This is a genomic window from Maribacter polysiphoniae, assembly GCF_003148665.1.
GTDB classification, from domain to species: Bacteria; Bacteroidota; Bacteroidia; order Flavobacteriales; family Flavobacteriaceae; genus Maribacter_A; species Maribacter_A polysiphoniae.
Genome location: NZ_QGGQ01000004.1, coordinates 115,344 through 173,014 on the forward strand (window position 1 = coordinate 115,344; position 57,671 = coordinate 173,014).

Annotated in this window: 59 protein-coding genes; 31 read left to right on the forward strand and 28 right to left on the reverse strand. The window is 41.0% G+C overall.

The features are described 5' to 3' along the window. Window positions 1-148 precede the first annotated feature (148 nt). Window positions 149-2,749 (forward strand): ATP-dependent chaperone ClpB, encoded by a 2,601-nt coding sequence (gene clpB, locus LX92_RS10240; RefSeq protein WP_109650215.1) that lies wholly within the window; start codon window positions 149-151, stop codon window positions 2,747-2,749. Window positions 2,750-2,862: 113 nt separating this feature from the next. Continuing rightward, complete coding sequence (locus tag LX92_RS10245) at window positions 2,863-3,459, forward strand: TetR/AcrR family transcriptional regulator (protein WP_109650216.1); 597 nt, start codon at window positions 2,863-2,865, stop codon at window positions 3,457-3,459. Between the two features lie 11 nt (window positions 3,460-3,470). Here LX92_RS10245 and LX92_RS10250 read toward each other — a convergent pair whose 3' ends face one another. Beyond that, complete coding sequence (locus tag LX92_RS10250) at window positions 3,471-5,069, reverse strand: PorP/SprF family type IX secretion system membrane protein (RefSeq protein WP_170117825.1); 1,599 nt, start codon at window positions 5,067-5,069, stop codon at window positions 3,471-3,473. 120 nt (window positions 5,070-5,189) lie between these two features. Here LX92_RS10250 and LX92_RS10255 point away from each other — a divergent pair, with 120 nt between their 5' ends. Continuing rightward, the gene (locus tag LX92_RS10255; protein ID WP_109650218.1) at window positions 5,190-5,723 is read left to right on the forward strand and encodes a SixA phosphatase family protein; all 534 of its coding nucleotides are present in this window, start codon (window positions 5,190-5,192) and stop codon (window positions 5,721-5,723) included. Here the strand turns inward: LX92_RS10255 and LX92_RS10260 are convergent. Next, entirely contained in the window at window positions 5,701-6,462 is a 762-nt protein-coding gene (locus LX92_RS10260; protein WP_109650769.1) for a DUF6503 family protein, read from the reverse strand. The genes LX92_RS10255 and LX92_RS10260 overlap by 23 nt on opposite strands. A gap of 103 nt (window positions 6,463-6,565) precedes the next feature. Here LX92_RS10260 and smpB point away from each other — a divergent pair, with 103 nt between their 5' ends. Further along, window positions 6,566-7,027 (forward strand): SsrA-binding protein SmpB, encoded by a 462-nt coding sequence (smpB, locus tag LX92_RS10265; RefSeq protein ID WP_109650219.1) that lies wholly within the window; start codon window positions 6,566-6,568, stop codon window positions 7,025-7,027. 24 nt (window positions 7,028-7,051) lie between these two features. On the opposite strand, the gene LX92_RS10270 is transcribed toward smpB, so the two are convergent. Further along, the gene (locus LX92_RS10270; RefSeq protein WP_109650220.1) at window positions 7,052-7,693 is read right to left on the reverse strand and encodes a protein-L-isoaspartate(D-aspartate) O-methyltransferase; all 642 of its coding nucleotides are present in this window, start codon (window positions 7,691-7,693) and stop codon (window positions 7,052-7,054) included. Between the two features lie 147 nt (window positions 7,694-7,840). Between LX92_RS10270 and LX92_RS10275 the strand changes: the two genes are divergently transcribed. Genes LX92_RS10275 through LX92_RS10310 form a run of 8 tightly spaced genes read left to right on the forward strand, consistent with a single transcriptional unit; the run spans window position 7,841 to window position 15,244 of the window. Further along, on the forward strand, window positions 7,841-8,800 hold the full coding sequence (locus LX92_RS10275) for a Gfo/Idh/MocA family oxidoreductase (protein WP_109650221.1): 960 nt from the start codon (window positions 7,841-7,843) through the stop codon (window positions 8,798-8,800). A 10-nt stretch (window positions 8,801-8,810) separates the two neighbouring features. Next, window positions 8,811-9,698: a 3-hydroxyacyl-CoA dehydrogenase family protein gene (locus tag LX92_RS10280; protein ID WP_109650222.1), complete on the forward strand. Its 888-nt coding sequence runs from the start codon at window positions 8,811-8,813 to the stop codon at window positions 9,696-9,698. Window positions 9,699-9,703: 5 nt separating this feature from the next. Then, window positions 9,704-10,939 carry a DUF1015 domain-containing protein gene (locus LX92_RS10285; RefSeq protein ID WP_109650223.1) on the forward strand — a complete coding sequence of 412 codons (1,236 nt, stop codon included), beginning with the start codon at window positions 9,704-9,706 and terminating at the stop codon, window positions 10,937-10,939. Window positions 10,940-10,952: 13 nt separating this feature from the next. Then, window positions 10,953-11,615, forward strand: a complete 663-nt coding sequence (locus LX92_RS10290; RefSeq protein WP_109650771.1) for a YggS family pyridoxal phosphate-dependent enzyme — start codon at window positions 10,953-10,955, stop codon at window positions 11,613-11,615. 23 nt (window positions 11,616-11,638) lie between these two features. Beyond that, complete coding sequence (locus LX92_RS10295) at window positions 11,639-12,997, forward strand: exonuclease domain-containing protein (protein ID WP_109650224.1); 1,359 nt, start codon at window positions 11,639-11,641, stop codon at window positions 12,995-12,997. Between the two features lie 3 nt (window positions 12,998-13,000). Then, on the forward strand, window positions 13,001-13,837 hold the full coding sequence (locus tag LX92_RS10300; protein WP_109650225.1) for an ion transporter: 837 nt from the start codon (window positions 13,001-13,003) through the stop codon (window positions 13,835-13,837). After that, window positions 13,837-14,760, forward strand: coding sequence for a tRNA (adenosine(37)-N6)-dimethylallyltransferase MiaA (gene miaA / locus LX92_RS10305; RefSeq protein WP_109650226.1), 924 nt, complete (start codon window positions 13,837-13,839; stop codon window positions 14,758-14,760). Before LX92_RS10300 ends, miaA begins: the two co-directional genes overlap by 1 nt. Beyond that, a complete protein-coding gene (locus LX92_RS10310; protein ID WP_109650227.1) occupies window positions 14,753-15,244 on the forward strand; it encodes a gluconokinase in 492 nt (163 codons plus the stop codon). The genes miaA and LX92_RS10310 overlap by 8 nt, the downstream gene beginning before the upstream one ends. Window positions 15,245-15,296: 52 nt before the next feature. Here the strand turns inward: LX92_RS10310 and LX92_RS10315 are convergent, their stop codons facing one another. The 13 genes from LX92_RS10315 to LX92_RS10375 form a co-directional block, all read right to left on the reverse strand. Then, the gene (locus LX92_RS10315) at window positions 15,297-16,010 is read right to left on the reverse strand and encodes a response regulator transcription factor (protein WP_109650228.1); all 714 of its coding nucleotides are present in this window, start codon (window positions 16,008-16,010) and stop codon (window positions 15,297-15,299) included. 6 nt (window positions 16,011-16,016) lie between these two features. Then, the gene (locus LX92_RS10320; RefSeq protein ID WP_109650229.1) at window positions 16,017-17,597 is read right to left on the reverse strand and encodes a sensor histidine kinase; all 1,581 of its coding nucleotides are present in this window, start codon (window positions 17,595-17,597) and stop codon (window positions 16,017-16,019) included. Window positions 17,598-17,672: 75 nt separating this feature from the next. Further along, window positions 17,673-18,263 (reverse strand): dephospho-CoA kinase, encoded by a 591-nt coding sequence (coaE, locus tag LX92_RS10325; RefSeq protein ID WP_109650230.1) that lies wholly within the window; start codon window positions 18,261-18,263, stop codon window positions 17,673-17,675. Continuing rightward, the gene (locus LX92_RS10330; protein WP_211315853.1) at window positions 18,260-19,159 is read right to left on the reverse strand and encodes a CdaR family protein; all 900 of its coding nucleotides are present in this window, start codon (window positions 19,157-19,159) and stop codon (window positions 18,260-18,262) included. Before LX92_RS10330 ends, coaE begins: the two co-directional genes overlap by 4 nt. Window positions 19,160-19,225: 66 nt before the next feature. After that, window positions 19,226-20,227, reverse strand: a complete 1,002-nt coding sequence (locus tag LX92_RS10335; RefSeq protein ID WP_109650773.1) for a glycosyltransferase — start codon at window positions 20,225-20,227, stop codon at window positions 19,226-19,228. A 96-nt stretch (window positions 20,228-20,323) separates the two neighbouring features. Beyond that, a complete protein-coding gene (locus LX92_RS10340; RefSeq protein WP_109650232.1) occupies window positions 20,324-21,133 on the reverse strand; it encodes an enoyl-ACP reductase FabI in 810 nt (269 codons plus the stop codon). Window positions 21,134-21,220: 87 nt separating this feature from the next. After that, window positions 21,221-22,873, reverse strand: a complete 1,653-nt coding sequence (gene recN / locus LX92_RS10345) for a DNA repair protein RecN (protein WP_109650233.1) — start codon at window positions 22,871-22,873, stop codon at window positions 21,221-21,223. A gap of 58 nt (window positions 22,874-22,931) precedes the next feature. Continuing rightward, on the reverse strand, window positions 22,932-23,819 hold the full coding sequence (gene porD, locus LX92_RS10350; protein WP_109650234.1) for a type IX secretion system protein PorD: 888 nt from the start codon (window positions 23,817-23,819) through the stop codon (window positions 22,932-22,934). Further along, window positions 23,812-25,017: a bifunctional phosphopantothenoylcysteine decarboxylase/phosphopantothenate--cysteine ligase CoaBC gene (gene coaBC, locus LX92_RS10355; protein WP_109650235.1), complete on the reverse strand. Its 1,206-nt coding sequence runs from the start codon at window positions 25,015-25,017 to the stop codon at window positions 23,812-23,814. Before coaBC ends, porD begins: the two co-directional genes overlap by 8 nt. Before the next feature lies 1 nt (window position 25,018). Next, a complete protein-coding gene (locus tag LX92_RS10360; RefSeq protein ID WP_190263539.1) occupies window positions 25,019-25,354 on the reverse strand; it encodes a DNA-directed RNA polymerase subunit omega in 336 nt (111 codons plus the stop codon). A gap of 12 nt (window positions 25,355-25,366) precedes the next feature. Continuing rightward, window positions 25,367-26,209, reverse strand: coding sequence for an outer membrane protein assembly factor BamD (locus LX92_RS10365; RefSeq protein WP_109650237.1), 843 nt, complete (start codon window positions 26,207-26,209; stop codon window positions 25,367-25,369). 118 nt (window positions 26,210-26,327) lie between these two features. Continuing rightward, complete coding sequence (dapA, locus tag LX92_RS10370; protein WP_109650775.1) at window positions 26,328-27,218, reverse strand: 4-hydroxy-tetrahydrodipicolinate synthase; 891 nt, start codon at window positions 27,216-27,218, stop codon at window positions 26,328-26,330. Continuing rightward, window positions 27,218-27,754 (reverse strand): DUF6913 domain-containing protein, encoded by a 537-nt coding sequence (locus tag LX92_RS10375; protein WP_109650238.1) that lies wholly within the window; start codon window positions 27,752-27,754, stop codon window positions 27,218-27,220. The genes dapA and LX92_RS10375 overlap by 1 nt, the downstream gene beginning before the upstream one ends. Window positions 27,755-27,822: 68 nt before the next feature. Between LX92_RS10375 and LX92_RS10380 the strand changes: the two genes are divergently transcribed. Further along, on the forward strand, window positions 27,823-28,587 hold the full coding sequence (locus tag LX92_RS10380) for a 5'-nucleotidase C-terminal domain-containing protein (protein ID WP_109650239.1): 765 nt from the start codon (window positions 27,823-27,825) through the stop codon (window positions 28,585-28,587). A gap of 1 nt (window position 28,588) precedes the next feature. Then, a complete protein-coding gene (locus LX92_RS10385) occupies window positions 28,589-29,500 on the forward strand; it encodes a metallophosphatase (protein WP_109650777.1) in 912 nt (303 codons plus the stop codon). Here LX92_RS10385 and LX92_RS10390 read toward each other — a convergent pair. After that, on the reverse strand, window positions 29,490-29,804 hold the full coding sequence (locus LX92_RS10390; protein ID WP_109650240.1) for a hypothetical protein: 315 nt from the start codon (window positions 29,802-29,804) through the stop codon (window positions 29,490-29,492). The genes LX92_RS10385 and LX92_RS10390 overlap by 11 nt on opposite strands. After that, a complete protein-coding gene (locus LX92_RS10395; protein WP_109650241.1) occupies window positions 29,804-31,039 on the reverse strand; it encodes a cation:proton antiporter in 1,236 nt (411 codons plus the stop codon). The genes LX92_RS10390 and LX92_RS10395 overlap by 1 nt, the downstream gene beginning before the upstream one ends. A 139-nt stretch (window positions 31,040-31,178) precedes the next feature. Between LX92_RS10395 and LX92_RS10400 the strand changes: the two genes are divergently transcribed. Continuing rightward, entirely contained in the window at window positions 31,179-32,663 is a 1,485-nt protein-coding gene (locus LX92_RS10400; RefSeq protein ID WP_109650780.1) for an APC family permease, read from the forward strand. Window positions 32,664-32,666: 3 nt separating this feature from the next. Next, a complete protein-coding gene (locus tag LX92_RS10405) occupies window positions 32,667-34,118 on the forward strand; it encodes an aldo/keto reductase (protein WP_109650242.1) in 1,452 nt (483 codons plus the stop codon). A gap of 49 nt (window positions 34,119-34,167) precedes the next feature. Here LX92_RS10405 and LX92_RS10410 read toward each other — a convergent pair whose 3' ends face one another. The 5 genes from LX92_RS10410 to LX92_RS10430 form a co-directional block, all read right to left on the reverse strand. Next, window positions 34,168-37,296, reverse strand: coding sequence for a VPS10 domain-containing protein (locus tag LX92_RS10410; RefSeq protein WP_109650243.1), 3,129 nt, complete (start codon window positions 37,294-37,296; stop codon window positions 34,168-34,170). Window positions 37,297-37,363: 67 nt separating this feature from the next. Further along, window positions 37,364-39,361, reverse strand: coding sequence for an NAD-dependent DNA ligase LigA (ligA, locus tag LX92_RS10415; protein WP_109650244.1), 1,998 nt, complete (start codon window positions 39,359-39,361; stop codon window positions 37,364-37,366). Then, window positions 39,362-39,949, reverse strand: coding sequence for an LOG family protein (locus LX92_RS10420; RefSeq protein WP_109650245.1), 588 nt, complete (start codon window positions 39,947-39,949; stop codon window positions 39,362-39,364). It lies immediately after the preceding gene. A gap of 7 nt (window positions 39,950-39,956) precedes the next feature. Next, window positions 39,957-40,808: a peptide chain release factor N(5)-glutamine methyltransferase gene (gene prmC, locus LX92_RS10425; protein ID WP_109650246.1), complete on the reverse strand. Its 852-nt coding sequence runs from the start codon at window positions 40,806-40,808 to the stop codon at window positions 39,957-39,959. A gap of 3 nt (window positions 40,809-40,811) precedes the next feature. Continuing rightward, window positions 40,812-41,297, reverse strand: a complete 486-nt coding sequence (locus LX92_RS10430; RefSeq protein WP_109650247.1) for a GNAT family N-acetyltransferase — start codon at window positions 41,295-41,297, stop codon at window positions 40,812-40,814. Between the two features lie 74 nt (window positions 41,298-41,371). Between LX92_RS10430 and LX92_RS10435 the strand changes: the two genes are divergently transcribed. The 5 genes from LX92_RS10435 to LX92_RS10455 are packed head-to-tail and all read left to right on the forward strand — an operon-like array spanning window position 41,372 to window position 44,959. Next, window positions 41,372-41,833 carry a hypothetical protein gene (locus tag LX92_RS10435; RefSeq protein WP_109650248.1) on the forward strand — a complete coding sequence of 154 codons (462 nt, stop codon included), beginning with the start codon at window positions 41,372-41,374 and terminating at the stop codon, window positions 41,831-41,833. Between the two features lie 21 nt (window positions 41,834-41,854). Further along, the gene (gene ribD / locus LX92_RS10440) at window positions 41,855-42,886 is read left to right on the forward strand and encodes a bifunctional diaminohydroxyphosphoribosylaminopyrimidine deaminase/5-amino-6-(5-phosphoribosylamino)uracil reductase RibD (RefSeq protein WP_244915931.1); all 1,032 of its coding nucleotides are present in this window, start codon (window positions 41,855-41,857) and stop codon (window positions 42,884-42,886) included. Beyond that, the gene (locus LX92_RS10445) at window positions 42,879-43,481 is read left to right on the forward strand and encodes an HAD family hydrolase (protein ID WP_109650251.1); all 603 of its coding nucleotides are present in this window, start codon (window positions 42,879-42,881) and stop codon (window positions 43,479-43,481) included. The genes ribD and LX92_RS10445 overlap by 8 nt, the downstream gene beginning before the upstream one ends. Then, window positions 43,482-44,345: a DMT family transporter gene (locus tag LX92_RS10450; RefSeq protein WP_109650253.1), complete on the forward strand. Its 864-nt coding sequence runs from the start codon at window positions 43,482-43,484 to the stop codon at window positions 44,343-44,345. Continuing rightward, window positions 44,345-44,959, forward strand: a complete 615-nt coding sequence (locus tag LX92_RS10455) for an IMPACT family protein (protein ID WP_109650255.1) — start codon at window positions 44,345-44,347, stop codon at window positions 44,957-44,959. The genes LX92_RS10450 and LX92_RS10455 overlap by 1 nt, the downstream gene beginning before the upstream one ends. On the opposite strand, the gene LX92_RS10460 is transcribed toward LX92_RS10455, so the two are convergent. After that, window positions 44,956-45,354, reverse strand: coding sequence for an acyl-CoA thioesterase (locus LX92_RS10460; protein ID WP_109650257.1), 399 nt, complete (start codon window positions 45,352-45,354; stop codon window positions 44,956-44,958). The two genes, LX92_RS10455 and LX92_RS10460, sit on opposite strands and share 4 nt — an antisense overlap. 206 nt (window positions 45,355-45,560) lie before the next feature. Between LX92_RS10460 and dnaA the strand changes: the two genes are divergently transcribed. Genes dnaA through LX92_RS10475 form a run of 3 tightly spaced genes read left to right on the forward strand, consistent with a single transcriptional unit; the run spans window position 45,561 to window position 48,183 of the window. Continuing rightward, complete coding sequence (gene dnaA / locus LX92_RS10465; RefSeq protein ID WP_109650259.1) at window positions 45,561-46,985, forward strand: chromosomal replication initiator protein DnaA; 1,425 nt, start codon at window positions 45,561-45,563, stop codon at window positions 46,983-46,985. Window positions 46,986-46,994: 9 nt separating this feature from the next. Next, window positions 46,995-47,450: a low molecular weight protein-tyrosine-phosphatase gene (locus LX92_RS10470; RefSeq protein ID WP_109650261.1), complete on the forward strand. Its 456-nt coding sequence runs from the start codon at window positions 46,995-46,997 to the stop codon at window positions 47,448-47,450. Between the two features lie 10 nt (window positions 47,451-47,460). After that, on the forward strand, window positions 47,461-48,183 hold the full coding sequence (locus tag LX92_RS10475) for an SAM-dependent methyltransferase (protein WP_109650263.1): 723 nt from the start codon (window positions 47,461-47,463) through the stop codon (window positions 48,181-48,183). Between the two features lie 57 nt (window positions 48,184-48,240). Here the strand turns inward: LX92_RS10475 and LX92_RS10480 are convergent, their stop codons facing one another. From LX92_RS10480 to dapF, 4 genes are all read right to left on the reverse strand, one after another. Beyond that, on the reverse strand, window positions 48,241-48,870 hold the full coding sequence (locus LX92_RS10480) for a lysozyme family protein (protein ID WP_170117827.1): 630 nt from the start codon (window positions 48,868-48,870) through the stop codon (window positions 48,241-48,243). A 146-nt stretch (window positions 48,871-49,016) separates the two neighbouring features. After that, entirely contained in the window at window positions 49,017-50,060 is a 1,044-nt protein-coding gene (mltG, locus tag LX92_RS10485; RefSeq protein ID WP_109650267.1) for an endolytic transglycosylase MltG, read from the reverse strand. After that, window positions 50,060-50,581 (reverse strand): GNAT family N-acetyltransferase, encoded by a 522-nt coding sequence (locus tag LX92_RS10490; protein ID WP_109650269.1) that lies wholly within the window; start codon window positions 50,579-50,581, stop codon window positions 50,060-50,062. The genes mltG and LX92_RS10490 overlap by 1 nt, the downstream gene beginning before the upstream one ends. Continuing rightward, window positions 50,575-51,363 carry a diaminopimelate epimerase gene (gene dapF / locus LX92_RS10495; RefSeq protein ID WP_109650782.1) on the reverse strand — a complete coding sequence of 263 codons (789 nt, stop codon included), beginning with the start codon at window positions 51,361-51,363 and terminating at the stop codon, window positions 50,575-50,577. The genes LX92_RS10490 and dapF overlap by 7 nt, the downstream gene beginning before the upstream one ends. A 139-nt stretch (window positions 51,364-51,502) precedes the next feature. On the opposite strand from dapF, the gene LX92_RS10500 reads away from it, so the two are divergent. The 7 genes from LX92_RS10500 (at window position 51,503) to rplS (ending at window position 57,225) form a co-directional block, all read left to right on the forward strand. Further along, complete coding sequence (locus LX92_RS10500; protein WP_109650271.1) at window positions 51,503-52,897, forward strand: S1C family serine protease; 1,395 nt, start codon at window positions 51,503-51,505, stop codon at window positions 52,895-52,897. Between the two features lie 125 nt (window positions 52,898-53,022). Continuing rightward, window positions 53,023-54,471 carry a glyceraldehyde-3-phosphate dehydrogenase gene (locus LX92_RS10505; protein WP_109650273.1) on the forward strand — a complete coding sequence of 483 codons (1,449 nt, stop codon included), beginning with the start codon at window positions 53,023-53,025 and terminating at the stop codon, window positions 54,469-54,471. A 148-nt stretch (window positions 54,472-54,619) separates the two neighbouring features. Next, window positions 54,620-55,243, forward strand: coding sequence for a tRNA (guanine-N1)-methyltransferase (locus LX92_RS10510; protein WP_109650275.1), 624 nt, complete (start codon window positions 54,620-54,622; stop codon window positions 55,241-55,243). 38 nt (window positions 55,244-55,281) lie between these two features. Further along, window positions 55,282-55,725: a GNAT family N-acetyltransferase gene (locus LX92_RS10515; protein ID WP_109650277.1), complete on the forward strand. Its 444-nt coding sequence runs from the start codon at window positions 55,282-55,284 to the stop codon at window positions 55,723-55,725. A gap of 18 nt (window positions 55,726-55,743) precedes the next feature. Continuing rightward, the gene (trmD, locus tag LX92_RS10520; protein WP_109650279.1) at window positions 55,744-56,421 is read left to right on the forward strand and encodes a tRNA (guanosine(37)-N1)-methyltransferase TrmD; all 678 of its coding nucleotides are present in this window, start codon (window positions 55,744-55,746) and stop codon (window positions 56,419-56,421) included. Window positions 56,422-56,426: 5 nt separating this feature from the next. After that, the gene (locus LX92_RS10525) at window positions 56,427-56,744 is read left to right on the forward strand and encodes a hypothetical protein (RefSeq protein ID WP_109650281.1); all 318 of its coding nucleotides are present in this window, start codon (window positions 56,427-56,429) and stop codon (window positions 56,742-56,744) included. Between the two features lie 130 nt (window positions 56,745-56,874). Then, window positions 56,875-57,225 (forward strand): 50S ribosomal protein L19, encoded by a 351-nt coding sequence (gene rplS / locus LX92_RS10530; RefSeq protein ID WP_109650283.1) that lies wholly within the window; start codon window positions 56,875-56,877, stop codon window positions 57,223-57,225. The last annotated feature ends 446 nt before the right edge of the window (window positions 57,226-57,671 follow it).

A 57,671-nucleotide genomic window follows, 5' to 3' on the forward strand; every position in this document is an offset into this window, starting at 1 on the left:
TCTAAGTCGCTTATAATCCAAATCCTTACTCTGCCGTAATGTCTTGTGTTTTTAGGCTTTTACAGACATTTTGTCTGCTTGTTCTACTTGGTAGGATTATTGACATTCATATATCAAAAGTAATCTATAACAAGAAAAAACAACGCTGATGAACTTTAATAATTTTACCATAAAATCACAGGAAGCCGTTCAGCTTGCCCAACAAATTGCGCAAGAGATGGGCCACCAACAGATAGAGAACGAACATCTTTTCAAGGCTATTTCGCAAGTCGATGAAAATGTACTTCCGTTCATTCTAAAGAAATTAAACGTCAACACCAATTTATTGAACCAAATCCTTGATAAGGAGTTGGAGAGTTTCCCAAAGGTAAGTGGCGGTGAGATCATGGTCTCAAGGGAAGCTGGAAAAAGCTTGAACGAAGCGGGTATCATAGCCAAGAAAATGGAAGATGAATATGTTTCCATAGAACATATCCTATTGGCGATACTCAAGTCCAAAAGTAAAATTTCACAAATCCTTAAAGACCAGGGAGTCACTGAAAAAGACCTTAAAAAAGCCATAGAGGAACTTCGAAAAGGAGGTAAAGTAACCTCCCAAAGTGCGGAAGAGACCTATAACTCCCTTGAAAAATATGCCCGTAACCTTAACCAATTGGCCGACAGCGGAAAATTGGACCCTGTTATTGGTCGGGACGAGGAAATCAGGCGTATTTTACAGATCCTCTCAAGAAGAACCAAGAACAACCCTATGCTGGTTGGTGAACCTGGTGTTGGTAAAACCGCTATCGCGGAAGGACTGGCCCATAGGATCATTCAAGGTGACATTCCCGAAAACCTAAAAGACAAAGTCATATATTCTTTGGACATGGGCGCATTGATTGCAGGTGCCAAGTACAAAGGTGAATTTGAGGAACGATTGAAATCGGTGATTAAGGAAGTTACCGCCTCAGACGGTAACATCGTACTCTTTATTGATGAGATCCATACACTCGTAGGTGCCGGTGGTGGCCAAGGGGCCATGGATGCCGCCAACATTCTTAAACCTGCTTTGGCCAGGGGTGAACTTAGGGCGATAGGTGCAACTACATTGGATGAATATCAAAAATATTTTGAAAAGGACAAAGCCTTGGAACGTAGATTCCAAAAGGTCGTAGTCAACGAACCGGACACTGAAAGTGCTATTTCCATCCTTAGGGGTATCAAGGAAAAATATGAGGCACACCACAAGGTCCAGATCAAGGATGAAGCTGTTATCGGGGCCGTAGAACTATCCCAACGGTATATAACCAATAGGTTCTTGCCTGACAAGGCCATCGACCTTATGGACGAAGCCGCTGCCAAACTCCGTATGGAAATCAATTCAAAACCAGAGGAATTGGATATATTGGATAGAAAGATCATGCAACTCGAAATTGAGATAGAAGCCATTAAGCGTGAAGATGATCAGGCCAAGCTTAAACTTCTGTATATCGATTTAGCCAATATCAAGGAAAAACGAAATGAAATCTATGCCAAGTGGGAAAGTGAAAAAACGGTGATAGACTCTATACAAAAAATTAAAAATGACATAGAGAACTTTAAAGTGGAAGCCGAACGGGCCGAACGCAGTGGGGATTATGGCAAAGTAGCTGAATTGCGTTATGGCAAGATCAAGGAAGCCCAAGAAAAATTGGATGTCCTTCAACAAGAAATGTCAGAACAGCAAAAAGGGGACACCTTGATCAAAGAGGAGGTCACTTATGAAGACATCGCAGAGGTCGTTGCCAAATGGACCGGTATTCCTGTAACCAAAATGTTGCAAAGTGAGCGTGAAAAATTATTGAAACTTGAGGAAGTCCTTCATAAACGTGTAGTTGGGCAGGATGAGGCGATACAGGCCGTATCCGATGCCATACGTAGAAGTAGGGCCGGACTTCAGGATGCCAAGAAACCAATAGGTTCATTTTTGTTCCTCGGTACTACAGGGGTCGGTAAAACCGAACTTGCGAAAACCTTGGCTTCTTATTTATTCGATGACGAGAACGCCATGACCCGTATAGATATGAGTGAATACCAAGAACGTCATTCCGTTAGTAGATTGGTAGGAGCGCCTCCAGGATATGTGGGTTATGATGAAGGTGGTCAGCTTACCGAGGCCGTAAGAAGAAGACCTTATTCCGTGGTGTTGTTGGATGAAATTGAAAAAGCGCATCCAGATACATTCAATGTGCTCTTACAAGTATTGGACGAAGGTCGACTAACCGATAACAAAGGGCGTATTGCGGACTTTAAGAATACCATAATTATTATGACAAGTAATATGGGTAGTCACATTATCCAAGAGAAGTTCGAGAACAATAAAGATATCTACAGTGCCTCAGAAGCTGCACGGGTAGAAGTCCTTGGGCTATTGCGAAAAACAATTCGTCCTGAGTTTTTAAACAGGATCGATGATATTATCATGTTCACACCATTGAACAAGGAAGATATCACACAGATCGTGAGACTGCAGTTGGAACAATTGAGAAAAATGTTGGACAAACAGAATATCACAATTGACTTTACCAATGAAGCCATTATCCATCTTGCCAATAGAGGGTATGACCCCCAATATGGTGCGAGACCTATCAAAAGGATCATACAAAAAGAAGTCTTGAACAATTTGTCCAAAGAGCTTCTTGGCGGAACCATTAAAGCGGATAGCATTGTCTTGATCGACTCCTTTGATGATCAATTGGTCTTCAGAAACCAAAATGAATTGGTAAATTAAAAGAATGCTTTTTATAAAAAAAGGCCATGTCGATAGCGTCATGGCTTTTTTTTATCGATAACATATACCATACAGTATATAGTTTTTTTATATTCGTAGAAAATAGCTGTAACATGACAACCAAAGCTGAACGAACAACTGCTTTTATAATTGAGACCGTTGCCCCAGTTTTTATCAAACACGGTTACGTGGGCACTAGTATGAGTGACCTCACAGATGCTACAGGGCTAACCAAAGGAGCTCTTTACGGCAATTTCGAAAACAAGGAAGCCCTTGCGCTTGCCGCTTATGAATACAGTGTCAATAAACTCTTCAAAGCCATTGATGAACGATTGGACATTGAAGGTGATTCTTTGGATAAATTATTCTCCTTGACCGAATTTTACAGCCATTATGATGTTTTTACCTCAGAATTGGGCGGTTGTCCCGTATTGAATATTGGGGTAGATGCACAAAACAACAATAAATCGTTGGCAGCAGCTTCGCGCGAAACAATTAGGACCATAGAAGGTAAAATTGCTTTGGTACTTGAAAATGGCGTAAACAACAACGAACTGCGATTACCGGTAACCCCACTTCAATTTGCAAAACAGTTCTTTACCATGCTACAAGGTGCCGTAGCGATGAGTACTATGACCCTTGACCGCAAATACCTTACGAATACCGTGGCCTATTTAGAAGTATTGGTCAAAAAGGAAATCAAGAAATAACCGTTTCCTATTTATTTGGGCACTACCCTATAAATCCAGGTCTTTTCGGTATAACGACCATCGAACTTACTATCACGCGCCTTACGGGCCTCACTCATGGAATCAAAGCGTCCTAAATACACATAGTTCAATTTATTCTTGCTTCTCAAAAATGATTTGGGCTGTAACCCTTTCTTGGTAAGATCGGCCTTAAATGCATCTAAATACCTTTTGGTTCCAAAAACATTGGCTATTAAATAATAACCCGGTTTTAGTCCATCTTCCCCTACAACCTCTTCATATTTCTCACCGGCCTTAGGCTTTTCCTCCTCGGTCTGTTTAACCAATTCAGCCTGTTTAATCAATTCGGCCTGCAATTGTTCTTCTTTGGCCGCATTTTCGGCAGCGATTTTGGCGGTATTGATGGAATCCATTTGCTGTTGCATCCTTAATTTTTGGGTGTCAACCAATGCCTTGTTCTTTTCTGCCTTAGCGATGGAATCCAATCTTTGCTTTTGGTCTTTACGCATTTGTACGGCTAAGTCGTCATTCGCTTTCTTTTCCCGAATAACGGAATCCCTTTTCCTTTTGCGTTCGCTTATATCCTTCTGCCTAGCCTCCCGTTTAAGGGCCAATGCTTCTGCCTTGGTCAATTCCTTTGAAAGCTCATCAACGTCGGCAATCTGTTCCAGTTCCTCCTCTTTCGGCTCTTCCTCCCGGTCTATTCTGTCTGCTTTCTTTCTTGTTACAGCCCGTCCAAAATCATAGGCCGTGGTAAATTCGACAGTCGGGTCATTCCCTTTTAAATCGGAATCGGTCCCAAATTCGACCAAGGCACCAATAGAAAAACGTTTCATGATCCTTCCCCCTCCCCCAATGGCTATTCCATAGAAACTATTATAACCTGCCTGTGCCCAAAATTTATTTGTTGACAAAACCGCACTCAGCCCTACTTGCGTATCATAAGTCGGAATCGACTTTATATAAAGCATTGGCCTAATAACGGAAGTACTATCGGAAGCCCCTAAGGAAACCGGGATATCGTAAGAGACCGTTCCCAAAAATATTTTCTCGTCAGAAGCCGTATTCCCTTCTTTCTCAGCCATATTATAATCGAACATGTTCTCTGAGGAAAACCCAATACGCAGGCCATCATAAGCAAATTGCACCCCTGGGGCAAACTGAAGTATAAAATCTTCTGAAGGGGTAAAAAATGGCAATAGTATCTGCGGATCACCTTGAAAAGGATTTCCTGAGAATTCCTGTTGGTAAGCGAAAAAGTTCAAACCGAAGGTCAAACTTGCCCGATCGTTGAAATCATAACGATACGCATAGTTCAAAACCCCTCCGGTATTCAGGTAAACATCGGTATTATGCTGATAAAACCCTGCCCCTATTGATGATGAGTTATTTATCTTCCCCGTATAATTCAAAAAGAAGGTAGTAGGGTCACCATCGACAGTCTGCCACTGCCAACGGCTCCATAACCCAACGGAATGGGTGTTGCCATAATTACTGGAAAAGGCCGGATTTAAAATACTTGAATTGGAATCAGTAAGGTTATGCTGTCTTAAATCCACAGGAAGACCTTCATTTTGAGCGTGTAAGACACTTACAAATGCTATAAACAAAAGAGACAGTTTGATTTTAACCATATGCAAAAAAACAAAAAACAAAGGGTATTACATACTATTTTAGGGTATTTTTAGTTAGAATAATTGATAAAGTCACAAACTAACGAATTACTGATTATGAAGGTTTTAAAAGCGTTGCTCATTTTTGTTTTCGTATTAGGTTTCGCGGGTTGTAAGGAAGAACCTGCCGTGGTTGATGATACCATATCTACCTTTTATTTTATCAGACATGCCGAAAAAGACAGGTCTGACCCCGAAAACATGGATTCTGAACTGTCACAAAAAGGCCTAGGTAGGGCTATGCATTGGGCAGAGATTTTGGATGAGGTAGACATCGACGCCATTTACACAACGGACTATGAAAGAACCCAAATGACAGCAGCCCCCACAGCCGTCAAAAAAAACTTAACCGTTCAAATCTACGACCCGGCCCTTATCGATCTGGAACAATTCAAAGCTGATAACCTAAATAAAAAAGTCTTGGTAGTGGGCCATAGCGATTCTACCCCGGATTTTGTGAATAAACTTATTGGTCAGGAAAAGTACCAGCAAATTGATGACTATCAAAATGGGAGCTTATTCGTGGTGGAGATCATCAATGGTATTACAACGGATATGCGTTTGAATTTCAATTGTAATTGCCCGGACTAACGACTACATCCTTTAATGCTATTTCGGACAGTAACTCCAATTCCCCATTCATAAAAAGATGGTCTATTTCGTTTATGGACGAAGAGGACGCCTTGGGCTTATAATTCCTGTAATCAACAAATCGAATACCACTGACCACTCTTTCATTATAGGCTTCCCTAAATCGCATACCCCCTCCATTGACATGGAACTCATAGGCTAGATAGTCGGGTTTAAACGTTTTGGTATTGAACCAATACAGATATACATCATCAAAGTCATCCCCACCATTTTCTTGGCTAAAGGTTACTCTTATTTTATGGTAATTGTTTTCATGGATTTTAATGTCTCCCAAATATTCCTTGTTTACGGCAGGATCGTTTAAACCATACGGCAAATACGCAAAATAATGCACTGAATTAATGGAGTTGCCGTACAGATTCGCTAAAGAATCCGGTGTAGCGATCAATTCGCCATCAATATAGCGCTCAAAGCCCTTTGAAGTCTTTAGGTCCACTATATCCAGTGAATCATTTTTCTGTATCCGCTTTAGGATCTTTTGGCCATTGGCGTTTTCCTTAACATAGATCATTCCTCGAAAATCAAAGGATATATCACTTGTCCGATATAAGTCACCCCCACAGGCATCAATACTTTTATCCACGATCTGTTGGGCAGTTATACCGTGGGTTTGTTTCTCCTTGCAGGATATAAAAAAGACCACCAATGCGGTTAATAGGGCACTTCTTGTTTTTTTCATTTTTATGGGTTCGTAAAATGACATGGAACATTACAAAGATTAAGGAATAATTCCAATTTCAGGAAATTGCGGATAGAATTATTGTTCCTATTTTTGCACCGTTATGCAGAACAAAATCAATATAAAGAATAAGAAGGCCAGGTTCGAATATGAAATATTGGATAAATACACGGCTGGTATTGTTTTGGCCGGAACGGAAATAAAATCCATCCGTCAAAGTAAAGCGTCAATATCCGAAAGTTTCTGTGAATTCAATGACCGTGGTGAACTGTACATTATCAATATGCAGATTGATGAATATTCGCATGCATCACATTTTAACCATAAGCCAAAGGCCGAACGTAAGTTGCTTTTGGGCAAGCGTGAACTTAAAAAGCTACAAAAGGAAGTCGCTTCAAGCGGTCTGACCATCGTACCCTTGAACCTGTTCTTAAACGACAGGGGGTTGGCAAAAATGAACATTGCCCTTGCCAAGGGTAAAAAATTGTACGATAAACGGGAAACGATGAAAGACCGGGATAACAAACGCGACCTTGATCGGATCAAAAAAAGTTACAATCGGTAATTGACCCATAACCTCATCAACAAGCTAATTCTTATCCTCCAATAAGGGAACAAACCTAAAGGAACCCAATTCCTTCTTCTCGAACTCCTTTTCCGATTTTCGAATGAACAAGGTCATGATCTGGTCGTCAATCCCTACGGGAATAACGAGCCTCCCCCCTATTTTCAATTGTGACATAAGGGCCTTGGGAACTTCAGGAGCACCTGCGGTAACGATGATACTGTCAAAGGGAGCCACCTCAGGAAGTCCTTTATACCCATCACCAAAAATGACCTTCTTGGGTCGATATCCCATTTTTTTGAAAAAAAGATTGGTTTTCTTAAACAATTCCAACTGTCGCTCAATAGTATATACTTTTGCCTTCAGTTGCATTAAAATTGCTGTCTGATAGCCACTACCTGTACCGATTTCCAGAACTTTGTGCCCGGGTTCAACTTCCAATAAACCGGTTTGAAAAGCGACCGTGTATGGTTGCGATATGGTTTGATCGGCTGCAATCGGGAATGCCTTATCCTGATAGGCATGCCCTTCAAAACTACTATCCATAAACAAGTGTCTAGGCACCGTTCGAATAGCGTCCAACACTTTGGTATCCACTATTCCTTTGGCAATCAACACATCGGCCAATTTATTCCGCATTCCGCGATGTTTAAGCGTATCTCTCAAGGGTAATTACTATGGTTTGGTTTGAAAAGCGAAGTTAACAAAGTTTGCCTTAAGAATTAAAGATCTTATGCTTTCCCACGCAAAACTTTTGAAGTGCAATGTAAAGAAACTAGCAAACTATCGTTATTTTTGAAAAAAATACTACCTATGCTTAAAGTCGGAGTCTTAGGAGCCGGACATTTAGGAAAAATACACCTTCGTCTGCTCAACGAATCCCAAAAATATGATCTTATTGGCTTTTATGACCCGGATGTCATCAATGGCCATAAAGTAGCCACCGAATTCGGGTACACCTATTTCGATAACATCAATGAACTTATTGATGCAGTGGATGTGGTTGATATCGTAACCCCCACACTTTCACATTATGATTGTGCCAAAAAGTCCATGGAAAAAGGGAAACATGTCTTTATTGAAAAGCCGATTACAAATACCTTTGAAGAGGCAGAGGATTTATTGCTTTTGGAAGCAAAACACGGTGTTAAAGGTCAAGTGGGACATGTCGAAAGATTCAATCCCGCATTCTTGGCCGTAAAGGACAAAATACACAATCCAATGTTTATTGAGGCCCACCGATTGGCCGAGTTCAATCCTCGGGGCACCGATGTCCCCGTTGTTTTGGATTTAATGATCCATGATATCGATGCCATTCTAAGTGTGGTAAACTCCAAGGTAAGGCAAATTAATGCCAGTGGGGTTTCGGTCATAAGCAACTCCCCGGATATTGCCAATGCCCGAATCGAATTTGAGAATGGATGTGTGGCCAATCTTACGGCAAGTAGGATATCACTCAAAAACATGCGAAAATCACGATTCTTTCAACGGGATGCCTATATCTCGGTCGACTTTTTGGAAAAAAAGGTTGAGGTGGTTAAAATGAAAGATGCCCCCGAGTCACCCGGGGATTTTGACATGATCCTACAAAATGCCGAAGGGATCAAAAAACAGATTTATTTTGAAAATCCGGATATAGAGACCAACAATGCCATTCTTGATGAATTGGAAACATTCGCGGATGCCATTTCCAAAAACGCAACACCTGTTGTTTCATTGCGTCAAGGAACGCAGGCTTTACAGGTAGCCTTGCAAATCATAGCCTCATTTTAAAGATTCCCTTATGAAAAACATAGCTGTTATCGGTGCGGGTACGATGGGTAATGGTATTGCCCACGTTTTTGCGCAAAATGGATATAAAGTGAATTTGATTGATATTTCCGAAGAATCCCTTGATCGTGGTATTGCCACGATTACCAGGAATTTAGATCGGATGCTATCCAAAGAAAAAATCACTGGGGAAGACAAAATACAAACCCTAAAAAACATAACCACCCATACACAGCTTTCCTCAGGTATACCGAACACCGACCTGGTCGTTGAGGCGGCTACGGAGCGATTGGAGATTAAACTAGGCCTGTTCAAGGAAATGGATGCCATAGCGGCACCGAACACTATTTTGGCCACGAATACCTCCTCCATATCGATTACGAAAATCGCTGCTGCCACCGCAAGACCCGAAAAGGTCATTGGCATGCATTTCATGAATCCCGTACCTATCATGAAATTGGTGGAAATCATTCGGGGCTACAACACCTCGGATGCAACCACAAAGGTTATTATGGACCTTTCCCTGAAATTGGGCAAAACCCCTACCGAGGTTAATGATTATCCGGGATTTGTGGCCAATAGGATCTTAATGCCGATGATCAATGAAGCCATTGAGACCTTGTATCATGGTGTTGCAGGGGTCGAGGAGATCGATACCGTTATGAAATTGGGTATGGCCCACCCTATGGGCCCATTGCAATTGGCAGATTTTATAGGATTGGATGTGTGCCTCTCCATTCTTAATGTGATGTACGACGGATTCAAAAACCCAAAATATGCGCCCTGTCCCCTACTCGTCAATATGGTCATGGCCAACAAACTAGGGATAAAATCCGGTGAGGGTTTTTACGACTATAACGTTTCAAGGAAAGCAGAGATAGTCTCCTCCCAATTTAAATAGGACCTATGGCTGTTATAAAACCTTTTAAGGCGGTTCGACCCACAAAGGACAAAGTGGCCCATGTTACTTCCCGATCATATCAAGAGTATTCCGAGGAAGAGTTGGAGGCCACATTGCGTTTCAACCCGTTCTCTTTCTTACACATTATCAATCCTGGATACAAGTTTTCCAAGGAAGTGTCGGGCGAAGAACGTTTCAAATTGGTCCACAATCGCTATCTCGAATTTTTAGAGGACAATATTTTTTTAAAAGACAGTAAGGATAGCTTTTATATTTACCAGATAGAGAAGAACAACTTCAAGACTTGTGGCTTTTTTTGTGCGACAAGTGTTCAGGACTATCGCGATGATATTATAAAAAAACACGAAGACACACTAAGTCAACGGGAACAATTGTTCGCCAAATATCTAAATACCGTCGGTTTCAATGCAGAACCTGTTTTGATCACCTATTCCGATAATGACTCGATCCAAGTACTTATCGACCTAGAGAAACAAAAAAAACCCGAGTACTTTTTTACCACCCCTGATAAAATCAAACATTCCCTTTGGGTGGTTTCCAATACTGATTCCATCCAAAAATTGATATGTGAGTTTAAAAAAATAGATTCGTTGTATATTGCGGATGGCCATCATCGAAGTGCATCTTCCAATGTATTGGCCCGTATGTCCAAGGATAGGAACCCCAACCATACGGGAAAGGAGCCTTATAACTATTTTATGAGCTACCTGATTCCCGAATCGGAGATACGTATCTATGAATTCAACCGTATGGTAAGGGACCTGAATGGTTTGACCAAAGAAGAATTCCTGATACGATTGGATGCTTTCTTTAGGATGGAAAACAAAGGAAGTGTGCTCTATAAGCCTTCCAAAAAACACCATTTCAGTATGTATTTGGATGGGGATTTTTATTCGCTTTTCCTTAGAAAAAAAGTATATGGATTTACGGATACCTTAAGCCAACTCGATACCCAAATCCTTTACAAGACCATATTGGAACCTATTCTAGGCATTAAGGACCTTCGAAATGATGAACGTATACATTATGGCTGTGGCAAGCATAATGTCATTCAAATGAAGGATGACATCGACAACGGAAAATTCCAGGTTGGCTTTGGTCTTGTACCTTTGAAAATAAATGAGCTAAAGGCCATTGCCGATGCCGGCTTGGTCATGCCCCCAAAAAGCACTTATATTGAACCTAAACTGAGAAGTGGCATGGCCATTTATGAGTTTTAAAATAGAAGATAATATGTCTGTAAAATCAAACCTTGAGGCTATAAAACAAACATTGCCCGAGCATGTTACCTTGGTTGCCGTTTCAAAGACAAAGCCCCAAGAAAGCATCCTAGAAGCCTATGATGGCGGCCAACGTATATTCGGCGAAAACAAAATACAGGAAATGGCCGAAAAATGGGCGGTCCTGCCCAAGGATATCGAATGGCATATGATAGGCCACGTACAGCGTAACAAGGTCAAATATATGGCCGAATTCGTTTCTTTGATTCATGGGGTGGACAGTTTCAAACTCTTGAAGGAAATCGACAAACAGGCAAAAAAGCACAACCGTACCATACCCTGTTTATTACAAATGCATATTGCCCAGGAAGCGACAAAATTCGGACTTGATCAAACCGAGCTAAACGACCTAATACAATCGGAGGCTTTCAAGGCTCTTGACCATATCGAAATCGTCGGATTGATGGGTATGGCGACCAACACCCCGGATCACGTCCAGATAAGAAATGAATTTAAACAATTAAAATCCATATTCGACCAATTAAAGGGTTCCTTACCCCATGTTTCCGTATTATCAATGGGCATGAGTGGTGACTATAAAATAGCAATTGAAGAAGGTAGTACCATGGTGCGCATAGGAAGTAGTATCTTTGGATCACGAAATTATGCGCATTAACCAAAAATGACCGAAGGCGATTGATGTATACGATACTTGACATAGAAACTACGGGCGGAAAATACAATGAAGAGGGTATTACGGAAATAGCCATCCACAAATTTGATGGCCATAAGGTCGTGGACAAGTTTATAAGCTTGATAAACCCAGAAAGGGAAATTCAACCCTTTGTGGTCAATTTAACAGGAATCAACACTAAAATGCTCCGTACGGCCCCCAAGTTTTATGAGGTGGCCAAACGAATCGTTGAAATAACAGAGGATTCGGTCCTCGTTGCCCACAATGCCCAATTCGATTATAGAATATTAAGGACTGAATTTAGGCGCTTGGGCTATAATTTTGAGCGAAAGACCTTATGTACCGTTGACCTTTCCAAAAAACTCCTACCTGATGCCGAATCGTATAGTTTGGGTAAATTGGTAAGGGCCCTCGGAATTCCCATGAGTGACCGGCATAGGGCAAATGGTGATGCTATCGCGACCCTTAAGCTTTTTAAATTACTGCTTACAAAAGACACTGAAAAAACCATCATCAAAGAAGTCGTTCGCGAAGAAACCCATGGTGAACTTTCACAACGGCAATTGGACATTGTTGAACAAATGCCTTCGGAAACCGGTGTATATTATATGCATGACAAAAAAGGGGATATACTTTTCCTTGGCAAAAGCACCAATATAAAAAAACGCGTAAACCAACACTTTACAAAAAGTGGGGATAAGGCAAGACAACTTCAAAAAGAGACGAAGACCATTACTTTCGAGGAAACAGGAAGTGAGCTTGTGGCCTTATTGAAAGAGAATGAGGAACTCTTGAAAAACAACCCAAAATACAATCCCAACACACGTAAAAAACGATTACAGGCCCTTTATGTGATTCCCGATATCAATGGCTATCAAAAATTTGAAATTGGGCCATATAATAAAGGTAAAGATTGTGTGACAACCTTCAATGGTGCTCTTTCGGCAAAAAACTTTCTTCAAAAAATCACAGTGGAATTCCAGCTTTGCCCGAAACTCAATGGTTTGGAAGAAGCGGTATGTGAGAATAAACAAAACAACCAATGTCTTGGGGCCTGTAAAGGTCAAGAAACGCCATTGGACTATAATCAAAGGGTACAACAGGTATTGGAGAAATACAGCCTCTTGGGTAAGTCGATAATCATAATCGATAAAGGACGTGAAATAGGGGAATATAGCGCCATATTGATTAAAAACGGTATATTTCAGGGATTTGGGTATTATGACCTTAACCATCAAATCAATAATATTCATATCTTGGAATCAATTATCACCCCAATGAAAGGTGATGCGACAACGAGCCATATTATTGATTCCTATCTAAGAAAAAAACGAGTTAAAAAAATAATCGACCTTAAGAACTAAGTTTTGAGCACCAAAAAAAAGAACCGGGATTGGCGGGCAACCATACATGAGGTTATATATGGGACCCACACCCCGGCAGGTAAATTATTCGATATTGTATTGCTGATCGTTATCCTATACAGTATCATAATCGTAATGCTCGAAAGTATCCCAAGTTTCGACAATCAGTACCATAGGTTTTTCAATATTTCGGAATGGGTGGTCACCATTCTTTTTACCATAGAATATATCTTGAGACTTATTAGTATAAAACAACCCCGCAAATATATCTTCAGTTTTTTCGGTATTATCGACTTGCTCTCGACGGTTCCAAAATATCTTACATTTTTCATTTTACAATCCCAGTTCCTAACGGCATTTAGGGCCCTTCGTTTGCTACGGGTCTTTAGGATATTAAAATTGGTCCGCTTTGTTGGGGAGTCCAATAAACTGGCAAGTGCCCTAAAGGCGAGTAAGACCAAAATTTTTGTATTCGTGTTTTTCGTGCTTATTGTTTCCGTTTTGCTGGGTACCATTATGTATTTGGTAGAAGGTCCTACCCACGGGTTCACCAGTATTCCCCATAGTATTTATTGGACGATTGTAACATTGACCACTGTAGGGTATGGTGATATATCACCACAAACCCCCTTAGGGCAGTTTATCGCTACCCTTATTATGATTATAGGTTACGGTGTTATTGCTGTACCGACCGGAATCGTATCCGCCGAATATGCAGCCTATTCGAAAAACCAAAAAGACAGTGACCAAGGACGTTCATGTCCGAATTGCGGAGCCGAGATCCATCGCTCGGATGCTGAGTACTGTAGAAAATGTGGGTATAAACTAATCGAGGAATAGTGAAAGCCAAAACCCTTATTTCGGTAGTAGGGCCGACCGCAATCGGTAAAACCAGTTTAGCCATATCATTGGCCAAACATTATAGTACAGAGATTATATCTGCCGATTCACGCCAGTTCTACAAAGAATTGAAAATTGGGACCGCCGTGCCCAGTGAAGAGGAATTGCTTGCCGCCAAACATCATTGCATACAGCATATAAGTATCTTTGACCACTACTCTGTAGGTGATTTTGAAAAGGAAGCCATTGCCATCCTGGACAATTTGTTCCAAACCAATGACATTGCCATCCTTGTAGGAGGTAGTGGACTGTATGTCGATGCGGTGACAAATGGATTGGATGATTTTCCTACGGTTCCTTCAAGCTATCGGGAAGCTTTGAACAAAACCTTGGAACAATCGGGAATTGGGGAACTTCAACACCAATTAAGGATTTTGGACGAAGCCTATTACAACAAGGTCGATTTGGAAAATCCACATCGCTTGATCCGGGCTTTGGAAATCTGTATGGCCACAGGCAAACCTTATTCCTCCTTTTTAAGGAAAAAGGATGTAAAAAGGCCATTCCGTACCCTAACCATTGGTATTAAGGCCGAACGCGAGATCATTTACAACAGAATCAACCAACGCGTCGATATAATGATCGGGAACGGACTTTTAGAGGAAGCCCGGCAAGTATATCCACATAGAACGCTAAACGCCTTACAAACAGTCGGCTATAAAGAGTTATTCAATTATTTTGATGGTACTTGGACCCTGGACTTCGCTATTTCAGAAATCAAAAAGAATACAAGACGATTCGCAAAAAGGCAAATGACCTGGTATAGAAAAAATGAGGGAATTTGCTGGTTTAATAGTGATGATGACCCTAGTCATATCCTAGAAGGCATTGATGACAAATTAACTGAATCAACAAATGGATAATAAGTATATCTATATCGTAATGGGTGTTTCCGGTTGTGGAAAGTCGACCATCGGCACCTTATTGGCCAATGAACTGGATATTCCTTTTTTTGATGGGGATGATTACCATCCTAAGGCGAATGTGGAAAAAATGGCCAGTGGCAAAGCGCTCAATGATGAAGATCGGAAGGGATGGTTGCAGTCGTTGAACAAGCTTGCCATCGAACATAAAGCACCAGGAGCCGTAATAGCCTGTTCAGCGTTAAAGGAGAGCTACCGGGCCTTATTGAGAAATCAATTGGAGGAGGAAATGGTTTTTGTTTACCTACAGGGAAGTTTTACCGAAATACATGAGCGATTAAAAAACCGAAAAGGACATTATATGCCTATAGCACTTTTAAAATCGCAGTTTGAAACCTTGGAGCCGCCAAAGGATGCCATAGAAATTTCAATCAACCATAATCCAAAAGAAATCATAGCCAAAATCCTTGATAAAAGGGCATAAAAAAGCCCCAACGTATACGTCGGGGCCCTACTTGATTTTTATACTTTAAATCTTATTCGGATTCCGTCTTAACGACCAACCTAAATCCTTCACCGTGAATGTTCAATATTTCAACGGTATCATCACGTTTAAGATATTTACGCAATTTAGCGATATAGACATCCATACTTCTGGACGTGAAATAATTATCATCCCTCCATATTTTGGTCAAGGCCAATTCCCTAGGCATCAAATCATTTTCGTGCAACGCCAATAGTCGCAATAATTCATTTTCCTTAGGAGAAAGTTTAATGGCCTCCTCATCTTTGTATTTCAAGAACCGTAATTTGGAATTCAAATGGAAACCACCAATTTGGAATTCAAATTTCTTACTGTCCGCCAAGGTACTGGAAGCCTTTCTTTGAATTATTGCCTTAAGTTTCATCAACAATACCTCTGAATCGAAGGGTTTGTTCAAATAGTCATCCGCACCAGCCTTATATCCTTTAAGGACATCTTCTTTCATTGTTTTGGCAGTTAGGAATATAATAGGCACATTCTCATTTTTTTCCCTAATCTCACGAGCAAGGGTGAAACCATCCTTATAAGGCATCATAACATCTAGAATACAAACATCATAATTATCCTTTTTAAACTTCTCAAACCCCTCCATACCGTTCTTAGCCAATGTAACATCAAAATTGTTCATTGACAGATAATCCTTCAATACAATCCCAAAATTGGGATCATCCTCTACTAAAAGTATTTTTTTGTTAATTGTTTCCATAATTCATTAAATTAAGGGTAGTTTAATATAGAAAGAACTTCCTTTATCTTTTTCACTTTCTGCGTAAACCTCACCTTGGTGATCTTCTATTATTCTTTTTACATAGGCTAGGCCCAAGCCATGCCCTTTTACATTATGTATGTCTCCGGTATGTTCCCTATAGAACTTCTCGAAAACCTTTTTCACTACGGCCTTACTCATTCCTGCGCCTTGATCTTTCACTTCAATTACGATATTATTCTTGACCACTTCGGTATAAATGTCAATTTTAGGGGCATTCGGGGAATACTTGATGGCATTATCCAATATATTGACGATAACATTGGTAAAATGCATCTCATTAGCTAAAATCTCTGACCTACCAGCATTCAAATGGGTTTCAATATAACCTCCCCTATCGTCTACAATCAATTCTACATGGGCTATGGCATCTTGTATTATATCATGTACATCGACCCGATCTTTACTGATATCCAATTGGTTCTTCTCCAGTTTTGATATACGAAGCACATTTTCCACTTGTGCATGCATTCTTTTATTCTCATCGCGTATCATTTGAAGATACCTCATAACTTTTTCCTTATCATCAATCACCTGTGGGTTTTTTATCGCTTCAACCGCCAAATTGATGGTTGCGATCGGTGTTTTGAACTCATGGGTCATATTATTGATGAAATCGGACTTTATTTCCGATATCTGCTTTTGCCTAATCAGTTGGTATATGGCACTTGAATAAGCCACTATAATAACCAGGGTAAACAAAAGGGACAAGGCAGCCATTCCTAAGATCGACCGAATTAAAAACCGCTTTTTCTTTGGGAATGTTATCAACAAAGAATAGTTGGAATTGCCTTCGGAATCCTTAAATATCAAGGATTTGTAAGGTGTCGGATTTCGAAAGCTGAATTTTCTCGATTTTACCGAGGTTGGCAATCCCTTACTAGCGATACCGTATTCATAATCCGTGTTGATGTTGCGATTGGTCAACTCCCGCTCCAACAACAATTCAATCTCTTGTTTCGATACCCGGTTATGGATAGGAACCCGTTTGGCAAATTCGCCGAACATATCCTCAAAAGCCGAAATTTCCATGGACGTCAACCCCCCGATCTTTTCGATCTTTTCAATTGGGGTAAATCTACTCTGGTGACCATCAAGGCCTAAATCTTCCTTAAAGGTCGCTTTTAAACGCCTACTGGTATAGTTTTTTATGGTCGTGGTATCCTCACCCGTACCATTGTCAAAGAACGTTGATGCGATATTATATTCCTCCTCTAAAATACCGTGGGAATAATAATGTATCTCATCGGAACTAATATCCTGGTCAATAAAAAAGAAGTTCTTGAAATGTGAACTTTTCAGGTCCCCTACGCTGTCCTTTATATTCACATACCTATCAAAATAGTCATTCCGCTCCCTTCGAGTGATCTTATCGGCAACCTTATCCAGTACATCCGACACACTGTTCGAAAATTGTTCCTCCTTATCTTCGACAGATTTCTTTATCCAATACCCTTGTACAAAGATGATCCCTATCAACGAGAGGCTCATTAGAATGACCAAAAGCACAAATAACCTCTTATTCATCTAAATGTAAAATTAAAGATTTAACAACTAGTATTTTAACGTTTAACCTAACCTTAACAAAATTGTTAAAATTGCTCACAGGCCGCAATGGTTAAGTAGAAACTTATGAACCTCCATTACTTTTGATTCGGTGTCAGACAACGAAATATTATCGATGACATAGTCAGACAATGAAACTTTGCGGGAATCGTCCCATTGGTTGCCCATACGGGCCTTTACTTTGGATTTTTCGGAGCCATCCCTTTCAACCACCCTTTGGATACGGACTTCTTCCGGGGCAGTTACCAAAATGACCTTGTCGTAGAAGTCTTGCTGCCCATTTTCAAACACAATCGCGGATTCTTGGATTACATAGGGCGCTTTTTGTTTCCCGGCCCATTTTAAAAAATCCTTTCGAACCGCTGGATGTACGATACCATTCAATTGACTAAGCAGTTCTTTATCGCCAAAAACCCTTTGGGCGATAAAATCCCGGTTTAACGTTTTGTCCGTATAAGCCCCATCGCCCAAAAGGGCTTTTATGGCCTTCCGTATTTTCTTTGAGGAGGCCATAAGCTTTTTGGCCTTCTTATCCGAATTATAAACAGGAACCCCTAGTTTCTTGAACATGTTGGCGACGGTAGACTTGCCACTGCCAATTCCCCCTGTCAATGCTACAATAGTCATTGTTTTCTCAATATAAATTCAACCTCTTTTTCATTCAATTCCGCACTCTGGAGGTTATCGGTCTTTTTTAGCAATTTAAGGTTCATTGTTTTTGATTCATCGTTCGTTATCGAATTATAATCGGCAATTACCTCAAAACCATTACTGTTTAAAAGCTTCAACTCGTCCAACGTACCCCTACAGAGTACCCCCACCTTATCAGGAAATATCCTGATCTCATACTTTTGGGGTAGATTGATCACTTTTATGGGCACTTCAATAACCTTTTCCGAAAACCGTGACACCTTACCCCGTACCACAACCTGATTATTGGAATAGGTAACGTTGGCCAAGCCTGGATTTTTATAAAGGTTCACCTCTTTGGTAAAGTCCGACGACACATCGGGTAAGTCCATCGAAACTGTATTGACCCTATTTATGGTATCAATAATGTCCATAGGCCCTTTTATCGTTATCTCTTTCGGCTCAATGGCTAGTTGACCATCCAAAATATGGTTTTGCAACAAAGAGATATTAAGCTTTGAAGACACTGGTACGACTTTTGTCCCCAATCGTGTAAATTCAAAAAACAAGGTATCACTATCAACTTCAAGAACCGTCATAGACCGTAACTGCTTGTCTATTTGTTTCCTATACACGTTTGGCGGTATATAATACTTTCCCTTTAATAGGCTTACGGTGGATACATCGACCCCTACCTCTTTATTCTTCACATTAAAACTTAAAAATTGAAACCCATTGGCCTCTATCCGGACATCGATCTGCTTTTTTGAGACTTTATTAAGCAATAGACTATCGGGAATGTTCTGAAAAACCAGATTGAAAGTGGCATTGTTGGTGTACGTCTCGGACAACTTGTTTAAAAACCAAATCAAACTAGAACACAACAAAAACATCAAAAACATTTTTGCCTTCCTTTTTTTAAGTATGTTCTTGATTTTTGGTATCACTTTTTGATCATTCTAATTGAAAAATAATTTTGGGAATAACTCTTGGGGCTTCTTTTTGCTAAAGTTAATCCAAAAGGTCGATTTAAGAAAACCCAGGCCATAACCTGCGAATTGGATGCATACCGCTATCAGTGAAAGAAACGCTACTTGAACATTCCTGTTCTTTATCAGTGAATCGATAAACAACACTGTAAAATACAAAATATAAATACCCAAAGGTATGACGATCTTAAACAACAATAAGATTAATGAAACCATAAATCCCAAACAAAAAAGAGTCGGAAACCAATAGGTAATCTTGGCCGTTCCCGGATGCCATTTGTTTAAAATGGGCCTAACCATCCCGAACTTGTTCACTTGTATGAAAAATTTGTTCCAATCAATTCGGCGCTTATGGTATACAAAGGCATCGGGAATCAATTTTGTATCATAACCATTATTCCAAATGCGGATGGTCAAATCCGGATCCTCTCCTGGATGTATCTTTCCATACCCCCCTACTTTTTCAAAAGCCTCCTTGGATATTCCCATATTAAAACTCCGTGGCTGGAATTTATCTACAGTGGATTTCCCTCCTCGGATTCCCCCTGTGGTAAACAAAGAGGTCATCGCATAATTAATGGCTTTTTGTACGTTTGAAAAAGATTCATGTGCCGCATCGGGACCTCCATAGCAATGCACATAATCATTATCGAGTGATTTTCTGGCCTCTTCCAAATACTGTGGGGGCAGAATACAATCGGAATCCAACACAATAAAATAATTGCCTTTTGCCCGTCTCATTCCGTAATTCCTGGAATCCCCCGGTCCCGAATTATCCTTTTTCAAATAGGAAATGTCCAATTGGGAACGAAAGACTTCCACTTCACTTTCCGAATCAATACTTGATCCATCCTCAACAATGACCACCTCAAAAGGTTTTTTGTAGGATTGTTGGGTCAGACTTGCCAACAACTCCCTTATTTCATTGGGTCTATTGTATACAGGAATGATAAATGAAAAGAAAATATCCATAGAAAGCATTCTAAGATTTATAGGCACCTCCTGTTTGCACAAAAATCATGGCCCAATACCCATCACAAAAACCAATGACAGGAACAATAAAAAGTACTATACAAATTTCTCCATAACTTCCTGACTTACCCCGGTATTCGAGAATCCGCCATCATGGAAAAGATTTTGCATGGTCACCTTCTTGGTTAAATCGGAGAACAATGTCAAGGTATAATCCGCACATTCCAATGCAGTAGCATTGCCCAATGGAGACATTTGCTCAGCATAACTGATAAATCCATCAAAGCCTTTTACGCCCTGACCTGCCGTTGTTGGTGTGGGGGATTGTGAAATGGTATTGACCCTAACTTTCTTTTCTTTTCCAAAGAAATAGCCAAAGCTTCGTGCCACAGACTCCAAATAGGCCTTATTATCAGCCATATCATTATAGTCTGGGAAAGATCGTTGTGCCGCCATATAGGTCAAGGCCACGATACTACCCCATTCGTTCATGGCATCAGCCTTGAACAAACTTTGCATCACCCTATGGAAAGATAATGCGGAAACATCCCATCCCTTATGGGTGAACTCGTAATTCTCATCGGTATAGTGCCGTCCTTTTCGAACATTGATGGACATGCCGATGGAGTGTAACACAAAATCGATCTTACCGCCCAATATTTCCATGGACTGGCTCACCAATTTGTCCAAATCTTCCGTGCTGGTCGCATCGGCTGGTATGATTTGGGATCCTGTTTTTTCCGCCAATTCATTGATTTGGCCCATACGCATGGCAATCGGGGCATTGGTCAATACAAATGTGCCACCTTCCTCATGTACCCTTTCTGCGGTTTTCCAAGCAATTGAATTTGCATCAAGCGCTCCAAAAATAATCCCTTTTTTCCCCTTTAATAAGTTATAAGCCATGTTCAATTTTTCTTAGTTGATAATATCGCCAAAGATATTTAAAAAATGTTATATAAATAGTTTGCTTTTTCCGATAGTAAAAAGACGTTAATTCAATAATTGTCGGGCATGGGCCAAGGCGGAATCGGAAAGTTCCTTTCCTCCCAACATTTCGGCCAACTCCACCACCCTTTCTTCTTGGGATAACTCTTTCATATTCGTTAATGTACCGCCACCCTTATCTTCTTTATACACCTTAAAATGGTGGTCTCCCTTTGAAGCCACTTGTGGTAGGTGTGTAATGGAAAAAATCTGCATACTCTTGCTCATCTCGAACATGATCTCCCCCATTCGGTTAGAGATTTCCCCGGAAACACCCGTATCGATCTCATCGAACATCATGGTGGGAAGGTTTTCATATTTCGCCATAATTGATTTTATGGTCAACATGATACGTGAAAGTTCACCTCCGGATGCAACTTTCTTGATGTCCCCAAAATCAGTTCCCTTATTGGCCGCGAACAAAAACGACAATTCATCCTTACCATTGGGTTTAAAATCCTTGGCCCGATCCAATTCTATTTTAAAACGGGCACTAGGCATTCCCAATAAAGCCAATTGCTTTTCCAGTTGCTGCTTTAATTCAGGAATTATTTTTTGGCGCCTTTTCGATATTTTAGAGGCCAATCCCTCAAGTTTCCCTATCTGTACAGCCAATTGCTTTTGTTTGTCGGCAATAGTCGATTCTATATTCTCTGTTGCATCCACTTTTTCGGAAAGTTCCTCCCTGATTCCAATCAATGCGGAAATTTCCTGTACGCTATGCTTTTTCTGCAAATTATAGATCAATTGTAATTTCGTATTGACTTCGTCCAATAATTTGGGATCTAGATCTGCTTGCTCTGAAAGGTTCTCCAATTCAGAAGCAATATCATCCATTTCGATAAAAACGGATTGTATCCTGCCGTCCAGGGTCTCATATGCGGACCCGAAACCGGAAAGTTTACTTGACACCTGTTTTAATTCTGCCAATAGGTTTAAAACACCTACTTGTTCATCATTCAATAAATGATGGCCTTGCGCCAATTGCTCAACAATGGTTTCCACATTGCTCAATTGTTGGTATTGCTCCTCCAATTCCTCCAACATTCCTTCTTTCAGCTGGGCTTCCTGAAGTTCCTTCAATAAAAAACTGTTGTATTCATGCTCCTTTATGGCATTACCCTGGAATTCAATCAACTCGGTCAACTCCTTGGAAATATCATGATAGACCTTCAATTGAGAGGAATACGCTTTACGCAATTCCTTAGTATCCGCAAGGGAATCAATTACCTTAAATTGAAATTCGTTTTCGGCCAATTGCAAGGTTTGATGCTGGGAGTGCACATCGATCAAGCGATTCCCCAATTTCGAAAGCACATCCAAGGTCACCGGGGTATCATTGATAAAGGCCCTTGATTTTCCGCTAGGTAAAATTTCCCTTCTTATTAGGGTTTTCTCCTCATAATCCAGATCATTTTCCTCAAAAAAAGAGGAAAGTCCATAGTTCCCAATTTCAAACTCACTTTCAACAATGCACTTTTCTTCCTTGTTACGCAAGGTGGAAAGGTCGGCCCGTTTGCCCAAAACCAACGAAAGTCCGCCCAACAGGATTGACTTACCTGCACCAGTTTCACCTGTTATACAAGTAAATCCATGGCCAAATGAAACATTTAGCCTATCGATCAACGCATAATTTTTAATAGAGAGATTGCTTAGCAAAACCTTGAATTTAGAATGGCGTAAAGATAATTTTTATTTCAGTTGAAAAAAACGGAGATCAATATTTTATCTCGTTCCAAGTACTGGAATAAAGTGGTGCAATTCTATTTAGGGTTTCCTTTAGCTTAATTATATCGACTTTGGGACCGTCAGAGAAAATATTACGGATCTCATCTGATTTGGCGTCGAAGAATGTAGATATCAAAAAGGCATTTGGCCTCCTTTTGATCATCGTCTCAAACAAGTTTAAAGTCCCGGCTATTACCTGTTTGCCCGTACTGTTATTATCGGCAAGAATATCGATTCCCTTGCGATGGTAGTTATACATGGCAACGCGGTATTCCCGATAAGTATTCGACATTAGGTTATCGACCAATTCAAAACGGCTACGATCTGTGGATTGACTCCAACCCAAGGAACTACTACTCTGGGCTTGGGTTACAATATTCTGGGCTTTCCTAAAATACTCCGTGCCTCCTTCAAGGGAAAAAGTATCCGCATCCAACCCTAGAATAAGATAGGCATAATAGGCCGTGACACTTACCAAGTTGGATTCAAAAACGTTTTCATTATAAACCAAAGGTTGAAATTCTATATACTCAAAACTGAATTGGTTATCCTTATAATTGAATATTGGTGTTTCGTACGAGGTATTGAAGACAGGTCTTGAGGATTGGATCTGTATATTTCCTTTGAATCTATTGGATTCGTATTCGGTGATGGTGATAAACATCTGAGCGTTAACACGTTCGTTTTCCTTATATATACGATTTGTCCATTTGGTCTTATTGACAAAATCATTCAATGAACGCTCCAAGGTCTCGAAGATCTGCTGGTTGGTTTGCGACACCTGGTCCGAATTCACGGTCACCACACAGTTCAATTCCTGGGCAGAAACCGTAACAAGGGAAAAGATAAAAATTAAGACAACTAGGAAATTACGCATTCAATCGAATTATGATTTCATTTAAAATATCCTTGGCAACTTCGGCCTTGGTTTTTAATTGAAACGCTTTAATCTGTGAATTCTTATCCAAAAAGGTTATTTTATTGGTATTACTGGCAAAACCAGCACCTTTATCATTCAATGAATTCAAAACAATGGCATCCAAGTGCTTTCTTTTTAATTTACCCTTGGCATTTTCGAGTTCATTTTCGGTCTCTAGGGCAAAACCTACCAAAAATTGATGGGCCTTCCTTTCTCCCAACGACAACAGGATATCCTTATTTTTCACCAATTCCAAGGTGAGGTTCGCTTCCTTCTTTTTGATTTTTTGGTCCGCCACGGTTTTCGGTTTATAATCAGCCACGGCAGCAGCGGAAATCGCTATATCACAATCTTCAAAATGATTATGGGCGGCATTATACATTTCATCTGCCGAAACCACATTAACCACTGTAATCAAATCATGGGTAAGGGATAGGTTTGTAGGTCCGGAAACCAAAATTACCTTGGCCCCTAGATCGGCGGCAGCCTTAGCCAACTCGTAGCCCATTTGTCCGGTCGAATGGTTACCGATAAACCGAACGGGATCTATAGCCTCATAGGTAGGACCTGCCGTAATCATTACTTTCTTGCCTTTCAAAGGAAGCCCTTTAAGCAAATACCCCTTGATAAAGTCGATGATATCCTCTGGTTCTGCCATTCGTCCTTCCCCATGCAAACCACTTGCAAGCTCACCCGAAGTAGCCGGAATCATGATATTCCCATAGGACACCAAGGTATCAATAGCCACTTTTGTTGCAGGATGCTTGTACATATCCAAGTCCATGGCAGGTGCAAAAAAGATTGGACATTTGGCAGACAGATAAACGGCCAACAGAAGATTGTCCGTAGCCGCATTGGCCATCTTGGACATGGTATTGGCTGTCGCTGGGGCCACAATCATGATATCGGCCCAAAGTCCGAGATCCACGTGATTGTTCCAATCGGTCACGGCCCCTTCTTCCTTTACAAAGGACGTTACCGCCGGATTCTTTGAAAGGGTCGCCAAAGTCAATGGGGAAACAAAATGGCTGGCACTTTCTGTCAAAACAACTTTGACATTTGCACCAGCCTTAATCAATAAACGTACAAGAAAGGTAGTCTTGTAAGCAGCAATTCCTCCAGTAATGCCTAAAAGGATATTCTTGCCACCCAACATACTACTCTGTATCTTTGTCTGTATTTCTATAGTATATTTTATCCATCAACCATTCCTCAACAGCCATGGCATGTGGTTTAGGTAGTTTTTCATAAAATTTAGAGACTTCGATTTGTTCCTTATTCTCAAAAACCTCTTCCAAACTATCGCTGTATGTGGCAAACTCTTCCAATTTTTCCAAAAGCTCCTTTTTGATTTCAGAATTGATCTGAACAGCTCTTTTAGCGGTTATTGATATTGCCTCATATATGTTGTTCGTTTTTTCATCGAACTCATTTTTATTGATAGTGACCGTTGAAACGGGCGCTTTAGAGTTCTTTAAATCGTTCATGTTCATAATTACAGCTGTTTATTTTGTTTCTTTATCCTCATTGGAAACGGGCGCTCCCATTTCCTCTTGAATTTTATTTATCAATTTATTGGCATCCTCCTCGAACTTGGTCTCCGGATATTGCTTTTTCAGTACATTATAGGCCGTTTTTGCATTTGCCAATCGTTCCGGCTTCCATCTTGCAAAACTATTCAACGCATACTGCGTGGCAGATTCGAATTTTAGATACAAGGCCTCTTCCCTGAAGATAGACCCGGGGTAATCCGATATGAAATTATCAAAGGCAGCCATGGCAGGTGTCAGGAACGAATAATCAAAATGTCCTAACTTATTGAATTGCTTCGCTATTTCAAAGGCTTTCTTCTCCTTCTTGGTAGTCAGCTCCTTTGCCATTTTATTCGCCTCATCAAAATATTCCGAATCAGGATACATATTAATAAAGGTCTGTAATTTGACCAAGGCCTTATCGGTATCCGTTTGATCCAAGGAATAGACTGGAGACAGCTTATAATAACTTTTAGCCCCTAAAAATGAAGCCTGGGCCACTTTTTCACTCTTTGGATAGGACTTGATGAACCGCTCAAACTGGTAACCGGCCATATTGTAATCCTTTCGCTCAAAATAGGTGTTCGCAAAAAAGAACATTACCCTTTCCCCTTGGGGTTTCCCTATATATTTTGGCGCTATCTGTTCGAACAGACGGTTGGCCCGTTTAAAATCCCCTTCCTCATAAAACTTTTGGGCAAGTTCATATTTGGCCTTGACATCTTCATTCTTAAGTACCTTTTGATACTCATTACATGATGACATGACCAATATCAAACCAAGAAAAGGTAAGTATTTCCTCATTTTAAAAAACATTTTGCAAAATTAGGGATTCTCAATGGAATTAAAAAACAAATTTTATGCCACTAAAATAGTTTGCAAAAAGCACTAATCGGTCTTAATTGGCTTAGATTTAACGTTCAATAAATGAACTTTATGCGTGCAGACGCACAAAAGGCTTCATGAATTGACTTATTTTTCGCTTAAGTCCCTCTGTTGCTGACACGAGCGGAAGTCTCACTATTCCCGTCGCCAACCCCAATGTTTCAAAAACAGCCTTGATTCCCGCTGGATTCCCCTCCTCAAAAATAAGTCCTATCCCATCCTGTACGGCATATTGCAAATCAAATGCCTGCTTCACCTTGGCCTGAAGACCCAAGGATATCATCTTGGAAAAATCGTTGGGAACTCCTTGTGCCAAAACTGAAATTACCCCAGAACCACCTGCCAAAACCGTAGAAAGGGCAGTCATATCATCACCCGAGATAACCATGAAGTCCTTGGGTTTATCCTTAATAATTTCCATTACCTGGGCCATGTCCCCGGAAGCTTCCTTTATCGCAATAATATTATCAAAATCATTGGCAAGCCGAAGTACCGTTGCAGGAAGTATGTTACTACCTGTCCTACCTGGTACGTTATAAACAATCAATGGCAATGGTGAATTTTCCGCTATCGCCTTAAAATGTTGGTATATACCTTCCTGTGTGGGTTTATTGTAATACGGGGATACCGATAGTATAGCATCAAAACCACCCAAATCCTGTTGTTTGATGGATTCGATAACGGCGCTGGTGTTATTGCCCCCTATACCAATAACCAAAGGCAACCGACCGGCATTGGCGTGAACAATGGTATTTACCACCAACTGTTTTTCCGCTGGGGTAAGGGTTGCTGTTTCAGCCGTCGTCCCTAAGGCCACCAAATAATCTATACCACCTTCAATACAATGCTCCACGATATTGGCCAATGCCTCCGTATCTACCGAAAAGTCATTCTTAAATGGGGTGACTAAAGCAACTCCCGTTCCCATCAATTTATCCATCATTCAATTTCATTCAGAACCCTAAGATATTTCTTGAGTTCTAGTTTAAACATTTTAAAATCCTTAAAAGGGGTCCCCAATATCAGATCATTCAAATCCCGATCTACTTCCTGAAAACCAACCTTAATCCTGGCATTTGTCTTTACGGTCATCAATTGTAACAATAATTTTTCCTCATTATAATAATTGACCAATAAATCATAATCCCTACTTAAGAACTCCAAAGCATAACTATTTTCAATCTCCCCTTTCCATCCTAAATCCTTGTCTGAAAAAACAGGCGTAGAATAGGGCGAATTATTATCATAATAACTCTTATAACCAATAATCTTAACTGCATTGGGCCTTAAATCAAACTCATCAACAAACTCAAAAAAAAGCTCTGGTTTTTCAAAGTGATCCAAATCCACTATACAACCAATAGATGTTATTCCATGGGACCTGTCTAATGATTGTGGAGTTTTGGATAGCCTCTCCTTTAAAAATTTTATGCCGGATTTGTGCTTGAATTTTTCCCTTATTCCTTTTAAAAACATGTACATTTACATTTACACAAATGTAAATAATAAACACTCATATTAATGGGGCTAAGATAAAAACAATAATGATTTTAAAAATAAAACATTTTGTTATATTTATAACTTTACTAGGGTTTGTTTCCTGTAAACAGGAAAGTTCAAGGCTTGTCAAAATCGAAGGAAAACAAATAGCCATAGACAGTACCTTCACAAAAACAGAAGGTATTGAGGAATTTATCACACCTTATCGAAACCGCATCAATGAAGTATTGGATAGCACCTTGGCCTACGCCCCTAAATCCATATCCAAGGAAGATGGGGAATTCAATACAACAGCGGGCAATTTAATGGCGGACATTGTATGGATACAGGCCAACCCCATATTCAAATCGCGTACCGGAAAGGATATAGACATTGTTTTGCTCAACCACGGAGGAATTCGATCCATAATCTCCAAAGGGAAAGTTACTGCAAGGAACGCTTTTGAGGTAATGCCTTTTGAAAATACCATCAAAGTTGCCGCTATCAAGGGCGAATATATAAATGATATGGTCACTTATTTAATTCAATCCGGCAGGGCACATCCCATTTCCGGCATGCAGGTTGTTCTTGATAAAAACAGAAAACTAAAAAAAGCCTTAATACAAGGGAAGCCCATAGATCCCGAACAAACGTATTACGTCGCTACCTCCGATTATTTAATTACCGGTGGTGATCACATGGACTTCTTTAAAAACAACACATCGATTACAGATACGGACTATTTGATCCGAAATGCCATGATCGACTATTTCAAAAAAGTCGACACCCTTGCCCCTGTTATTGATGACCGATTTTATATGGAAAAATAATATGGATAGAAGAAAATTTATAACCAAGACTTCTGCTAGTACCGCTTTTGTTGGATTGGGAGGACTTTCCTTAAACTCCTGTCTGGGGGAGACAAAAAAACATATCACCATACTGCACACAAATGATGTGCATAGCCATATCGATACATTCCCCAAAAGCCATACCACCTACCCCAATTTAGGTGGAGTTGCCCGTAGGGCCACTTTAGTGGAGTCGATCCGAAAGGAAAATCCGAACACATTGTTGCTTGATGCCGGCGATATTTTCCAAGGCACCCCCTATTTCAACTTTTATGGTGGTGAACTGGAGTTCAAATTAATGAGCAAGCTCAAATACGATGCTGCAACCATTGGCAACCATGATTACGACAATGGTATAGACGGACTATTTGCCCAATTGCCCAATGCGACCTTTGAATTGCTATCGGCCAATTATGATTTTAGCAATACCGTGATGAATGGTTATGTGAAGCCCTACAACACCTATATGGTCAACGGCGTTAAAATCGGAATATACGGACTGGGTATTGAACTTGACGGCTTGGTGACCAAGAAACTTTATAAAGAGACCCAATATTTAAATCCTTTTGAAATCGCGACCGATATGGAGACCCGATTGAAGATTGATGAGAAATGCGATTTGATCATTTGCCTTTCACACCTGGGGTACCATTATAAAAGTGACCAAAAACCAGACGATTTAAAACTTGCGGCAAAAACGAAATATACCGACCTCATCATAGGAGGCCATACCCATACGTTTCTCGATAAACCCACGGTGGCGAAAAATGCCCAAGGCAACAATATCCTCGTGAATCAAGTGGGTTGTTTTGGAATTAACTTAGGAAGGATCGACTTTTACCTTGACAATGCCAACAATGCAAAAGCTGACGGCGTAAGTATCATTGTTTAGGGAAATCCGTTTCCAGAACAAACAGGACCAGTTGCTTGAATTCCTCACCCAAGGATATTTTGGGGAATGGCCTACCCGCCTTGCCATACCAGTAGCCTGCATTCCAATCATCACCCTCTTTTCGATGCAAATAGGCATGTATCCAACTACCCGTATTATCATGGATATCCTGGGCAATATTGTGGGACGCCTCCCAATTCCCCTGGGCATCGAACCAAAGCGACTGTATGGATGCAGGCCATTTTTCCGAAGGATTTTCCTCCGCCAAGGTCTTCAAAAACCCATTGTAATCAAGAGGTTCCATTATGATAGTCTTTTAATCAATTTACCAACTGTCAATCCCTGAACAATGATGGAGAATACCACGACCACATAGGTAATTACCAAGAAAAGATCTCGGTGCATATCCTGAGTGAGCCCCAAAGCCAACGCTATTGAAATACCGCCCCTTAATCCTCCCCAGGTCATTATCAAATTGGTATTGGGTACAAAATCGAGCTTTTTCTTAAAAAAGGTAATCGGGAGTAAAAGCGATAAATACCTACAAATAAGAATGATGGGTATTGCCAATAATCCTGCTATCACATAATCGAGTTGAAAAGCCAAGACCAACATTTCCATTCCAATCAACACAAACAGTACGGTGTTTAAAAGGATATCTATCAACTCCCAAAACTTATCTACATACGTCTCGGTAATCTCGGACATGGCACTATCGCGTATGGTATCGTTACCAACCATCAAACCCGCGGTTACCATCGCCAAAGGAGCGGAAAGATGCAATTTTTGTGCAATTACCGTTCCCACCATAACGGTAGCCAAGGTAATGATGACTTCAATATCGTAATCATCTATTGATTTCATCAATCGGTAGGTTACCCATCCTAAAAGCAATCCAAAGACAATCCCTCCTATTACCTCAACCCCAAAAAGTTCCAAAACATCCAACGCGGATACGGTAGCGCTACCAGAAGAAGCAAACTGGAATATGGTCAAAAAGACCACTACCCCAACCCCGTCATTGAACAAGGACTCGCCTACGATTTTCGTTTCCAATTTTTTGGGAGCCCCTGCCTGTTTTAAAATCCCCAATACCGCAATCGGATCTGTAGGGGAAATCAATGCCCCGAACAAGAGACAGTACACATAATCAATATTCAAATTGAACAACAGGAGTAAATAATAGGTTCCCGTGCCCACTAGAAATGTAGAAACAAGCACACCGAGTGTCGAAAACACAAAAATTGGCCAACGTTGTACATGCAATTGCTGAAAATTCGTGTGCAAAGCACCTGCAAAAAGCAAAAAACTCAACATAACATCCAGCAGTAACGTCTTAAAGTCGACCTGGGTAATAATGTACTTTTCCGCATTCAACAAGGTATCATCAAAGTAACTCAAGGCAAATACACCCAACGTGAAAAATATGGTAATCACCATTAAACCAATGGTGTTGGGCAATTTTAAAAAGCGCACATTGATAAAACCAAAGGCCGCGGAAAGAAAAACCAATATAGTGGTAATTAAAAAAAAGTTCATCTATTGAATTTGTTTGGACATTTTCCCCAAATGTAAGCGCATTTATTGTTTAACACAACACCATACTACTTCGGAAAAACATCTTTTTTTGATTGTTGGGTATTTTCTTTATCCCGCTATTTTGTACATTGGCGAACGAATGGATAAAAAACCGACCAAACTAACACGCCAAATGGGGTTATTGGCCCTTACGGCAACTGGAGTATGTTCTATGTTGGGTGCCTCGATCAATGTGGTGCCTTTTATGATTCAACGAAATGTTCCCGGGATTGGCCCATATGTGCTTCCTGCCTTTGCCTTTGCTGCCATTCCCGCCTTATTTGCTGCCTTTGCTTATGCTATTTTGGCATCCGCGATGCCTCGTGCCGGGGGTAGTTATATCTATGCCAGCCGAGGATTGAATCCCTACTTGGGTTTCGTGGCGAGTTTTTCCCAATGGTTCGGTCTTTCCATAGTCATAGGGGTTATTGCCTATGTCACCATACCCTTCATTAGGGATGTTACATTAGGTCTAGGCTGGGATGGGCTTTCAACTGCACTCGAAGTGGGTTGGATACGTGTCTGCCTTGCCCTATCCCTTATCTGGACGTTTGTATGGATAAATATAAAAGGGGCTAAATCTTACGAAAGGGCCTTACTACCCATGATGTTCCTCATGTTTGCCTTGGGAGCCATAGTTATTGTCGCAGGCTTCAGTTTTGATTCAAACGATTTTTTGATGGCCTTAAAAACGAAGGAAGGAAGGGATTTTTCCCCAACTACGCGTATAGATTTTGACTGGAGGGTTTTTCTATCTGCCGCCGCTTTGCTATTCTCCAGTTTTATCGGTTTCGATTCCATCGCACAGGCTGGTGGGGAGGCAAAAAATCCTACCAAATCCTTACCAAAGGCTATTCTAATTGCCATCCTTGGGGTGGGTACTTTTTATTTCCTGTTTGCCGCAGCGGTCTATCATACCGTTCCATGGAGTTTTGTTGCCCAAGAAGCCCTCGTTAAGGATATCACCGCGCCAGGATTATTGAGTTATGTACTTCCTGCTGGTTTGGGGGTGATTATTCTCGTTGGAGCAGCGCTAGCCTTGATCAATGACCTTCCTGCCATGTTATTATCCGTTTCCCGATTGATGTTCGCTTGGGCCAAAGACGGGATTTTCCCTGAGATGATATCAAAAGTACATCCAAAACGACATACCCCCCATTATGCACTTATCGTAGCCGGATTAATGGCCAGTGTAGGTGTCCTAGGTTCCCATTTTGCGGGTGATTTCTTCCTTGGCATCGACATTATGGTCACCTCCATGATGGTCAATTTTTTATTGATGTGCATTACCTTACTAACAATTGGCAGTAGAAATCCTGAATTGACCCAGGAAATCAAAATCATCAAGAATAGAAAGACACAACTCTTTATTGGTGGGTTTGGCACTATCCTGCTATTGGCTTTTTTAGGTATACACACGTATAAGGATCTCACATCAGACGTAAGTGACTGGTATTTTCACTCTACACCCATTTGGCTTATTGTAATGGGATTGGCAAGTATATTATTTGCCTATAAATGGCAACAGCATAAGAACAAAGGTGTGGATATATCAAAACGGTTTAAAAAACTTCCAAAAGAATAACGAATGAAGATGACTACCACTTTAGCCCCCGGACTTGAAATTTCCCGTATTGTTACAGGCCTATGGCAAATCGCCGATATGGAAAGGGATGGCAGTACATTAGACCCAAAAACAACCTCAAAATTCATGGAGGCCTATGCGTTAGAAGGATTTACCTCTTTCGATATGGCCGATCACTATGGCTCAAGTGAGATCATCGCCGGTACATTTAAAAACAATTACGAACATGGAAATCAGATACGCTTATTTACCAAATGGGTACCAGAACCGGGAAAAATAAACAGATCCGAAGTAAGAAAGGCTATAGAACTGGCGCTTACACGCATGCAACAGGATTCTGTGGACCTAATGCAATTCCATGCCTGGCATTATCCAGACCCCAGTTGGTTGGATGGCCTGTTTTACCTCAAGGAATTACAAGAGGAAGGACTGATCAAACATTTGGGTGTCACTAATTTTGATTCAGCCCATTTGCGCATCGCATTGGCCAGTGGAATCCCCATTGTGAGCAATCAGGTATGCCATTCGGTAATCGATCAACGGGCCAATGGTAAAATGCTTGATGTATGTAAAAAATATGGTGTTAAAATCCTGGCCTTTGGAACATTGGCAGGTGGTTTCTTGACGGATAGATGGTTAGGTGCCAAAGAACCCACACAGGATGAATTGAAAACCTGGTCGCAAATGAAATATAAACGTTTCATTGATGCCTCTGGCGGTTGGGAACCCTATCAAAACCTTTTAAGCGTCCTAAGGAAGGTTGCCGACAAACACGGCGTATCCATAGCGAACATTGCAAGTCGGTGTATTCTTGAGAACGATGCTGTAGCCGGCGTTATCATTGGTGCCCGCCTAGGGGCCAGTGAGCATATTACCGACAATAAGAAGATTTTATCCATTGACCTGGACACGATTGATATTGAGGCCATCAAGGGAGCGCAAAACATGCTTAAACCGATTCATGGCGATTGTGGGGATGAATACCGTAAACCTCCTTTCTTAACTGCCTCTGGGGATTTAAGCCATCACCTTAAGACTATCCCACAAACGTTTACCCCCATAAAATCAAGAACGAATAGGGAGCAAGTCTTTAGTGGAACCGTTTGGGAGGAATTTGCTGGATATTGCCGTGCCGTAAAGGATGGCAATCGCATACATGTTTCCGGCACAACAGCCACCCATGGTGAGGAAATGATCGGTGGAACGGATGCCGCAGCCCAGACCCACTTTGTCATTGACAAGATCGAAGCTGCCATTGAGAGTTTGGGCGGTAGCCTGGCCGATGTTGTCCGAACCCGAATTTTCGTAAACGATTTAAAGGACTGGGAAGTGGTTGCCCGTGCCCATGGAGAACGATTTGCGGGAATCAATCCCGCTAATACCTTGGTTGAGGCCCGATTGGTCGGCGAAGGTTATTTGGTCGAAATTGAGGCTGAAGCCGTAACTCCAGCCTAAACGAATAACCAGTATCCTAGGGTTGTCAATCGTCTTTGGTGATTATGGGTCAATCCCATTCATCCGACCATTTTAAATCACTTTGCTTGATTTCCTTGGTGAACGACATCCATTGATCCCCCATAAAATCATCCACCTCATTCGTATAATGGGCTATCATTACTTTCAAATCCCCAAGCAGTTTCCTGTGCTGGGACGATAAGGGAGCGGTCCTTGCACTGGCAACCCTTAATAGATTCCCAAGCCTTGAATAAGGGGTTATCTCCAAAGTTTGCCATGCTCCTACCTGTCGTTTGGGCCGTGGTGTTTGCCCTTTGGCACGAAGTCCTTCCAAGGCATTTTCCATTTCCTGTATTTTTTTAGCTAGGTCCGGGGTATGGATCGATGTGCTGTCTTGAAGTTGTTTTTTCAATTTCCCTACAATGTTCATTGTTTTGTCTATGGCTTCCAAACCACGCCCCAATTCCCTTACTTGGGTATCCAATGCCTTTTTAAACGAATAACGTTCTTCATCGATCTTCGGATCCAGGTCAAATCGTGGGTCGGCAATGACCCTCACCTGCGTTGAATCCTTTATACCTCCATAATCGACAAGAACTTTATAGGTCCCTGGTAAGACCGAAATCTTTTGCGCATTACGGGAAGAACCTGGTAGGTCCGCAGATTCTTCATCCAAATCCCAGATCAAATAATTCAATCCCTTTACAAGGGAATCCCCTTCGACAGTCCTTATCCTTTCATTATTATCATTATATATCGTTGCTGTTACCATGACCGATGAATCTTTCAGGGCCTTGAGATAGTATGGTATTTTTGTCTTTTGAAAAACCTTATTCTCCCCTTCGAAGGTCGTATGAAAACCGCTCCATATATTTCCTGGCGGATTAATAAAGAGTCCCTTTACCTGTACTGCATCGTTTACGGGCAAAGCGGTAATGGTATTTTTGATTCTATTGGCTGCTATTTCCCGTAGGCTCAACAAATCATCCAAAACCCAAATGGCACGACCGAAAGTACCAACTACCAAGGCCGATTCAGGTTCTTGTATGGTCAAGTCCATGGTAGATACCGAAGGGAATCCATTTTTAAATTGCGTCCAATTCCTTCCTTCATCAATACTGACCCACAAACCATTTTCCGTACCTAAAAAAACCAATTCGGACTCAACGGGGTCCTGAACCACACTAAGTGCATATCCTTTTACGGTCCCCCCATTCGCTAGGCGCTCCCATGTCTTTCCAAAATCATTGGTTTTGAAAAGGTAAGGGGAATAATCCCCTTTTCTGTAATTATTGGCAACCAGCCAAGCGGTACCCGCATGATAACGTGATGCCTTTATTTGGGCAATCCATGCTTCCTTAGGCAATCCCTTTACGTTTTTGGTCAAATTCTTCCAGCTGGCACCTCCATTTTTGGTCAGTTGTACTTGTCCGTCATCGGTTCCTACCCAAATAACGTCCTTATCCAACGGGCTTGGGGCAATATCAAGAATACTATTGTATTGTTCGGCTCCCGAAACATCCAAAGTCAGTCCACCATAATCCCCCTTTTGATGTTCTGGGTTATTGGTCGACAAATCTGGGGATATGATTTCCCATGAAGCCCCCTTATCCTTGGTTACGTGCACGAACTGTGAGCCATAATAGGCTTTATTGCTATCCCAAGGGTCCCGTGCAAATGCGGCATTCCAATTAAAACGCAAACTGGTTTCCGTATCGGGTGCCGGTGGTTGGATACTTACATAATACCCTGTTAACTTGTCGTACCTATAGAGATTTCCGTTTTGGGAAGACCCATAGCCAAAACGGGAGTTTTCAAGATCTGGTGAAATATCAAAGCCATCACCCCCTACCAAATATTGCCAATACAAGGTTCGAATGCCCCCTCTTTTCCATGTATAGCCCGGTCCTGACCAATTACCATTATCCTGCATACCACCGTAAACATTGAAAGGACGGTCATGATCAACCGCTATATGATAAAATTGTGCCACGGGAATAGACTCCGGAAAATACCAGCTTTTACCGTGGTCATAGGTTATCCCTAGTCCACCATCACCACCAATGATAAAATGTTCTGGGTCTTTTGGGTTCACCCAAAAAGCGTGAAAATCGGCATGGATACCTTTGGTCTCGTCAGCGGGGATCATGGGTGTCGGATCAAAGGTCTTACCGCCGTCATAACTGACCGTTAAAGGCTGATAGATATTATATAATCGATCGGGATCTTTCGTGTCTACCGCCAATTCCTGAAAATAAAACGGACGGTTGTTCGTAAACTTCGGGTCCTCATTGATCACATACCATGAACTCCCCCCATCATCACTACGGTACAATGCATTTTTAGCGGCTTCAACCTTTGCATATACCCGATTAGGATCACTAAGTGCAATAGCCATACCTATACGGCCTAAATCCCCAGAAGGAAGCCCTTGTTTTTCCCCTATTTTTTTCCAACTACCACCCCCGTCAAGGGTCAAGTACAAGCCAGACCCCGATCCCCCCGAAGTAAAATAGTATGGGGTTCTTCGATGCTCGTATACCGCAGCGAACATTTTGTCGGGGTTAATGGGGTCCATTACCAAATCGGCTATCCCAGACTCGGTATTCGTATATAATATTTTTCGCCATGTCTTTCCCCCATCTATGGTCTTGTATAACCCCCTATGTTCGTTTGGACTAAAGGGATCGCCCATCGCCCCAACAAAAACCGTATTGCCATCCCTAGGATCCACTACAATACGATGTATGGTCTTCGTATCGGATAATCCCATGTGCTCCCATGTTTTACCGCCATCGGTGCTTTTGAACACCCCGAGACCTAAATTCATGGAATTTCGGGGATTACCCTCCCCTGTTCCTACCCATATAACATCAGGATTATCCTGCTGAATGGCCAAAGCGCCAATATTTTGGGTGGGTTGGTCGTCAAATACCGGTTTCCAAGCACTACCACCATTTTCAGATTTCCAAACCCCTCCCGAGGCAGCCCCAACATATACCGTCTTCGGATTATCATTGACCACGTCGATGGCCGTAATACGTCCGCTCATGTTGGCAGGACCAACATTTCGGATATTCAGGTTTTTGAGATAATCAAAATCCAAGGTTTGTGCCAGCAATACACTTGCGTTGAAAATCAACACTAATGCTAAAAAAGTTCTTGTTCGTTTATGCATAGAAAAAGTTTTACTGTCTTGAAGTTATGAACAACACAACTTACAAAAACAGTATAATTAAAAAAAATCAATGTATCATCCCCAGAAAATCCTGTTCGGATATTATCGGAACCCCCAAACTCTCGGCTTTGGTTCTTTTACTCGGCCCCATTTTATCACCGGCCACCAGAAAGGAGGTTTTAGATGATATGGAGGACCCTACCTTGCCCCCATTATCCTCAATCATTTTTTTGAGATCATTCCTACTAATGGCCTCAAAAACCCCTGAAACGACAAAGGTCTTTCCCTTCAGTAATTCGGTCTGGTTCAACAACTTATCGGCGGACAATTCAAATTGTAGTCCATAACTCCTTAACCGTGAAATGATTTCCAAATTTCTCTCGTTTTGGAAAAAATCGACCACACTTTGTGCGATACGCTCCCCGATTTCATCAACAGCCATCAAACTTTCAACCGAAGCCGCCATTAAAGCATCAATATTTTTAAAGGCTTTCGCCAGCTTTTTAGCGACCGTTTCACCCACAAATCGAATTCCCAAGGCAAACAAAACACGTTCAAAAGGAATATTGACCGATTCCGCCACCCCTTTCACTAAGTTCTCTGCAGATTTATCGGCCATACGTTCCAAAGGCATTACCTGCTCTTTGGTTAAAACATAGAGGTCGGCATAATTTCGAATTAGGCCTTCCTTAAAAAGAAGTTCAACGGTTTCTCCACCAAGACCTTCAATATCCATGGCCTTACGGGATATAAAATGCTGTATACGCCCTGTGATTTGGGTAGGACAACCATAAAAATTGGTACAATAATGCTTGGCATCCCCTTCTGTACGCACCAATTCGGTACCACATTCAGGGCAATGGGTGATATATTTTGTTGGTTTTGAATTGGCGGGTCTTAAGGCAAGGTCGACCCCAACGATCTTCGGAATGATCTCTCCCCCTTTTTCCACAAAAACGGTATCCCCTTCCCGTATATCCAATTTTTCAATTTGGTCGGCATTATGCAAGGAGGCCCTTTTCACGGTCGTTCCGGCCAATAATACCGGTTCAAGATTGGCCACTGGGGTAATCGCCCCAGTACGGCCCACCTGATACGTAATTTCCCTTAAAATAGTGGAAACCTGTTCGGCCTTAAACTTATAGGCCATAGCCCATCGTGGTGATTTGGCCGTATATCCCAATTCCTCTTGGTGTTGAATACTGTTCACTTTTACGACAACACCATCGGTCTCATAAGGCAGACTGTGCCGTTTAACATCCCAGGCATCGATAAAGGCCATTACCTCGTCGGTACTTTTGCACAATTGGGCAATCGTAGGCACCTTAAAACCCCACTCCCTTGCTTTTTGCAACATTCCATACTGGGACGTTATGCCCGTATTTTCCCCTACGATTCCATAGAGTAGGCAATCCAAAGGACGTTGGGCCACCATAGCGCTGTCTTGCAATTTCAGGCTTCCCGAGGCCGTATTCCTTGGATTCATATAGGGGTCTTCCCCTGCTGCAATACGTTCCTCGTTCATTTTTGCAAAACCATCCAAAGGCAAAATAATCTCTCCGCGAATATCGAATTTGGGAGGATAATCCCCCTTGAGTTGTAGGGGTACCGAACGAATGGTCTTTATATTGGTGGTTACATCATCCCCCTGAAATCCATCACCCCGGGTAACTGCTTTAACGAGTTTACCTTCTTCGTAGGTAAGACTAATCGATGCCCCATCATATTTTAACTCACAGGTAAACTCGACCTCGGCATCGCCTAAAATACGCTGTATACGTTTCTCCCAATCTTCCAAATCCTCTTTGGAATAGGAGTTGTCCAAGGAATACATGCGTTGTTCATGGACCACGGTATTGAAATTCTTTGTGATACCTCCGCCAACACGCAATGTTGGTGATGTCGGATCATAAAACTCCGGATACTTGGCTTCCAATTCCTGAAGTTCCTTCAGCTTCATATCGAATTCAAAATCCGAAATCGTAGGATTATCCAGAACATAGTAATTATGGTTATGCTCCCTCAATTCTTGGCGTAGTGCCTGTATTTTCTCTTTAATATTCATTTATAATCGATCTTTATCAATCCATTTTGGCAACACCACTGCCTTATAGTTTTCCATTTGTTGCAATAGTCCGTCAACAGAATCATCAACCAACAACATATCATAATTTTCCTTTTTCAGAAAGCCTTGACCCACCATTTTCAGTAACATCGCTAATAAATCATCATAAAATCCATTAATGTTTAAGATACCAATTGGTTTTTGATGCAGGCCGATTTGGGCCCAGGTAATCATCTCAAACAATTCCTCCAAGGTTCCATATCCCCCTGGAAGGGCAATAATACCATCGGATAATCCATGCATTTTAAGTTTGCGTTCATGCATGTCCTCTGTGACAATCAACTTGGAAAGGCCGGTATGGAACACTTCCTTTATTTTTAGAAAATCAGGGATCACCCCTATGACCTCTCCACGGAACTTCAAGGCTCCTTCCGCAACCTTACCCATAACCCCAATTTTAGCCGCTCCATAGACCAACGTGATCCCACGCTCAGCCAACGTACTTCCTAAATCCTCGGCAACTTTCAATATCCTTAAGTCGTTCCCTTCACTACTCCCGCAAAATACCACGATGCTATTTAATCGCATAATACCACTATTTGTTGATTTTTGCCCTCAACATCCGTTCCTTTCCAAATATATCCTTTCTAAGTTCAATATTGGAAAATCCGTTTTCCAAAAGAGCTTTTGTTTCCTCTCCCAGATATTGGTTTATTTCAAAATATAAAGAGCCACCCTTCTTTAAGTTTGCTTTTGCAAATTCCGTTATTCTTCGATAAAAAACCAATGGATCATCATCAGAAACGAACAATGCGATTTCAGGTTCGTTTTCAATTACGTTGGAGCTCATAAGTTCTTTCTCCAACACCCTGACATAAGGCGGATTGGAGACTATAATATCGAATTTTTCTTTAAGGGATTCCGTTTTCAGGATATCCGATTGAATACATTCTATTTCAACCTTATTTTTTATTGCATTCAATTCAGCCGTCCTTAACGCTTTTTCCGAAACATCAAGAGCGAATACCTTTGCGTTTTTTAAGGCTTTCGCCAATGAAATCGCGATACATCCACTGCCTGTACCAATATCCAAAACATTCAATGGCATATCGTGATTCGTATGCTCAGCGATGACCCAACGAACCAACTCCTCGGTTTCGGGTCTTGGAATCAGTACATCCTTATTCACGATGAACTCCATATCCATAAAACCGGTAGACCCCAAAATATACTGAATGGGTTTTTCCAAACGCAATTGGCTCAACACTTCAAACAGGGGTTGCTCTTTTTCCTTGGTCAGCGTCAAATTAGGTTGCATCGCCAAAACAAAACGTTCCAAATCCAAGAAATGTGAAATGGCCAGGTAAAAAAAGCTATCCACTTCCTCTTTGGGGTAAATGGGGTCGAGCTCTTTATGATAAATATTCCTAATCTCCCGTAATAGCATAATCTATAGTTGTTTCAACATCCATACGGGACAAGAAAAATGGCCTGTATCACCCATGGGGGCCTCAATATATTCAAATCCGGATTTTACATAGAGTTTTTGGGCATCCTTCATGTATGGCATAGTCTCCAAATAACATTTTTCAAAACCGAATTTTTTGGCGCGGTCTAAGCAAATATCCATCATTGCCGTACCCAAACCCCGTCCTCTGGCCTCTTCTAAAAAGTACATCTTTTGCAACTCACAGACATTCCCGTCGTAATTCGCTAATTGCGCCACCCCCGCAGCGCCGATAAGCCGACCTTGGTCCTCGACCACAAAATACGTGGCCTTGGGCATATCGTAATTCTCGAACATATGGTCCAAGGCCTTATCAGCATAAGCCGTACCCACCTTGGGCACACCCATTTCCAACAAAACCTTCCGAATCAATGAAGCCACTTCCCTATTATCCTTGGGTTCAATTTCACGTATTACGGCTGTTTCCATGATTTATTGATTCAATCTTTTTTAATGTTCTATTTTAGCGGAGTGAAGATACATGAAATATAAATTTATAGGGAATGAAAAAAGTATTTTTCATATTGGTTTTGACCGTACTTGGCCAAAGTTGCACCTTCAACCAAAAACCGGAATTTGTTGGAATCGATAGCGTTTCGGTGAAAGAGGCCAGTACAAATGCGATCACCCTGCTGGCTGAAGCACGCTTTAACAACAAAAACGATTTGGGAGGTACCCTACTTACCGATGAAATCAAGGTTTATGTTGACGGCATTTACTTGGCTACCGTATCTTCAGAGGCCTTTGACGTGCCGGCCAAGGACAATTTTATTGTACCTTTGGTGGTTAATTTACCATTGTCTGAATTGTTTAAAGAGGATAAGGGTAATTTATTCGGTGCCATCTTAAATCAGGTGTTGAACAAGAAAATGAAGGTTGAATTTAAAGGGAACATAACCTACAGACTTGCCGGTTTTTCCTATGATTACGCTGTTGACCATAGTCAAGAAATAACGATACAATAAATGTCGATTGACCCAATATTTATGGAACGCGCCCTGCAATTGGCGAAAAACGGCCTTGGGGTCACGGCACCAAATCCAATGGTAGGGGCGGTAATCGTGCAGGGAAACAGAATCATCGGTGAAGGATATACCAGTGCCTATGGAGGGCCCCATGCCGAGGTCAATGCCATCAATTCCGTTACCGATAAATCCCTTTTGTCAAAATCAACCCTATACGTGACCTTGGAGCCCTGTTCCCATTATGGGAAAACCCCTCCTTGTGCGGATTTAATCGTAAAACATAAGATACCCAATGTTGTTATCGGTACCGTGGACCCCCATGACAAGGTCAAGGGCAAAGGTGTCGCCCGGCTTAAAGAATCCGGTTGCAACGTAACCGTGGGCATACTTGAAGATGCTTGCCGGGAGCATCATAAACGGTTCATGACATTCCATCAAAAGCAACGCCCTTATATTATTTTGAAATGGGCGGAGACAAAAGATGGTTTTATGGCCCCTTTGGCATCAAAAAGAAATGGCAAAACCGAACCCTATTGGATTTCGAACCATTATTCAAGGCAATTGGTGCATAAATGGCGTAGTGAAGAACAGGCTATTTTGGTAGGCACCAATACGGTTACGGAAGACAATCCCAAACTAAATGTGAGGGAATGGTTCGGCAAATCCCCAATTCGTGTAATCCTCGATAGGAATCTAAGGATACAAGGTGAATACCACATCTTCGACCAAAAAGTAAAAACCATCATTTTCACACAGATTGAAGACACTGCCCAATGGAAAAAAGGCGTGGATTATGAGGTCGTCGACTTTTCAGTAAATTTGCCAGAACAAATTTGCCAAGTACTTTACAAACACAACATTACCAGTGTTCTGATCGAAGGGGGAAGCCAAACACTAACTTCCTTCATTTCTGCTGACCTATGGGATGAGACGCGAATATTCAATGGTCCCAATACCTTTGAAAAAGGTCTTAAAGCCCCAAAAATCATGGGCAAAAACCCATGCTTTCTAAATATTGACACTGACATTTTAAACATATATAGGAATGATTAAAAACATCATTTTTGATTTTGGCGATGTCTTCATAAACCTGGACAAGGAGATTATTTTTCGTGAAATCCAAAAATACGATAACGCAAACCTTACACCTGATCTTCTAGACCTAAGTAATGATTTCGAAGTTGGGGCTATTACTTCCGGTGATTTTGTAAAGAAACTACAAATCGCTTTTCCAAGTGCATCATCGCAAGAAATAGTTGCGATTTGGAATGGAATGATATTGGATTTTCCGGAATACAGACTTGAATTCATCGAAAAGTTGGCCCAAGAAAAGACACATCGTCTCTTTCTCCTAAGCAACACCAATGCCCTCCACATTTCCAAGGTAATCGAAACAATGGGAGAGCATAAGTACCATCGCTTTAAAAACTGTTTTGAGCAATTCTATCTTTCGCACGAAATTGAAATGCGAAAACCCAATAAGGACATTTACGGGTTTGTACTTAAAGAGAACGGTTTAAATGCCCCGGAAACCCTTTTTATCGATGATACCCCGGAAAATACCCTGGCTGCCGAACAGTTAGGGATAAAGACCTGGAATATTATCGTTGGAAAAGAGGACGTAATACAATTAAATTCAAGAATATAGATGTTAGACCTAGCATTAAGTGTCCTTTGTTCCAGTTTGATCTTTGTGATTTTCAAACTCTATGAAATCTATAGGATTGAAACCCCATATGCCATCATCACCAATTATGTGGTAGCCTGTTCCGTAGGGTTGTTTTTTTATTCGGGCGAAGTGAAACCCTTGGAAATTGCTGAACAACCTTGGTTTCTCGGAACCCTTCTCTTAGGTGTGTTATTCATCGTCGTGTTTAATTTAATGGCTAAGACCTCACAGACGGTAGGGGTTTCAGTTGCATCCGTGGCCACCAAAATGTCATTGGTGATTCCCGTAATTTTCGGGATACTGGTTTATAAGGAAACCCTAGGATTTTTGAAAGTCGTAGGAATACTTTTAGCATTGGCTGCCGTATATTTTGCTTCCATCAAGAAGAAGGAAATCAAATTCGAAAGATCGTCCTTGCTTTTGCCCATTTTGGTTTTCCTGGGATCTGGAATTATAGATACCAGTATCAAATACGTTCAGGAAACCAAAATCAAGGAAAATGAATTCCCCCTGTTTTCAGCCACCGTTTTTGCGGCTGCCGCTTTCGTGGGACTATTCTTTATAATCTTCAAAGCCTTTAAAACCCCTTTAAAAATAAACGTTAAGAATATTCTAGGTGGAATTGCCTTAGGGGTACCCAACTATTTCTCCATATACTATTTGTTACGGGCATTACAAAACCCAACTTTGAATAGCGCATCGGTCTTTACGATCAATAATGTTGCCATTGTAATGTTATCGACCCTTTTAGGCATTGTCCTATTTAAAGAACAGATAAGTCCAAAAAACTGGGGAGGTATAGTCTTGGCTATTATAAGTATCATTCTCGTTGCTGTATTCTAATGGAAAATACCGATTGTTACAAAACTTTATCCAAACCTTCAAAAGAAGTTCTTTTTAAAGAGAAAAAGAGCAAATTTTATGGTTACGCCTACCCGTTGGAATCCGAGGACGAGGTGAAACCTTTGATTGAAAAATTAAAAAAACAACACCATACCGCCAATCATGTCTGTTACGCGTGGCAATTGGGTATAAATAACGTTCGGTATCGTGCAAATGACGATGGCGAACCCAACAACTCGGCCGGAATGCCCATTTACGGACAAATACAATCTTTTGAGGTAACCAATGTCCTTGTGGCCGTGGCCCGTATATTTGGTGGCACCAAATTAGGGGTCGGAGGGTTGATTGGCGCCTATAGGACCGCAGCACAAATGGCCCTTGAGGCATCACCTATTGTTGAAAGGACCGAAAAAGCCCATTTCGAGATCAAATTCGGCTATGAAACGATGAACAAGGTAATGCGCATAATCAAACAACACAACCTCGAAATCGTTTCCCAAAAACTCGAAATGGAATGCACCATTCATATTTGTGTACCTAAAAGCCATGCCCAAATGACACAGCAATTATTCCAAGAAAACCATACCATATCCATTACGGAAAGACCGGCTTAAAAACCAATCTTTTCGAGTATATCCGCTGGACACCTGATCGGCTTGTTTTTCTTGGCATCCATAAAGGCCAGTACCGTATCTGCCTCAGCCAATAAATCCCCTTCCCCATTATAGATTTCATAATCAAATTCAATCCTGACCATAGGTTTTTTACGCAGGTAAGTACGCAGGACTATAATGTCGTCATAGTAGGCGGATTTCTTAAAGTTCAGGGAAATAGAGACAACAGGAAGAATAATCCCATTATCCTCCATGGCTTTGTAGGAAATACCGTAGGAACGCAACCATTCCGTCCTCCCCATCTCCAAATACTGCGGGTAATTGCCATGATGTACAACACCCATTTGATCCGTTTCCGCATATCGGACACGAAAAGAAATTTCATGAAAATCCATAATTATTCATCTAAAAATTATATCTTTAAAAGCTACCCTTACGGGCAGCGTAACATGCGAAAAAAAAAGGGTAAAATCAACCCCAAATCATTTTTTTTTTAGGATTTTTGTTCACATATTTGCGAGACCTAAATTACATTACACCAGCTATAAGACCTAGAGCTATAAGTGCTTAAAAACTAACCATAAACAAGAGAATTTTTACAATGAGTGTTACTGCTAATTCCGTCTGGAACAACTGTTTGGCTTTTATCAAAGATAACATCCAACCGCAGGCATTCAAAACTTGGTTTGAACCCATAAAACCTGTAAAATTATCAGATAATGCTTTAAGTATCCAGGTGCCCAGCAAATTTTTCTATGAGTGGCTGGAGGAGCACTATGTGAAGCTCTTAAAAGTTGCCCTTACCAAGGAATTGGGTGAAACCGCCAAACTTGTATACATCATAAGGATGGAGAACACCTATGGCAACCGTGAACCGTTTACAGAAAAAATACCCAGTTCAAACCGGGGCAATATGGGACCACAGGAAATGGATGTCCCTATTAAATCAAAAAATCCGGAACTTAGGAATCCTTTTGTCATTCCCGGAATTCGAAATATAAAAATCGAATCCCAATTGAATCCGAATTACAATTTCGATAATTTCCTTGAAGGCGACTCTAACCGTTTGGCCCGTTCGGCCGGGATGGCAGTAGCGAACAAACCTGGGGGAACCTCGTTTAATCCGTTATTGGTTTTTGGTGGGGTTGGTTTGGGCAAGACCCACTTGGCACATGCCATAGGTGTTGAGATAAAGGATAAATACCCAGACCGTACGGTTTTGTACATATCCGCGGAAAAATTCACCCAGCAGTATATTGAATCCGTAAAGAAAAATACACGAAACGATTTTATACATTTTTATCAATTGATAGATGTGCTCATTATCGATGATGTTCAATTCCTATCCGGAAAATCGGGCACCCAGGATGTATTCTTCCACATATTCAATCATTTGCACCAAAACGGGAAACAAGTGATCCTAACATCGGACAAGGCACCTGTTGACATGCAGGATATTGAACAGCGATTGCTTTCGAGATTCAAATGGGGATTATCGGCCGAATTGCAAAATCCTGATTACGAAACAAGGATTTCCATCTTAAAGAACAAATTGTATCGCGATGGTGTTGAAATGCCTGAAGATATCATCGATTATGTTGCCAAACATATCAAAACCAATATTCGAGAGTTGGAAGGCGCCATTATATCCTTGATAGCGCAATCCTCATTCAACAAGAAAGAGGTTACCTTGGAATTGGCACAACAAGTAGTCGAAAAATTCGTCAAGAATACCAAACGCGAAGTCTCTATAGATTATATCCAAAAAGTAGTTTCCGATTACTTTGAAATGGATGTGGCCACCCTTCAATCCAAAACAAGAAAAAGACATATCGTCCAAGCTAGGCAACTGGCTATGTTCTTCGCCAAAAAATTCACCAAGGCTTCCTTGGCAAGTATTGGCTCACAAATTGGAAAAAGGGACCATGCCACTGTTCTCCATGCCTGTAAAACGGTTGACAACCTTGCTGAAACCGACAAGCAATTCCGGAAATACATTGAGGATCTAACCAAGAAACTTTCTTAACTTATTTTAATGGCTATAAAGGTTTTAATGGTCTGCCTTGGAAATATCTGCAGGTCACCATTGGCCGAAGGAATTCTCCAAAACAAGGTCGATAGTGATGAAATCCATGTAGATTCCGCCGGAACAGGAGGCTATCATATTGGCAGCAAACCTGACCCTCGAAGTATCGAGGTTGGTAAAAGACACAGTATCGATATCAGCCATCAACGCTGCCGACAATTCACGACAGCCGATTTTGATGCGTTTGATGTCATTTATGCGATGGATAGGAGCAATTACAGAAACATCATTGCCCTTGCCCAAAATGAACACCACAAAAACAAAGTCAAGTTATTGTTGGAAGCATTGGATACCAGTACCATGGAAGTGCCGGACCCCTATTACGATGACGATGGTTTTGAACATGTTTTTCACCTTATAGACGAAGCCTGCACAGTCATTGCAAAAAAGCTGGACAATAAGTAAGCACACCTGAATGGATAGCAACAACAGTACAAAAGGAAAACTTTATTTGATCCCCACCACTTTAGGGGACAACGAGCCATTGGAAGTATTGCCCATTTCCATAAAAAGGGTGATTGAAGCCGTTGACCACTATATTGTGGAAAACGAAAAATCGGCCAGACGGTTCATCAAAAAAATATCCCCTAGAAAATCGCAACCCGGATTGCATATCGAAGTGCTCAACAAATATACCGAAGCGGAAAGCCTTCCTACTTTTTTACAACCATGCCTTGAAGGCCTTAATGTTGGGATTATCTCCGAAGCCGGTTGCCCCGGTATTGCCGACCCCGGTGCCGATGTGGTGCGTATTGCCCATCAAAAGAACATACAGGTGGTTCCCCTAGTAGGACCCTCATCCATTGTATTGGCTTTAATGTCCAGCGGAATGAACGGACAGAATTTCGCATTTAACGGCTACCTCCCAATTGATTCGGTAGATCGAAAAAAAACCATCAAATCGCTTGAAAAAAAATCGAGGGATATAAAACAGTCCCAAATTTTCATTGAAACCCCGTATCGGAATGATAAATTGTTCAAAGAACTTTTGGCCTCCCTTTCGAACAGCACTCGATTGTGTATTGCTTGTGACATTACACTCAATACGGAATTCATTCAAACCAAAAGTATCTCGGACTGGAAAAAATCAAATGTGGACTTAAACAAAAGACCTGCTATTTTCATTATTCAGGCTTAAACAAATAAACCCCGACGTTTCCGTCGGGGCCTACCATTTTCATATACATATAAAACCTTACACTTTTGGGTTACGTTTTGGCAATACCAATGAAATATCGTATCCCGAGAATTTCTTTAAATAATTTACAATGGTTGAACCATAAGCATCCTTAAAATTGATTTTTCCATAAGAACGCAAGTATTTCATTACATTTCCTGGTCCAGCCAAATGGGCCGCGGCCAACATTCCAGATTCGGTGATCTCAACACCTTTAATCCGTTTGCCTACAAACTTCTTAATATCCCTCCGCATAATCCATTTATTACGGGCAATATTGGTCTCAAATGCCTTTTCCTGCAATATAGGATCATTAAGGAATACTGAGGAGTTGAAAACACCCATTAATTCTAAGGTGTTAATACCAAACTGGTACTTACCTAAATACCCAAGGGTATTCGTTGCAAAATAATTCCCTGACGATTCTTTAAACGCCAAGGCTTCTTTAAAACCATGGAATGTACTGCCTAAAAAAGGCGGGGTTTCCAAGGTTGGAGCCAAAACAGTTTCGTTTTTGGGAAACAAAACTTCAGTAGGTTCATTGACTTTTAAAGTTCTTGGGACAGTCGTATCTGACGACAAACCACTAAAACTTACAAAAATCAACAGCATGATAAGAGAACTAAAAAAGAATATACATCTTCTCATATCTCTGTTTTCTTAAGACTTACTACCAAAAAGGGTATGCTTAAATTTCACTTTGCAAAGATATGGCGCTTATAACGAGAAGGTCAGAAGGCTTTGTTAAAAATCCCTTTTATTAGTTAACAAGTCCTTAATTTTCGTTTATTTACCTATCTATTAATGTTTTGGCTATTGATCCATCGGACGTACTGCGCTTTATTTCGGTTATGTTGCGCAAGGGTTTTTGCGAATTTGTGATATCCAAAATTTTCAACATTGGCCACAAAATAATAATAATCGTGCTTTTCTGGATTCAAAACAGCATCGATTGCCGATATATCGGGCATGGTGATTGGTCCAGGGGGTATTCCGGCATATTTATAGGTGTTGTAGGGTGAATCCAGCTCCAGATCTTTATACAATACCCGTTTGATAACCGTATCAAAATTTCCTGTATGTTTTTTCAGCGCATAAATAACGGTTGGGTCGGCCTGCAATTTGATGTTCTTTCTTATCCTGTTCAAATACACACCTGCCACTCTAGGCCGCTCCTCAACCTTAGCCGTCTCTTTATGCACGATCGATGCCAAGGATACAACCTCAGTCGGAGATAACCGCAAAGCTTTGGCCTTGGCCCTTCTTTCTTCGTTCCAAAAACGATTATACTCCTTCAACATCCGGGCCCTGAATTTTTCCGCCGAAGTATTCCAGAAAAACTCATAGCTGTTCGGGATGAACATCGCAATTTTCGTGGCCTCATTGAAACCATTGCCCTTATAAAAATCGGGGTCGTTCAGAACCTTCAGGAGACTAAGGCTGTCCGGCTCAATTTGGGAAGCAATCCTACCGGCCAAGCTGGCCAAGGTCTCTTGATTATTGAATGACACCTTAACAGGAATATTGTTACTTCTCAATGAATTTATGATATCATTGTTGCTCATTCCCTTCGTAATGGCATATTTACCTCCTTTTACATTTGAAGCGTAACCTTTTCGCTCGGCAACCTGAACAAATGTATTGGTATCTTTTAGCAAGGGGTCCAACAACTGGCTTACATCATTAATGGTAGCCCCAGTGGGTACGTAGAGAAAAGCCTCCTCATTGTTGAACTTGGTATTGGAAGAAAACACCGCGTCGTAGACCTTATAAGCAAAAACACCCCCTATAATAAGCCCCAAAACAACCAGTAGCAATAAAATCTTTCTTATATACATTATACAGTGATCTTTTGTAGTAACATTTCATTTTTAAACGTGCCATTGGAAAAAATCCAATCTTTTTTCAAGCCAACCGCTATAAATCCCATTTTTTTGAACAGGTGAAGACTGGCCAAGTTTTCTTCCATGACATTTGCATACAATTGCCTAAGTCCCAAAACCTTAAAAACATAATCACACAAAAGAGAGAGGGCTTCCGCTCCAATTCCCTTATTCCTGTGTTTGTGCTCCAAAACCACGATCCCCACTCCTGCCCTCTTGTTTTGAGGGTCAAAATCGAATAAATCGATAAACCCTACAACCTTATCCGTTGTAGCAATACATAATCGCAATTGCTTTACATCATAGATATCCCTATGGGCATTATCCAAATACTGTTTTAAGACATGTTTGGAATAAGGTGTGGTAGTGCCACTGATCTCCCAAATATCCGTATTGTTCTCCAGTTCATAGAGAAAATCCAGATCAGAAGGCTCTAGGGCCCTTAGATGGATATTTTTTCCTTGAAGATTCAACATTTGACCTCCCCTTTAAAAACTTGAGTTGCGGGACCTTTTAGATGTACGTTTGAATACCCTTTGGCATCGACCGAGAACCTTACTTGCAATTTACCACCTTGGGCCTCGATATTTACGACATCGGAAGATACCTTGCCTGACTTGTGCATTGCAATAGCCACAGCGGTAACACCTGTACCACAGGAAAGGGTCTCGTCCTCGACTCCACGTTCATACGTTCTCACTGCAAAAGTACCTTCTCCCAAAGGTTCCACAAAATTGATGTTACTCCCTTTTTGTCCATAGACCCCATATCGCAATTTGGAACCTTCCTTAAAGACATCAAAATCCTGAAGCCCCTTTACCAACTGAACATGATGTGGTGATCCCGTATTCAGGAAATAAGCATTGGGTTTTTCACTAATATCGGTAACGTCCCCCATTTGGAGTTCCACGATATCCCCTTTTATGGTTGCGGAATGCACTCCATCAACAGCATTGAATTTCGCCTCTGTGGAAATAACGCCCAGAAATTTTGCGAAAGCAACCAAGCAGCGACCGCCATTTCCACACATTGACCCTTCTTTACCATCGGCATTATAATACACCATGTTAAAGTCCATGGTCGCATCTTCCTCTAAGAGGATAAGTCCATCAGCCCCTATCCCAAATCTTCTATCACACAGCCAAGCCACCAATTTTATATCATCTTTAGGGAAGCTATTGTCCCTATTATCGATCATCACAAAATCATTTCCCGTGCCTTGGTATTTATAAAATGTAAGTACCCTATTCATTTCCATGGCCCAAATATAATGTAATTTTAAGGGTTTTTTAGCAGTTAAAAAGTAGTTAAACCCTAAAGGCAAGATCTTTAATTCTCTTAATTTTACCTTGAATTTAAGACCTAAGGACAATAATAAATAAAAATTACATTTACGTATGAAAAAAATCGGAGGCTCATTACTTATAGCACTTTTTGCTGGGGCCATTACATTAGGCGCTTATAAATTATTTTTTGAAAGAACAAATTATGCCGTAGTATCGGACGATAATCCTTCATCGATAATCAATTCAAGCTTTTCACCTACATCAGCAAAAGGGGCTGGGATCAATGAAGTCGATTTCACATCGGCTGCCGAGACCACAGTAAATGCCGTTGTACACGTTAAAAACGTAACCATAAGCAGGGGACCTTCTAGTTTAATGGAGTTCTTTTACGGTTATGAAGGCAACCAGAAAGCCCAGATCGGTACAGGGTCAGGGGTTATCATCTCCCCTGACGGACATATCGTAACGAACAATCACGTTATTAAAGGTGCCAGTCAATTACAAGTCACCCTGAACAACAATAAAACGTACGAGGCCGAATTGGTGGGTACAGACCCGAATTCCGATATCGCCCTATTGAAGATAGATGCAAAAAGACCCTTGCCTTACTTGGCCTTTGGGGATTCTGACCATGTAAAAGTTGGGGAGTGGGTATTGGCTGTGGGCAATCCCTTTAATTTGACTTCAACAGTAACCGCCGGTATTGTCAGTGCCAAGGCACGGGCATTAATGAGCAACGACCAATCCTTTATCCAAACCGATGCCGCAGTGAACCCAGGCAACAGTGGTGGGGCATTGGTGAACACCAATGGGGATCTCATTGGGATCAACACCGCAATTTCATCCCAAACAGGTTCTTATGTTGGGTATTCCTTTGCCGTACCCAGTAATATCGCAAAAAAAGTTATCGATGATATAATGGAATTCGGAAGTGTCCAGAAAGGGGTTTTGGGAATCAAAACCGTTTCCATCAACACTCCCTATGCCATTGAAAAAGGAATCAATGAAATTGACGGAGTGTATATTGAAGGTGTCGAGGAAGAATCGGGAGCCGACGAGGCCGATCTAAAGGCAGGGGACATCATTAAGGCCGTAGACCAAATAGAAGTGCATAAATTTGCCGACCTAACCGGATATCTGTCCACCAAAAGACCAGGTGATGAAATCGAGGTAACCATTGACAGGGAGGGTGAAGAACTCATTCTTCCCGTGACCATCAAAGAGCGACAGACTTTATTCGTACCGGTCATGGGCCTTGAAGTAAAAAACTTGACCGATAAGGATAGGAAAGCCTTCAAGACCAAAAAAGGTGTGAAAATTGTTGGGGTTCCAGAAACCTACCGTGGATATGGTTTGGATGGTAAAGTTCTTCTTTCTGTAGACAATGAAGAAATCAACAACATCCAAGAAGCCAAAACACTCTTTGGCCGAATTTCAAGATATGGAAAAACGAGTATTACCATGATCAACAAAAAAGGGGAAAGAGAGCGACTTATCTTTCAATAATACTTGAAAAACACAATGGATTAAAACACCTTGACAATCGTCAAGGTGTTTTTTTTTGATACTAAGAAACATTCCTAAAACGTTTGAAATATTTATTTTTGGGTAAAACTACAACGCAACAAACTATGGAACATATTAAATCATACGAAAAAGAATTGGCTTTTCAGGCCGACCGTAGAAAGGCTACAACGGAATTCATAAAGATTACCAGTGACCTGTGGTACGACAAAGCCATTGAAGTTGTTTTGTTCAAAAACCAAATTATCGACCGCAGCGTGGGGGACATTATACACCTACATGAATATGCCGGTGAGTTTGTACAAAAACCGATATCGATATTCGATTCAATAGAAATCCTCAGGGCTATAAAGGATATTAAACTACCCCCTGCCAAACTGGATATTGGCAAGCTAACCTACGAATACCACGCTGACGAAGGCAATTACAACAACGTAAAAGCGTTCGTCATTGGAAAATTGAAAAGCGCCTATAGCGCTGAAGAGATACAACCCAAGGATGTGGTCCTATACGGTTTTGGTCGTATTGGTCGATTACTGGCCCGGGAATTAATGGCCAAAACCGGTAAGGGCAACCAGCTTCGCTTAAGGGCAATCGTTACCCGCGGAACCATCGATGAGGATATCCTTGAAAAAAGAGCTAGTTTATTGCGAACCGATTCGGTACATGGAAGATTTTTAGGAACTGTGGACACCGATATAAAGAACAAGGCCTTGATCATCAATGGCACCACGGTACATATGATCAGCGCCAGTCAACCCGAAGATATCGATTATACCGAATACGGCATAAAGAACGCCCTATTGATTGACAATTCAGGCGCTTATAGACATCAAGAGGAATTATCCCGTCACTTGCTATCCAAAGGAATAAAAAAAGTATTATTAACGGCACCAGGAAAGGAAGTACCGAATATTGTCCATGGTGTCAACCATTTGGAATACGACCCTGACAAAACACATATTTTTTCAGCTGCATCATGCACCACAAATGCCATAACCCCCATCCTTAAAGTCATTGATGACTCCCTTGGAATAATTAAAGGACACCTGGAAACCATACATGCCTATACGAACGACCAGAACCTTGTAGACAATATGCATAGCAAATACAGGCGAGGAAGGGCCGCGGCATTGAACATGGTCATCACTGAAACAGGGGCTGGTGAGGCTGTTGCCAAAGCCATACCTTCCCTTCATGGAAAATTGACCTCAAATGCCATTCGTGTTCCCGTTCCCAATGGGTCATTGGCCATATTGAACCTGGTCGTAAAAAACGAAACCTCTTTAGATGGCATAAACACCATTGTCAAAAAATATGCCTTGGAAGGAGACCTTGTAGAGCAGATAAAATATTCGCTAAGCAAAGAGATGGTGTCATCAGATATTGTCGGCACATCGGCCCCTTCGATCTATGACAGCAAGGCCACAATCGTGTCCGATAACGGCAAAAACATCATTCTATATATATGGTACGACAATGAATATGGGTATTCCCATCAAGTAATCCGGTTAGCCAAGTATATTGCTAAAGTTAGACGTTTTACGTACTATTAAACCATAAAGAAAATATTGATACAATTAAAATCGATCGATCACGTTGAATAACTATAAGTAGCTTCTGATCAATTTTTTTTCTTAATTGATATTATTGGACTACTTTAGTCCCCTCTAAATCATTTACTAAACATAGAACCATTTAAAAATGAAAGGTTTAAAAACACTACTTCTTTTATTGACCTTATTGTCATTCAACCTACACAATGCACAAGAAGAAACAGACACCACTGAAGAATTATCCTTGGACAAAGGAACTATCGACAGTCAATTTGATTACATCTATAAAAAGTCGGGGAATTACAGGGCCGACGGCAAGCGTTATGAGGTGGTACGCATCATTTCCTTGGATAAATTACGGAAGAATGTAATGGACACCCTCAATATGACGTACAAGAAAGAAGCGGAGTTGAAGGCTACGATTTCCGGCCATGAAGCTACCATTTCATCCTTGAACCAAAAATTGGAGGAAACAACCAATAATTTAACTTCGGTATCAGAAGAAAAGGACAGCATGTCGTTTTTAGGTATGTTGGTTTCCAAAACCACCTATAACTTCATTCTTTGGTCCATTATCGGTTCCTTGTTATTGTTGTTCTTGCTTTTTGTTTACAAATTCAGAAGAAGTAATACCTTGACCCAAGAGGCCAAAACGGCTCTTGCCGAAGTTGAGGCCGAATATGAGGACCACCGTAGAAGGGCCTTGGAAAGAGAGCAAAAAATAAGTAGGCAACTACAGGATGAGATAAACAAGTACAAAAAATCAAAATAACAAAAAGCTCCTTAACGGAGCTTTTTTTTGCTAGTACCATGATCAAAATCGTTAAAGCCACTATAAAAAACCTTTTTGAGGTTGCCCCCCTATTCGACCAATACAGGGTGTTTTATAAGCAAGAAAGCGATATTGAAGGTGCAAGGATGTTCTTGACAGAACGTTTGAATAAAAACGAATCAATTATTTTTTTGGCCTATTACCAAAACAAGCCAGCGGGATTCGTACAACTCTATCCCATGTTCTCGTCGGTCTCTATGCAACATTCCTATGTTTTGAATGACTTATTCGTCGAGGAAGTATTCAGGAATAAACAAATCGGCGGGGCTCTTTTGGGCAAAGCCAAGGAATTTTGTTTAGCGAACAGGGCTAAAGGGCTTGCCCTAGAAACAGACGTGGACAACCCAGCCCAAAAATTATACGAAAAATTGAACTGGGTAAAAGACGTTGATTGTTTTCATTACTTTTGGACCGCAAAATAATTTAGACACACAAGCACCATGCGTATTGACATTATAACCGTACTACCCGAATTACTCAAAAGTCCGTTTGAGGCTTCCATCTTGAAGCGCGCCATTGAAAAAGGGCTTGTTGAAGTGCATATGCACAATCTACGTGACTATACGGATTTAAGCTATAACCAAGTTGATGACTATCAATTTGGTGGTGGAGCGGGAATGGTGTTGATGATCGAACCCATTGATAAATGTATTTCATCCTTAAAAGCGGAACGTGATTATGATGAAATCATTTATATGACCCCAGACGGTGTAACGTTAAACCAAAAGATTGCGAACAGCCTTTCATTGGTCGGAAACATCATCATTCTTTGTGGTCATTACAAAGGTGTTGACCAAAGGGTTAGGGATGCCTACATCACCAAGGAAATCTCAGTAGGCGATTATGTACTGTCCGGAGGGGAGTTGGCCGCAGCCATACTCTGTGATTCGATCATACGATTGATCCCTGGGGTTTTAAGCAATGAAACCTCTGCATTGACTGATACCTTTCAAGACAATTTGCTGGCTCCACCCGTATACACTAGACCATCGGAATACAAGGGACTCAAGGTCCCCGATGTACTACTAAGTGGTAATTTTCCAAAAATAGAGGAATGGCGCGAAAACAAGGCCTACGAAAGAACCAAAACTTTACGCCCTGATCTTTTAAACGAATAATCTTAATGGACAATTACGAAATTTACTTTTTATTTGGTTCTATAATTGGCTTTATAGTTCAGGTCGTTATTTTTATTTTCTCCTTGTTGTATTATTTGAAGTCCAAATCCATAGCCGGACTCTTAATGGGCGTTGGCAGCTGCCTTAGCGCCTTACTATTTATTATCAGACCTATATTGACAACCTTGATAGCCCGTAACATGGGCGCTATGGAGCTGGTGAACATTCAAGGGTATTTGACTATTGTCGGGGCGCTTTTCGCCTGTGTGTTCACCATTGGTTTTGTTTTGGCCATACTAAAGATGCTGAAGACCACTAACTAAGTTGGTGGATTTAAAAAAATAAATATAAATTTCTTGCAGTTTTTAATTTATAACGTATTTTTGCACCCTGTTAAACCAACCTCTGACGAAAATCGTGAATGTTGGTAGAATATAATTGTAAAAAATAACAATGGAAGCATTAATCAACTTCGTAGAAAACGAATTCATTCCAAAAAAAGAATTCCCAGAATTCTCAGCTGGAGATACAATCACCGTATACTATGAGATTAAGGAAGGTGAGAAAACACGTACCCAGTTCTTTAAAGGGGTCGTGATCCAACGAAGAGGCAGCGGAGCAACAGAAACTTTTACCATTCGTAAAATGTCAGGGACTATAGGTGTTGAACGTATTTTCCCTATCAATTTACCTGCATTGCAGAAAATTGAGGTCAATAAAAAAGGTAAAGTTCGTAGAGCAAGAATTTACTACTTTAGAGGTCTTACCGGTAAAAAGGCAAGAATCAAAGAAATTCGTTCTTAAAACACGAATTACACAAAATCAAAAAAGCATCCCTTCTTCAAGGGATGCTTTTTTTTATGAACAATTGTTAATAACCTAAGTTCATAAGCTGTTGATTCTTAATTCTTTGAAAATCCAAAATTTAAGCCTATATTTATTACATGGTTTTGAGGGAGTCCGTCTAGGAGTTTTAAAAAAAGCCATTATAAAGTTTACGTTCTTTATATTGTTGTTTAGTCTTTTATGAAAATCCAGTAGAATTCGTTTTACGGGATAATGATTAAATAGACGAGCATAAACAAAAGAGGCTTATGTCTCCGGTGTTATGTAGATGTCCTTATTTTAAACGCAAAACGTAGGTCTTGTATTTAAGTTAAGAACATTAAGACAACAAGAAGCAAAACATAAATGTGGTTGCTTGATTGAAAAGTCAAAAACCGCTTTGTATTGCAAACGTTGAAATAGTA

Excerpts from the sequence above, each read along its gene's own strand:
- clpB (WP_109650215.1), top strand. The coding sequence starts at position 149 with ATGAACTTTAATAATTTTACCATAAAATCACAGGAAGCCGTTCAGCTT.
- LX92_RS10245 (WP_109650216.1), top strand. The coding sequence starts at position 2,863 with ATGACAACCAAAGCTGAACGAACAACTGCTTTTATAATTGAGACCGTT.
- LX92_RS10255 (WP_109650218.1), top strand. The coding sequence starts at position 5,190 with ATGAAGGTTTTAAAAGCGTTGCTCATTTTTGTTTTCGTATTAGGTTTC.
- LX92_RS10260 (WP_109650769.1), bottom strand. The coding sequence starts at position 6,462 with ATGAAAAAAACAAGAAGTGCCCTATTAACCGCATTGGTGGTCTTTTTT.
- smpB (WP_109650219.1), top strand. The coding sequence starts at position 6,566 with ATGCAGAACAAAATCAATATAAAGAATAAGAAGGCCAGGTTCGAATAT.
- LX92_RS10275 (WP_109650221.1), top strand. The coding sequence starts at position 7,841 with ATGCTTAAAGTCGGAGTCTTAGGAGCCGGACATTTAGGAAAAATACAC.
- LX92_RS10280 (WP_109650222.1), top strand. The coding sequence starts at position 8,811 with ATGAAAAACATAGCTGTTATCGGTGCGGGTACGATGGGTAATGGTATT.
- LX92_RS10285 (WP_109650223.1), top strand. The coding sequence starts at position 9,704 with ATGGCTGTTATAAAACCTTTTAAGGCGGTTCGACCCACAAAGGACAAA.
- LX92_RS10290 (WP_109650771.1), top strand. The coding sequence starts at position 10,953 with ATGTCTGTAAAATCAAACCTTGAGGCTATAAAACAAACATTGCCCGAG.
- LX92_RS10295 (WP_109650224.1), top strand. The coding sequence starts at position 11,639 with ATGTATACGATACTTGACATAGAAACTACGGGCGGAAAATACAATGAA.
- LX92_RS10310 (WP_109650227.1), top strand. The coding sequence starts at position 14,753 with ATGGATAATAAGTATATCTATATCGTAATGGGTGTTTCCGGTTGTGGA.
- LX92_RS10315 (WP_109650228.1), bottom strand. The coding sequence starts at position 16,010 with ATGGAAACAATTAACAAAAAAATACTTTTAGTAGAGGATGATCCCAAT.
- LX92_RS10320 (WP_109650229.1), bottom strand. The coding sequence starts at position 17,597 with ATGAATAAGAGGTTATTTGTGCTTTTGGTCATTCTAATGAGCCTCTCG.
- coaE (WP_109650230.1), bottom strand. The coding sequence starts at position 18,263 with ATGACTATTGTAGCATTGACAGGGGGAATTGGCAGTGGCAAGTCTACC.
- LX92_RS10330 (WP_211315853.1), bottom strand. The coding sequence starts at position 19,159 with ATGTTTTTGTTGTGTTCTAGTTTGATTTGGTTTTTAAACAAGTTGTCC.
- LX92_RS10335 (WP_109650773.1), bottom strand. The coding sequence starts at position 20,227 with ATGGATATTTTCTTTTCATTTATCATTCCTGTATACAATAGACCCAAT.
- LX92_RS10340 (WP_109650232.1), bottom strand. The coding sequence starts at position 21,133 with ATGGCTTATAACTTATTAAAGGGGAAAAAAGGGATTATTTTTGGAGCG.
- porD (WP_109650234.1), bottom strand. The coding sequence starts at position 23,819 with ATGCGTAATTTCCTAGTTGTCTTAATTTTTATCTTTTCCCTTGTTACG.
- coaBC (WP_109650235.1), bottom strand. The coding sequence starts at position 25,017 with ATGTTGGGTGGCAAGAATATCCTTTTAGGCATTACTGGAGGAATTGCT.
- LX92_RS10360 (WP_190263539.1), bottom strand. The coding sequence starts at position 25,354 with ATGAACATGAACGATTTAAAGAACTCTAAAGCGCCCGTTTCAACGGTC.
- LX92_RS10365 (WP_109650237.1), bottom strand. The coding sequence starts at position 26,209 with ATGTTTTTTAAAATGAGGAAATACTTACCTTTTCTTGGTTTGATATTG.
- dapA (WP_109650775.1), bottom strand. The coding sequence starts at position 27,218 with ATGGATAAATTGATGGGAACGGGAGTTGCTTTAGTCACCCCATTTAAG.
- LX92_RS10375 (WP_109650238.1), bottom strand. The coding sequence starts at position 27,754 with ATGTTTTTAAAAGGAATAAGGGAAAAATTCAAGCACAAATCCGGCATA.
- LX92_RS10380 (WP_109650239.1), top strand. The coding sequence starts at position 27,823 with ATGATTTTAAAAATAAAACATTTTGTTATATTTATAACTTTACTAGGG.
- LX92_RS10385 (WP_109650777.1), top strand. The coding sequence starts at position 28,589 with ATGGATAGAAGAAAATTTATAACCAAGACTTCTGCTAGTACCGCTTTT.
- LX92_RS10390 (WP_109650240.1), bottom strand. The coding sequence starts at position 29,804 with ATGGAACCTCTTGATTACAATGGGTTTTTGAAGACCTTGGCGGAGGAA.
- LX92_RS10395 (WP_109650241.1), bottom strand. The coding sequence starts at position 31,039 with ATGAACTTTTTTTTAATTACCACTATATTGGTTTTTCTTTCCGCGGCC.
- LX92_RS10400 (WP_109650780.1), top strand. The coding sequence starts at position 31,179 with ATGGATAAAAAACCGACCAAACTAACACGCCAAATGGGGTTATTGGCC.
- LX92_RS10405 (WP_109650242.1), top strand. The coding sequence starts at position 32,667 with ATGAAGATGACTACCACTTTAGCCCCCGGACTTGAAATTTCCCGTATT.
- LX92_RS10410 (WP_109650243.1), bottom strand. The coding sequence starts at position 37,296 with ATGCATAAACGAACAAGAACTTTTTTAGCATTAGTGTTGATTTTCAAC.
- ligA (WP_109650244.1), bottom strand. The coding sequence starts at position 39,361 with ATGAATATTAAAGAGAAAATACAGGCACTACGCCAAGAATTGAGGGAG.
- LX92_RS10420 (WP_109650245.1), bottom strand. The coding sequence starts at position 39,949 with ATGCGATTAAATAGCATCGTGGTATTTTGCGGGAGTAGTGAAGGGAAC.
- prmC (WP_109650246.1), bottom strand. The coding sequence starts at position 40,808 with ATGCTATTACGGGAGATTAGGAATATTTATCATAAAGAGCTCGACCCC.
- LX92_RS10430 (WP_109650247.1), bottom strand. The coding sequence starts at position 41,297 with ATGGAAACAGCCGTAATACGTGAAATTGAACCCAAGGATAATAGGGAA.
- LX92_RS10435 (WP_109650248.1), top strand. The coding sequence starts at position 41,372 with ATGAAAAAAGTATTTTTCATATTGGTTTTGACCGTACTTGGCCAAAGT.
- ribD (WP_244915931.1), top strand. The coding sequence starts at position 41,855 with ATGGAACGCGCCCTGCAATTGGCGAAAAACGGCCTTGGGGTCACGGCA.
- LX92_RS10445 (WP_109650251.1), top strand. The coding sequence starts at position 42,879 with ATGATTAAAAACATCATTTTTGATTTTGGCGATGTCTTCATAAACCTG.
- LX92_RS10450 (WP_109650253.1), top strand. The coding sequence starts at position 43,482 with ATGTTAGACCTAGCATTAAGTGTCCTTTGTTCCAGTTTGATCTTTGTG.
- LX92_RS10455 (WP_109650255.1), top strand. The coding sequence starts at position 44,345 with ATGGAAAATACCGATTGTTACAAAACTTTATCCAAACCTTCAAAAGAA.
- LX92_RS10460 (WP_109650257.1), bottom strand. The coding sequence starts at position 45,354 with ATGGATTTTCATGAAATTTCTTTTCGTGTCCGATATGCGGAAACGGAT.
- dnaA (WP_109650259.1), top strand. The coding sequence starts at position 45,561 with ATGAGTGTTACTGCTAATTCCGTCTGGAACAACTGTTTGGCTTTTATC.
- LX92_RS10470 (WP_109650261.1), top strand. The coding sequence starts at position 46,995 with ATGGCTATAAAGGTTTTAATGGTCTGCCTTGGAAATATCTGCAGGTCA.
- LX92_RS10475 (WP_109650263.1), top strand. The coding sequence starts at position 47,461 with ATGGATAGCAACAACAGTACAAAAGGAAAACTTTATTTGATCCCCACC.
- LX92_RS10480 (WP_170117827.1), bottom strand. The coding sequence starts at position 48,870 with ATGAGAAGATGTATATTCTTTTTTAGTTCTCTTATCATGCTGTTGATT.
- mltG (WP_109650267.1), bottom strand. The coding sequence starts at position 50,060 with ATGTATATAAGAAAGATTTTATTGCTACTGGTTGTTTTGGGGCTTATT.
- LX92_RS10490 (WP_109650269.1), bottom strand. The coding sequence starts at position 50,581 with ATGTTGAATCTTCAAGGAAAAAATATCCATCTAAGGGCCCTAGAGCCT.
- dapF (WP_109650782.1), bottom strand. The coding sequence starts at position 51,363 with ATGGAAATGAATAGGGTACTTACATTTTATAAATACCAAGGCACGGGA.
- LX92_RS10500 (WP_109650271.1), top strand. The coding sequence starts at position 51,503 with ATGAAAAAAATCGGAGGCTCATTACTTATAGCACTTTTTGCTGGGGCC.
- LX92_RS10505 (WP_109650273.1), top strand. The coding sequence starts at position 53,023 with ATGGAACATATTAAATCATACGAAAAAGAATTGGCTTTTCAGGCCGAC.
- LX92_RS10510 (WP_109650275.1), top strand. The coding sequence starts at position 54,620 with ATGAAAGGTTTAAAAACACTACTTCTTTTATTGACCTTATTGTCATTC.
- LX92_RS10515 (WP_109650277.1), top strand. The coding sequence starts at position 55,282 with ATGATCAAAATCGTTAAAGCCACTATAAAAAACCTTTTTGAGGTTGCC.
- trmD (WP_109650279.1), top strand. The coding sequence starts at position 55,744 with ATGCGTATTGACATTATAACCGTACTACCCGAATTACTCAAAAGTCCG.
- LX92_RS10525 (WP_109650281.1), top strand. The coding sequence starts at position 56,427 with ATGGACAATTACGAAATTTACTTTTTATTTGGTTCTATAATTGGCTTT.
- rplS (WP_109650283.1), top strand. The coding sequence starts at position 56,875 with ATGGAAGCATTAATCAACTTCGTAGAAAACGAATTCATTCCAAAAAAA.